General features: G+C 67.8%; 48 protein-coding genes (1 of these 48 cut by a window edge). 21 read left to right on the plus strand and 27 right to left on the minus strand.

Features of this window, described 5'->3' with window-relative positions; translation table 11 throughout:
• Window positions 1–273 precede the first annotated feature (273 nt).
• Window positions 274–1,239: an acetyl-CoA carboxylase carboxyltransferase subunit alpha gene (locus tag ACODRW_RS19715; RefSeq protein WP_107798665.1), complete on the plus strand. Its 966-nt coding sequence runs from the start codon at window positions 274–276 to the stop codon at window positions 1,237–1,239.
• Window positions 1,211–2,557 (plus strand): tRNA lysidine(34) synthetase TilS, encoded by a 1,347-nt coding sequence (gene tilS / locus ACODRW_RS19720; RefSeq protein WP_488906505.1) that lies wholly within the window; start codon window positions 1,211–1,213, stop codon window positions 2,555–2,557. The genes ACODRW_RS19715 and tilS overlap by 29 nt, the downstream gene beginning before the upstream one ends.
• Before the next feature lie 84 nt (window positions 2,558–2,641).
• Here the strand turns inward: tilS and ACODRW_RS19725 are convergent, their stop codons facing one another.
• The 3 genes from ACODRW_RS19725 to ACODRW_RS19735 all read right to left on the minus strand — a co-directional run bounded on the left by ACODRW_RS19725 (window position 2,642) and on the right by ACODRW_RS19735 (window position 4,549).
• Window positions 2,642–3,358, minus strand: a complete 717-nt coding sequence (locus tag ACODRW_RS19725) for a UDP-2,3-diacylglucosamine diphosphatase (protein WP_488906506.1) — start codon at window positions 3,356–3,358, stop codon at window positions 2,642–2,644.
• A 76-nt stretch (window positions 3,359–3,434) separates the two neighbouring features.
• Entirely contained in the window at window positions 3,435–3,926 is a 492-nt protein-coding gene (locus tag ACODRW_RS19730; protein ID WP_107798668.1) for a peptidylprolyl isomerase, read from the minus strand.
• A 65-nt stretch (window positions 3,927–3,991) separates the two neighbouring features.
• Window positions 3,992–4,549: a peptidylprolyl isomerase gene (locus ACODRW_RS19735; RefSeq protein ID WP_227107700.1), complete on the minus strand. Its 558-nt coding sequence runs from the start codon at window positions 4,547–4,549 to the stop codon at window positions 3,992–3,994.
• Between the two features lie 245 nt (window positions 4,550–4,794).
• On the opposite strand from ACODRW_RS19735, the gene ACODRW_RS19740 reads away from it, so the two are divergent.
• The 4 genes from ACODRW_RS19740 (at window position 4,795) to ACODRW_RS19755 (ending at window position 10,387) form a co-directional block, all read left to right on the plus strand.
• Window positions 4,795–6,075, plus strand: a complete 1,281-nt coding sequence (locus ACODRW_RS19740; protein ID WP_488906507.1) for an OmpP1/FadL family transporter — start codon at window positions 4,795–4,797, stop codon at window positions 6,073–6,075.
• Between the two features lie 126 nt (window positions 6,076–6,201).
• Window positions 6,202–7,971 carry an ABC transporter transmembrane domain-containing protein gene (locus ACODRW_RS19745; RefSeq protein ID WP_488906508.1) on the plus strand — a complete coding sequence of 590 codons (1,770 nt, stop codon included), beginning with the start codon at window positions 6,202–6,204 and terminating at the stop codon, window positions 7,969–7,971.
• Window positions 7,972–8,060: 89 nt separating this feature from the next.
• Window positions 8,061–9,671 (plus strand): methyl-accepting chemotaxis protein, encoded by a 1,611-nt coding sequence (locus tag ACODRW_RS19750; RefSeq protein WP_107798672.1) that lies wholly within the window; start codon window positions 8,061–8,063, stop codon window positions 9,669–9,671.
• Window positions 9,672–9,724: 53 nt separating this feature from the next.
• The gene (locus ACODRW_RS19755) at window positions 9,725–10,387 is read left to right on the plus strand and encodes a DUF6348 family protein (RefSeq protein WP_488906509.1); all 663 of its coding nucleotides are present in this window, start codon (window positions 9,725–9,727) and stop codon (window positions 10,385–10,387) included.
• Window positions 10,388–10,565: 178 nt separating this feature from the next.
• Here ACODRW_RS19755 and ACODRW_RS19760 read toward each other — a convergent pair whose 3' ends face one another.
• The 7 genes from ACODRW_RS19760 to ACODRW_RS19790 form a co-directional block, all read right to left on the minus strand.
• The gene (locus ACODRW_RS19760; protein WP_488906510.1) at window positions 10,566–11,909 is read right to left on the minus strand and encodes a sigma-54-dependent transcriptional regulator; all 1,344 of its coding nucleotides are present in this window, start codon (window positions 11,907–11,909) and stop codon (window positions 10,566–10,568) included.
• Window positions 11,906–13,744: an ATP-binding protein gene (locus tag ACODRW_RS19765; RefSeq protein ID WP_488906511.1), complete on the minus strand. Its 1,839-nt coding sequence runs from the start codon at window positions 13,742–13,744 to the stop codon at window positions 11,906–11,908. The genes ACODRW_RS19760 and ACODRW_RS19765 overlap by 4 nt, the downstream gene beginning before the upstream one ends.
• 27 nt (window positions 13,745–13,771) lie before the next feature.
• A complete protein-coding gene (locus ACODRW_RS19770) occupies window positions 13,772–14,563 on the minus strand; it encodes an ABC transporter ATP-binding protein (protein WP_081545119.1) in 792 nt (263 codons plus the stop codon).
• A gap of 246 nt (window positions 14,564–14,809) precedes the next feature.
• A complete protein-coding gene (locus tag ACODRW_RS19775; protein ID WP_227107708.1) occupies window positions 14,810–15,640 on the minus strand; it encodes an ABC transporter permease in 831 nt (276 codons plus the stop codon).
• A gap of 18 nt (window positions 15,641–15,658) precedes the next feature.
• Window positions 15,659–16,633 (minus strand): ABC transporter substrate-binding protein, encoded by a 975-nt coding sequence (locus tag ACODRW_RS19780; RefSeq protein ID WP_107798677.1) that lies wholly within the window; start codon window positions 16,631–16,633, stop codon window positions 15,659–15,661.
• A 257-nt stretch (window positions 16,634–16,890) separates the two neighbouring features.
• The gene (locus tag ACODRW_RS19785) at window positions 16,891–17,307 is read right to left on the minus strand and encodes a hypothetical protein (RefSeq protein ID WP_107798678.1); all 417 of its coding nucleotides are present in this window, start codon (window positions 17,305–17,307) and stop codon (window positions 16,891–16,893) included.
• A gap of 345 nt (window positions 17,308–17,652) precedes the next feature.
• The gene (locus tag ACODRW_RS19790; RefSeq protein WP_488906512.1) at window positions 17,653–18,696 is read right to left on the minus strand and encodes a Tle-like phospholipase domain-containing protein; all 1,044 of its coding nucleotides are present in this window, start codon (window positions 18,694–18,696) and stop codon (window positions 17,653–17,655) included.
• 145 nt (window positions 18,697–18,841) lie between these two features.
• On the opposite strand from ACODRW_RS19790, the gene ACODRW_RS19795 reads away from it, so the two are divergent.
• From ACODRW_RS19795 to ACODRW_RS19805, 3 genes are all read left to right on the plus strand, one after another.
• Window positions 18,842–19,399, plus strand: a complete 558-nt coding sequence (locus ACODRW_RS19795; RefSeq protein WP_488906513.1) for a GNAT family N-acetyltransferase — start codon at window positions 18,842–18,844, stop codon at window positions 19,397–19,399.
• Between the two features lie 298 nt (window positions 19,400–19,697).
• A complete protein-coding gene (locus tag ACODRW_RS19800) occupies window positions 19,698–20,840 on the plus strand; it encodes a hypothetical protein (protein WP_107798681.1) in 1,143 nt (380 codons plus the stop codon).
• Between the two features lie 34 nt (window positions 20,841–20,874).
• Complete coding sequence (locus ACODRW_RS19805) at window positions 20,875–21,672, plus strand: hypothetical protein (RefSeq protein WP_227107712.1); 798 nt, start codon at window positions 20,875–20,877, stop codon at window positions 21,670–21,672.
• 73 nt (window positions 21,673–21,745) lie between these two features.
• Here ACODRW_RS19805 and ACODRW_RS19810 read toward each other — a convergent pair whose 3' ends face one another.
• A complete protein-coding gene (locus tag ACODRW_RS19810) occupies window positions 21,746–22,471 on the minus strand; it encodes a substrate-binding periplasmic protein (protein WP_488906514.1) in 726 nt (241 codons plus the stop codon).
• A gap of 170 nt (window positions 22,472–22,641) precedes the next feature.
• On the opposite strand from ACODRW_RS19810, the gene ACODRW_RS19815 reads away from it, so the two are divergent.
• Complete coding sequence (locus tag ACODRW_RS19815; protein WP_488906515.1) at window positions 22,642–23,910, plus strand: hypothetical protein; 1,269 nt, start codon at window positions 22,642–22,644, stop codon at window positions 23,908–23,910.
• Between the two features lie 255 nt (window positions 23,911–24,165).
• Here the strand turns inward: ACODRW_RS19815 and ACODRW_RS19820 are convergent, their stop codons facing one another.
• The 3 genes from ACODRW_RS19820 to ptsP form a co-directional block, all read right to left on the minus strand.
• Window positions 24,166–25,845 (minus strand): PTS fructose transporter subunit IIC, encoded by a 1,680-nt coding sequence (locus ACODRW_RS19820; protein WP_488906516.1) that lies wholly within the window; start codon window positions 25,843–25,845, stop codon window positions 24,166–24,168.
• 73 nt (window positions 25,846–25,918) lie between these two features.
• Window positions 25,919–26,866, minus strand: coding sequence for a 1-phosphofructokinase (gene pfkB / locus ACODRW_RS19825; protein WP_488906517.1), 948 nt, complete (start codon window positions 26,864–26,866; stop codon window positions 25,919–25,921).
• Complete coding sequence (gene ptsP / locus ACODRW_RS19830; RefSeq protein ID WP_488906518.1) at window positions 26,863–29,379, minus strand: phosphoenolpyruvate--protein phosphotransferase; 2,517 nt, start codon at window positions 29,377–29,379, stop codon at window positions 26,863–26,865. Before ptsP ends, pfkB begins: the two co-directional genes overlap by 4 nt.
• A gap of 311 nt (window positions 29,380–29,690) precedes the next feature.
• On the opposite strand from ptsP, the gene ACODRW_RS19835 reads away from it, so the two are divergent.
• From ACODRW_RS19835 to ACODRW_RS19855, 5 genes are all read left to right on the plus strand, one after another.
• Entirely contained in the window at window positions 29,691–30,677 is a 987-nt protein-coding gene (locus tag ACODRW_RS19835; RefSeq protein ID WP_227107723.1) for a LacI family DNA-binding transcriptional regulator, read from the plus strand.
• A 155-nt stretch (window positions 30,678–30,832) separates the two neighbouring features.
• A complete protein-coding gene (locus ACODRW_RS19840) occupies window positions 30,833–31,810 on the plus strand; it encodes a helix-turn-helix domain-containing protein (RefSeq protein ID WP_488906519.1) in 978 nt (325 codons plus the stop codon).
• 163 nt (window positions 31,811–31,973) lie between these two features.
• Window positions 31,974–33,197 carry an MFS transporter gene (locus ACODRW_RS19845; RefSeq protein ID WP_486635443.1) on the plus strand — a complete coding sequence of 408 codons (1,224 nt, stop codon included), beginning with the start codon at window positions 31,974–31,976 and terminating at the stop codon, window positions 33,195–33,197.
• A gap of 62 nt (window positions 33,198–33,259) precedes the next feature.
• Window positions 33,260–34,153, plus strand: a complete 894-nt coding sequence (locus ACODRW_RS19850) for a SphA family protein (protein ID WP_488906520.1) — start codon at window positions 33,260–33,262, stop codon at window positions 34,151–34,153.
• Between the two features lie 9 nt (window positions 34,154–34,162).
• Window positions 34,163–35,347 (plus strand): DMT family transporter, encoded by a 1,185-nt coding sequence (locus ACODRW_RS19855; RefSeq protein WP_486635442.1) that lies wholly within the window; start codon window positions 34,163–34,165, stop codon window positions 35,345–35,347.
• Between the two features lie 107 nt (window positions 35,348–35,454).
• Here ACODRW_RS19855 and ACODRW_RS19860 read toward each other — a convergent pair whose 3' ends face one another.
• From ACODRW_RS19860 to ACODRW_RS19910, 11 genes are all read right to left on the minus strand, one after another.
• Window positions 35,455–37,038 carry a GMC family oxidoreductase gene (locus ACODRW_RS19860; protein WP_488906521.1) on the minus strand — a complete coding sequence of 528 codons (1,584 nt, stop codon included), beginning with the start codon at window positions 37,036–37,038 and terminating at the stop codon, window positions 35,455–35,457.
• A 140-nt stretch (window positions 37,039–37,178) separates the two neighbouring features.
• Window positions 37,179–38,099 (minus strand): p-hydroxyphenylacetate 3-hydroxylase reductase component, encoded by a 921-nt coding sequence (locus ACODRW_RS19865; RefSeq protein ID WP_488906522.1) that lies wholly within the window; start codon window positions 38,097–38,099, stop codon window positions 37,179–37,181.
• Between the two features lie 204 nt (window positions 38,100–38,303).
• On the minus strand, window positions 38,304–39,473 hold the full coding sequence (locus ACODRW_RS19870; protein ID WP_107798694.1) for a p-hydroxyphenylacetate 3-hydroxylase oxygenase component: 1,170 nt from the start codon (window positions 39,471–39,473) through the stop codon (window positions 38,304–38,306).
• Window positions 39,474–39,617: 144 nt separating this feature from the next.
• Window positions 39,618–41,003: an MFS transporter gene (locus ACODRW_RS19875; protein ID WP_253315211.1), complete on the minus strand. Its 1,386-nt coding sequence runs from the start codon at window positions 41,001–41,003 to the stop codon at window positions 39,618–39,620.
• A 76-nt stretch (window positions 41,004–41,079) separates the two neighbouring features.
• Window positions 41,080–41,883: a 4-hydroxy-2-oxoheptanedioate aldolase gene (gene hpaI / locus ACODRW_RS19880; RefSeq protein WP_107798696.1), complete on the minus strand. Its 804-nt coding sequence runs from the start codon at window positions 41,881–41,883 to the stop codon at window positions 41,080–41,082.
• Window positions 41,884–41,902: 19 nt separating this feature from the next.
• Window positions 41,903–42,706, minus strand: coding sequence for a 2-oxo-hept-4-ene-1,7-dioate hydratase (hpaH, locus tag ACODRW_RS19885; protein WP_107798697.1), 804 nt, complete (start codon window positions 42,704–42,706; stop codon window positions 41,903–41,905).
• 48 nt (window positions 42,707–42,754) lie between these two features.
• Window positions 42,755–43,144: a 5-carboxymethyl-2-hydroxymuconate Delta-isomerase gene (locus ACODRW_RS19890; protein ID WP_227107731.1), complete on the minus strand. Its 390-nt coding sequence runs from the start codon at window positions 43,142–43,144 to the stop codon at window positions 42,755–42,757.
• A complete protein-coding gene (hpaD, locus tag ACODRW_RS19895) occupies window positions 43,125–44,009 on the minus strand; it encodes a 3,4-dihydroxyphenylacetate 2,3-dioxygenase (RefSeq protein ID WP_488906523.1) in 885 nt (294 codons plus the stop codon). The genes ACODRW_RS19890 and hpaD overlap by 20 nt, the downstream gene beginning before the upstream one ends.
• A gap of 107 nt (window positions 44,010–44,116) precedes the next feature.
• Window positions 44,117–45,586, minus strand: a complete 1,470-nt coding sequence (gene hpaE / locus ACODRW_RS19900) for a 5-carboxymethyl-2-hydroxymuconate semialdehyde dehydrogenase (protein ID WP_488906524.1) — start codon at window positions 45,584–45,586, stop codon at window positions 44,117–44,119.
• A complete protein-coding gene (locus ACODRW_RS19905; RefSeq protein ID WP_488877827.1) occupies window positions 45,583–46,365 on the minus strand; it encodes a fumarylacetoacetate hydrolase family protein in 783 nt (260 codons plus the stop codon). Before ACODRW_RS19905 ends, hpaE begins: the two co-directional genes overlap by 4 nt.
• Window positions 46,362–47,033 (minus strand): fumarylacetoacetate hydrolase family protein, encoded by a 672-nt coding sequence (locus tag ACODRW_RS19910; protein ID WP_488906525.1) that lies wholly within the window; start codon window positions 47,031–47,033, stop codon window positions 46,362–46,364. Before ACODRW_RS19910 ends, ACODRW_RS19905 begins: the two co-directional genes overlap by 4 nt.
• Window positions 47,034–47,287: 254 nt before the next feature.
• Here ACODRW_RS19910 and hpaA point away from each other — a divergent pair, with 254 nt between their 5' ends.
• A complete protein-coding gene (gene hpaA, locus ACODRW_RS19915; protein WP_235087847.1) occupies window positions 47,288–48,190 on the plus strand; it encodes a 4-hydroxyphenylacetate catabolism regulatory protein HpaA in 903 nt (300 codons plus the stop codon).
• A gap of 8 nt (window positions 48,191–48,198) precedes the next feature.
• Here hpaA and ACODRW_RS19920 read toward each other — a convergent pair whose 3' ends face one another.
• Window positions 48,199–49,206, minus strand: coding sequence for a helix-turn-helix domain-containing protein (locus ACODRW_RS19920; RefSeq protein WP_488906526.1), 1,008 nt, complete (start codon window positions 49,204–49,206; stop codon window positions 48,199–48,201).
• A 284-nt stretch (window positions 49,207–49,490) separates the two neighbouring features.
• Here ACODRW_RS19920 and ACODRW_RS19925 point away from each other — a divergent pair, with 284 nt between their 5' ends.
• The 4 genes from ACODRW_RS19925 to ACODRW_RS19940 all read left to right on the plus strand — a co-directional run bounded on the left by ACODRW_RS19925 (window position 49,491) and on the right by ACODRW_RS19940 (window position 54,532).
• Window positions 49,491–50,990: an aldehyde dehydrogenase family protein gene (locus ACODRW_RS19925; protein ID WP_107798705.1), complete on the plus strand. Its 1,500-nt coding sequence runs from the start codon at window positions 49,491–49,493 to the stop codon at window positions 50,988–50,990.
• 37 nt (window positions 50,991–51,027) lie between these two features.
• Window positions 51,028–52,359 carry an aspartate aminotransferase family protein gene (locus ACODRW_RS19930; protein WP_227107739.1) on the plus strand — a complete coding sequence of 444 codons (1,332 nt, stop codon included), beginning with the start codon at window positions 51,028–51,030 and terminating at the stop codon, window positions 52,357–52,359.
• A gap of 102 nt (window positions 52,360–52,461) precedes the next feature.
• Window positions 52,462–53,964, plus strand: a complete 1,503-nt coding sequence (locus tag ACODRW_RS19935) for an APC family permease (protein WP_235087854.1) — start codon at window positions 52,462–52,464, stop codon at window positions 53,962–53,964.
• Window positions 53,945–54,532, plus strand: coding sequence for a DUF3156 family protein (locus ACODRW_RS19940; RefSeq protein ID WP_488906527.1), 588 nt, complete (start codon window positions 53,945–53,947; stop codon window positions 54,530–54,532). The genes ACODRW_RS19935 and ACODRW_RS19940 overlap by 20 nt, the downstream gene beginning before the upstream one ends.
• A gap of 31 nt (window positions 54,533–54,563) precedes the next feature.
• Here ACODRW_RS19940 and hpaR read toward each other — a convergent pair whose 3' ends face one another.
• A complete protein-coding gene (gene hpaR / locus ACODRW_RS19945; protein WP_253315220.1) occupies window positions 54,564–55,004 on the minus strand; it encodes a homoprotocatechuate degradation operon regulator HpaR in 441 nt (146 codons plus the stop codon).
• A 114-nt stretch (window positions 55,005–55,118) separates the two neighbouring features.
• Here hpaR and ACODRW_RS19950 point away from each other — a divergent pair, with 114 nt between their 5' ends.
• Window positions 55,119–55,663, plus strand: partial view of an SDR family NAD(P)-dependent oxidoreductase gene (locus tag ACODRW_RS19950; RefSeq protein ID WP_488906528.1) — the 5' portion only. The gene runs 250 nt beyond the window's last position; only the first 545 of its 795 coding nucleotides appear in the window; the start codon lies at window positions 55,119–55,121; its stop codon lies off the right edge, out of view.

Genomic DNA, 55,663 nt, shown 5'->3' on the forward strand with positions numbered 1-55,663 from the left:
AACCGCCGACATTCTGCTTGTAAGGCAGACGCTCTACCAACTGAGCTAAACGCCCTGAATCCTTTTCGCTGCTGCGTTTGCGTTTCAGCGAGGAGGCGAATTAAAACACAGGGTTTAAGCTTGCGCAAGTGGTCTACCCGCAAATTTTTGCAACCGGCGGCAATTTCGAATAAATGCTCCAAAATTTAATGTTTTTGTCAGACAGAAAGGTGACGCCGACTTTGCCGCTAAGGTATCATGCCGCCATTAGCTATTTATCGGATGACGTTACGAATGAAGCCGACCTTTCTCGATTTTGAGCAGCCTATTGCCGAGCTCGAGAACAAAATAGAAGAACTTCGCTATGTTCAGGACGATTCCGTGCTGGACATCTCCGAGGAGATCGCGCGCCTGCAGAAGAAGAGCCAGGACTTGACCAAGTCCCTCTACGCCAAGCTGACGCCGTCTCAAATCGCCTTGGTGGCGCGCCATCCGCAGCGCCCCTACGCGCTCGACTATATAGAGAGTATTTTCACCGACTTCGAAGAGCTGCACGGCGACCGCGCGTTTGCCGACGACGCCGCCATCGTAGGCGGTCTGGCCCGTTTCAACGGCCAGTCGGTGATGGTCATCGGCCAGCAGAAGGGCCGGGACACCAAGGAAAAGATCCGCCGCAATTTCGGCATGCCGCATCCGGAAGGCTATCGCAAGGCCCTGCGCCTGATGAAGCTGGCCGAGAAGTTCGGCATCCCGGTGGTCACCTTGGTGGACACCACCGGCGCTTGGCCCGGCATCGGCGCGGAAGAGCGCGGCCAATCCGAGGCCATCGGCCGCAATCTCTATGAAATGACCCGTTTGCGCGTGCCCGTCATCGTGACGGTGATAGGCGAGGGCGGTTCCGGCGGCGCGCTGGCCATCGCGGTGGGCGATTGCGTCAATATGCTGCAATACGCCACCTACTCGGTGATTTCGCCGGAAGGCTGCGCCTCCATCTTGTGGAAGACCGCCGAGCGCGCGTCCGACGCCGCGGAAGCCCTGGGCATCACCGCGCCGCGCCTGAAGACGCTGGGCTTGATCGACCGCGTGGTCAACGAGCCGGTGGGCGGCGCGCATCGCGATCACGCTCAGATGATGGCGACGCTGAAGCGCGTGCTGCAGGAAGAGTTGAAAGACTTGACCGGCAAGCCGATCGACGAGTTGCTGAAAACCCGTTTCGACAGATTGATGAGTTATGGCCGCTTCAAGGAAGCCGCAGCCTGACCCGCTCGAATCTCTGTTAAGCCATTGGCCGGACGAATTGTCCGGCCAATGTGCTTTTGAGGTGGGCTTGAGCGGCGGCCTGGATTCGGTGGCGTTGCTGGCGCTGCTGTGCCGCGCGCGGGAGCGCCGTCCGGAGCTGGAGGTCCGCGCGGTGCATGTGCACCACGGGCTGAGTCCGAACGCCGACGCCTGGGCCGAGCATTGTCGCGCTTTGTGCGCGTCGCTGGGCGCGTCTTTGCGGGTGGAGCGGGTGAGCGTGGTCCTGAGCGGCGGCGACAGTCTGGAAGCGGTGGCCCGCGAGGCGCGCTACCAGGCGTATCGGCGTTCCGCCGCCGGCGTGGTGGTTTTGGCGCATCATCTGGACGATCAGGCGGAAACCGTGCTGCTGCAATTGCTGCGCGGCGGCGGCGCGCGCGCTCTGGCGGCGATGCCGGCCTTGCGCAAGCTGGACGCGGACGGGCCCTGGCTGTGGCGGCCCTTGCTGGGCTTGCGCCGGCGGCAGCTGGAGGCGTTCGTTCAGGCGCAGGGCCTGAGCTGGGTGGAGGACGAGAGCAATCAGGACGAGCGCTGGCGGCGCAATCTGCTGCGTCAGCGGCTGCTGCCGCAGCTGGAGGCGGCGCTGCCGGATTATCGCCGGCATCTGACGCGCTCGGCCGGCTTGCTGGCGGACGCCGCCGCGGTGCTGGACGAGGTGGCGGCGGAGGATCTGGCCGCTTGCCGGCGCGAAGGAGGCCTGGACCTGACCCGCTGGCGCGGCTTGTCCGCGGCCAGGCAACGTCAATGCCTGCTGGCCTGGCTGCGCGGCCTGGCCTGGCCGGCGCCGGAGCCGGACGCGCTGGCGGAGTTCCAGCGCCAGGCGCTGGAGGCCGGCGCCGCCAGCTGTCCGCGGCTGAGTCTGGCGCGGGGTCTGTTATACCGTTATCGCGATGGCCTGTTCGCCTTGCCGGCGCTGCAGGCGCCGGCGGCCGTGTCGCTGGGGGCGGCGGAGCCTGCGGCGGAACGCCTGGTGCAAGAGTGGGGCGGAACGCTGAGCTGGGAGTGGCGGCCGCGCGGCCTGCCGGCGGAGACCTTGGCGCGGGGTTTGAGCCTGCGGCCGCGCGAGGGCGGCGAGCGGCTGGCGGCTGGGGTGGGGCGCAAGCCGGTGAAGAACTTTCTGCAGGAGGCCGGCATCGCGCCGCCCTTGCGCGAGCGCTGGCCGCTGTTGTGCGACGCCGACGGGCGCGTGCTGGCGCTGCCCGGCGTGGCGGTGGACGCCGAACTGGCCTGCGGGCCGGGCTGGTGGCCGCTGTGGCGGCCGCTGTCGGCGGAGCCGCGCTGACGTGAAAAACGCCTGCCGATCCGGCAGGCGTTTTGCATTTGCAATCTGATGTCTCGCGATGCGCAGCGGACTTTGCGCAAATTCTCAGGCGGCGTTCAGCGGCAGGCTGACGATGCCCGCATCGTCCAGGCGCAGATAGCCGCCCTGGTTCCCGTGCCAGTCCTGGATCACCCAACGCTCGGATTCGCCGTGTCGGTGGACCGCGGGGCGGTGGGTATGGCCGTGGATCAGCGTTGGCCAGTCGTGGGCGGCCAGCAGCGCCTCGACCGCGTCGGCGGCGACGTCCGAAATCTCGCTCAGGCCGTTCTGTTGTTTGCTCATCTCGCTTTGCTGGCGCGCCTGACGCGCGATCGCGTGGCGCTCCGACAGCGGCCGCGCCAGCATCGCCCGCTGCCACTGCGGGTTGCGGCTGACGGCTCGAAACTGCTGATAGGCGGCGTCGCCGGTGCACAGCGCGTCGCCGTGGCTGAGCAGGCAGCGGCGGCCATGGGCCTCGATCAAGCTTGGATCGTCCAGCAGCCGCGCGCCGCTGCGCAGACAGAAGCCCTCGCCCAGCAGGAAATCGCGGTTGCCGTGCATCACGTACAGCGGCGTGGCGGCGGCGAAGGCGCGCATTGCGGCCAGCGGCGTTTCCAGGAACGGCGAATCGTCGTCGTCGCCCACCCAGTATTCGAACAGATCGCCCAGGATGTAGAGCGCGTCGATCCGGCCTTGCCAGGCTTGCAGCGTGTCCAGAAACAAACGGTTCAGCGCCGGAGTGTCGTCCGCCAGGTGCAGATCGGAAATGAAGTGAATGGCCATGTCGCGTGCGGATGAGTTGAAGCCCGGCCGGACGGCCGGGCTGGAAGCGCGCCGCGCGTCGCGCGGCGTCGGCGAATCAAATGATTTCGGCTTTCTCGATCACCACGGCTTCCGCCGGCACGTCCTGATGCGGGCCGCTGCGACCGGTGCGCACCGCCTTGATGCTGTCCACCACGTCCTGGCCTTCCACAACCTGGCCAAACACGGCGTAGCCCCAGCCTTGGGCGCTTTCCGATTTGAAATCCAGGAAGTCGTTGTCGGACACATTGATGAAGAACTGGGCGGAGGCCGAGTGCGGGTCCATGGTGCGGGCCATGGCCACGGTGTAGGCCTTGTTGGCCAGGCCGTTATTGGCCTCGTTCTCGATCGGCGCGTTGGTCGGCTTTTGCGACATGTCGGCGGTGAAGCCGCCGCCCTGGATCATGAAGCCGTTGATTACGCGGTGGAAGATGGTGCCGTCGTAATGGCCGCTTTTTACGTACTCTTCAAAGTTGGCGGCGGTTTTCGGGGCCTTGTCGGCGAACAGTTCCAGCACGATGGCGCCGAAGTTGGTGGTCAGTTTGATCATGGTGTTTCCTTGATGACGGGCAGGCCGCGTGGGGCCTGCCGGTATGAAAGAGGTTGTAGAAAAGCTTAAGGCTTGATGGTGACTTTCTGGATCACGATGGGCTCGAACGGCACGTCGCCCATGCCGTTCATGCTGCCGGTGCGGGTCTTGGCGATGCGGTTGACCACGTCCATGCCGCGGGTCACTTTGCCGAACACCGCATAGCCGGCGCCCTGGGGCGTCGGGGATTTATAGTCGAGGAAGTCGTTGTTGGCCACATTGATGAAGAACTGGGCGGTGGCGGAATTCGGGTCCGCGGTGCGGGCCATGGCGATGGTGCCTATGCCGTTCTTCAGGCCGTTGCTCGCCTCGTTGGCGATGGCGGCGCGGGTGGGCTTCTGGTTCAGCTTGGTGTCGAAGCCGCCGCCCTGGATCATGAAGCCGTCGATCACGCGGTGGAACACGGTGCCGTTGTAGTGGCCGGCCTTGGCGTAGGCGACGAAGTTTTCCACGGTCTTGGGGGCTTTGGCCGAGTCCAGCGCAATCTCGATATTGCCCTTGTTCGTGGTCATTTCCACTGTCGGCGAGGCCAGGGCCACGGCGGGCAGCGCGCTCAACGCCAGCATGCTCAGCATTCGTTTCATGGTTGCTTTATTCAACAGGGTTATGAGGAGCCGCCAATATTAGCACAGCCTTTTGATTCAGCGCATGGCGCGGCCGTCTTATGCTTTTAGCCTAAGGCGGACTTCTTGTTTTTTTAAAAAATAGTATTTAGACTCCACCCCCTAAAAATTGTGTGATCGCTATCTATTTGGATGGCATATTTTCGCACGCAAGCTCGGTTTCCAATAACAAAGGCGGCAGCCGCCGCCGGGGTAGATATAAAAAAATGAAAGCATTCGCACCTTCCGCTGTTCGCCTCATTCCCGCGCTGGTGGCCGGCCTGTTGGCCGCCGCGCCGCTGGCTCAGGCCGCCGGCTTCCAATTGTCCGAGCAAAGCGTGGCCGGCCTGGGCCGCGCCCACGCCGGCGCCGGCCTGGTGGGCGACGACCTGTCCGCCGTCTTCTACAACCCGGCCGGCATGACCTTGATTGAAGGCACCCAGGTGCAGGGCGGCTTCACCTACGCCGAAATCGACGCGCCGTTCGAAGGCAAGGGCGGCTACCCGGCCGCGCGCCAGGGCAGCGACAACGGCCGCGCCAAGGCCGAATTCATCCCCAACGCCTATCTGGTGCATCAGTTGAGCGAACGCGCCCGCCTGGGCCTGGGCATCACCGTGCCCTTCGGCCTCGGCGCGAGCTATGACGACAACTGGGTGGGCCGCAACCACGGCATTTCCAGTTCCATCATGACCGTGGACTTCAACCCGTCCTTCGCCTACAAGCTGGACGACAAGTGGAGCTTCGGCGCCGGCGTGTCGGCGCAGTACGCCAAGGCCGATCTGAAGCAGGGCGCCTTCTTCCCGGGCGCCACCGGCGAGATCGACGCCGACAGCTGGGCCTACGGCTACAATCTGGGCCTGATGTACGCGTTCAACCAGGACAACCGCGTTGGTCTGTCCTATCGCTCCAAGCTGCACCATAAGGCGCGCGGCGATTACACCGCGAGCGGTTTCAACCGTCTCGGCATTCCGGGCATGACCAATCTGGATGGCGTGCATGCCGGCGGCGCCGACGTCACCACGCCGGAATCGCTGCTGCTGTCCGGCTTCAGCCGTCTGAACAGCAAGTGGGCGCTGAGCGCGACCGCGCGCTGGACCAACTGGAGCCGCTTCGATCAGCTGGTGATCAAGGGCAACCCGGTGGCTGAAACCGTGATCGACAATCACTGGAAAGCCAGCTGGCTGTTCTCGGTGGGTGCCGACTACAACTTCAACGAGCAACTGACGCTGCGCAGCGGCGTGGGCTATGAAACCAGCCCGGTGCGCAACGCCAGCTACCGCAACCCGCTGATTCCGGACACCGACCGCGTCTGGTTGAGCCTGGGCGCCAGCTACAAGGCCAGCAAGCAGCTGACCGTGGACGCCGGCTACACCTATCTGATGGGCGTGGGCGACCGCGACGTCAACCATACCGCCAAGAGCCCGCTGGGCAACGGCGACACGCTGCAAGGTTCTTACAGCTCCATCCGCGGCCACTTGCTGGGCGTGCAGATGCAGTACAAGTTCTGATTCAGGCAAGGCTGACCGTCCCGCCGCCGCCGGCTTCGCCCGCGGCGGTTTTTTCATGTCGGGGGGTGCGGTTTGTCCGGCGGCAGGCTAGAGTAGGGCGCTGTGTTTCACTGAGCGTCCATTCCCATGTCCGTTGCCCCCTCCCCATGGCTGCGGCTGAGCCCGCTGGCCGGCCTGTTGCCCTATCTGCGCCCGTACCGGCTGCGCGCCTGGCTGGCCTTGCTGGCCCTGATCGTGGCCGCCGCCGCCACCCTGTTGCTGCCGGTGGCGTTTCGCTTTCTGATCGACCATGGTTTCAGCCAGCGCGCGGCGGCGGACATCAACCGCTATTTCCTCGGCCTGTTCGGCGTGGCGGCGGTGCTGGCCCTGGCCACCGCGCTGCGTTTTTATTGCGTGTCCTGGCTGGGCGAACGCGTCACCGCCGACATCCGCCGCGCGGTGTATCAGCATGTGATCCGGGTCAGCCCGGAATACTTTGAAGTCACCCAGACCGGCGAGGTGCTGTCCCGGCTGACCACCGACACCACCCTGGTGCAGACCGTGATCGGCACCAGCCTGTCCATGGGGCTGCGCAACGCGCTGCTGATGTTGGGCGGCCTGGCCATGTTGATGGCCACCAGCCCCAGCCTGACCGCCTACATTCTGGTGACGCTGTTGCTGGTGGTCTTGCCCATCGTGGTCTTCGGCCGCAGGGTGCGGACCTTGTCCCGCTCCAGTCAGGACCGCATCGCGGATTCCAGCGCCATCGCCGGGGAAACCCTGAACGCGATTCCGACGGTGCAGGCCTTTAATCAGCAGGCGCGGGAAAGCCGGCGCTTCGGCGAGTCCGTGGAAACCAGCTTCGACGCCGCGCTGGCGCGGATCCGCGCGCGCTCCTGGCTGACGGTGGTGGTGATCCTGCTGATCTTCGGCGCCATCGTTTTTGTTCTGTGGCTGGGCGCGCACGCGGTGCTGGAGGGAACGATGAGCGCCGGCCAGCTGGGGCAATTCATCCTGTACGCGGTGGTGACCGCCGGCGCCATCGGCGCGCTGGCGGAGGTGTGGGGCGATGTGCAGCGCGCGGCCGGCGCCACCGAGCGTCTGATGGAGCTGCTGTCCCTGCGCTCGCCGGTGACGGAGCCGGCCGCGCCGCGCGCCTTGCCGGCCGGGCCCGCCGGCCTGGCGTTGCGCGACGTCGATTTCGCCTATCCGTCCCGCCCCGGCCAGCCTTCGCTCAGCGGCATCCGGCTCAGCGTGCGCCCCGGCGAGCACGTGGCGCTGGTGGGGCCGTCCGGCGCCGGCAAGTCCACCTTGTTCCAGCTCTTGCTGCGTTTTTACGATCCGCAGCAAGGGCAATTGCTATTGGGCGGCGTGGACGTGCGCGAGCTGTCCTTCGCCGATTTGCGCGGCCATGTGGGCGTGGTCTTGCAGGATTCGGTGATCTTCGGCGCCAGCGCGCTGGAGAACATCCGCTACGGCAAACCCGAGGCCAGCGACGAGGAGGTGCGGGCCGCGGCCCGCGCCGCCGCCGCCGACGGCTTCATCGAGAAGTTGCCGCAGGGCTACGACACCTATCTGGGCGAACGCGGCGTGCGCCTGTCCGGCGGCCAGCGCCAACGCATCGCCATCGCCCGCGCCATCTTGAAGAACCCGCCTTTGCTGCTGCTGGACGAAGCCACCAGCGCGCTGGACGCGGAGTCGGAACAACTGGTGCAGCAGGCGCTGGAGCGCGCCGCGCAAAACCGCACCACCCTGGTGATCGCCCACCGGCTGGCCACGGTCAAGCAGGCGGACCGCATCGTGGTGCTGGACCAGGGCCGCATCGTGGCCGAAGGCAGTCACCAGAGCCTGTTGGCCGACTCGCCCTTGTACGCGCGGCTGGCGGCCTTGCAGTTCGCCGCCGGCGGGGAGGGTTGAGGCAGCGTCCGCTTAAGCATAATGAATAGTCTATGCTCCATGGATGAACGGCCGCCGCGCGGCGCCGAGACCCGTGATGGAGCGAAGACATGAAACTGGCTGTCCGTTTGGGGGGCGTGGTGTTGTGCGCCGGGCTGGGCCTGTGCGTGGTGGCCGGATTCGCCTTGCACACCTTGCGTTCCACCCTGCTGGAGGACCGCAAGGCGCAGATCGGCAGCCTGGTGCACCTGGCGGGCCAGCAGGTGGCCATGTATCAGAAGCAGGAGCAAAGCGGCAAGCTCAAGCGCGAGGAGGCGCAGCGGCGCGCGGTCGAAGCGATGTCCGGACTGCGCGACAAGGGCAACTACGTGTTCGCGCGCGACGCGTCGGACCTGGTGCTGGTGCACCCGGACCGGCGCAAGCTGGGCAAGCGGGACACCGGCGGCAAGCTGCCGGACGGCCGCACCCTGGTGCAGGCCTACCGCGACGCGCTGTCGAACGGCGATTTCGGCTTTGCGCTGGTGCGCACCAAGCGGCCCAACGGCAACGAGGTGCTGCCCAAGCTCAATGCGGTGATGCGGATACCGGACTGGAACTGGACCATAGGCACAGGCGTGTTCATGGACGATGTGGAAAGCCAGTTCAACGGCCTGGCGCTCAAGCTCTCCGGCATCGGCCTGGCGGTGTTGGCGGTGGTGACGTTATTGGCCTGGCGCGTGGCCGCGTCCATTTTCCGCTTGATCGGCGGCGAGGCGGAGGCGGCCGCGGCGACGGCGCGGGCGATGGCGGCCGGCGATCTGAGCCAGACATTGGAGCGCGCGCCGAGCGAGGGCAGCCTGATGGACGCCTTCGCCGGGATGCAGCGCAGCTTGCGCCAGCTGATCGAACGTCTGCAGGACGGTTCCGCGCAGCTGGAGCGTTCGGTGGGCGGTTTGTCCGGACGCATGCAGCAGATTCACGGCCAGGTGGAGCAATCGGCGGCGGCCAGCGCCGGCGCCGCGGAAACCACCGCCGGCATGCTGGACGGCGTGGCCGAGGTGTCGCGCCGCAGCGCGGAGAGCGAGTCGGACTCCGCCAACGCCTGCGCGCTGGCGGACGAGGGCGAAGGCCTGGTGCGCCGCGCGGCCGAGGAGATCCAGGCGGTGTCCGGCCAGGTGGCGGCGGCCTCCGGCTGCATAGGCGAACTGGCCGAGCGCTGCCGCGCGATCGACGTCACCGCCGCGGTGATCAAGGACATCGCCGACCAGACCAATCTCTTGGCGCTGAACGCGGCGATTGAAGCCGCGCGCGCCGGCGAGCTGGGCCGCGGCTTCGCGGTGGTGGCGGACGAGGTGCGCAAGCTGGCCGACCGCAGCGGCGAGGCCACGCGCCAGATCGCCGCCACCATCCAGGCGATTCAGGCGGACACCGATTCCGTGGTGGCCAGCATGGGCGAGGTGGGGCCGCGGGTGGACAGCGGCGTGGCCATGGCCCGGCAGGCCGCGGACGCCTTGCAGCGCATCCGCGGCGGCGCGCAGTCCGCGCGCGACAATATCCGCGCGGTGGCCGGCGCCGCCGCGGCGCAGGCCGAGGCCAACCGCGAGGTGGCCGGCAATATGGAGCAGGTGGCCGGCCTGGCCGGACAGACCCGCGCCACCGCCCTGGCGGCCGAGGCCGAGGTGGAAGCGCTGGAGACGCTGGCCGCCGGGCTGCGGCAGGCGGCGGCCAGCTTCAGGCTGTGAGGCGGGCGGTGGTACACTGCCGGCCTCGCGATCAAATCAAAAGGATGGCCATCTTGTCTGCCCACGTTCCGGAAGCCCAAGCCGCGCTCGACCCCACGCCGCTGCTGGCGCAATTATTGGCCGCCCACGGCCTGCCCTGCCAGGAGGCCAAGGGCTGGCTGCTGCCGCAGGGCCAACTGCCGGCCATAGGCGCTCACTGGACGCCGGGCGAGAACAACGGCCGGCTGGACATCCACGTGCTGTTGGAAAACGACATCCGCTTGATGGAAAGCTTCGCCGGTCTGGGCGCGGGCCGGGAAGGGCTGAACGACGCGCTGGAAAATTTCAGCGCCAATGTGCTGCACGTGTTGCTGGCCGGCCTGTGGGGCATCCACGACGAAGCGCAAGTCACCGAACGGCGCTGGGAAATCGCCGGCCGCGACTATATGGCCTATATCGGCAATTTCGGCCTGCGCGGCGGCGCCGAGCGGCTGGAGCAAGCCTTGTTCGAGGCGCTGTTCCGCCAGGCCACCGCCGCGCTGCGCGCGGAAACGCTGTCCGGCGACGCGCATTGGACCCGGCTGTTCTTTTGCAATCTGAACGGCGAGTTCGTCTCCGAGGCGCTGCTGGACAATCAACGCTGGGAAGCGGGTCTGAGCCTGTTGGGCGCCTTGCCGTGGCCGGCGGCGCAGGGTTATTACAGCCTGCGCCATTTCATGCTGCTGCGCGCGGTGTGAGGCGGCTGCGGAGCGTAAATCGTGAACAGCTATCAGAGCCTGCTCAAAGTCTCGCGAGCAAGGGCGAGATAAGGCGAAAACGAGCGAAAAAGTGGAATGTACTCGTGGCACATGAGCATTTTGAGCTCGTACTCACCGTGCAACGCTTCACGACGCGCAGCAGACCTTGAACAGGTTCTCAGGCGCGGTAGCTGTCCGGGTCTATGCCGTGCTTGGCGAACTTGTTGTACAGCGTCTTGCGCGGAATGCCCAGCAGCTCCGCCGCCTGCATCACCTGGCCCTGGGTGCGCAGCAGCGCCTGCTCGATCAATTGCTTCTCGTAGGCGTCCACCCTCGCGTCCAGCGCGCTGGGCGCGTAGGCCGCGGTTTCGCCGCCGTCCGGCGCCACGCCCAGCACATAGCGCTCCGCCGCGTTGCGCAGCTCGCGCACATTGCCCGGCCAGGTCTGCGCCTGCAGGCGGCCCAATAGCGCCGGCGGCGTGTCCGGCGCCGGGCGGTCGAAGCGCGCCGCCGCTTGCTCCACGAACCATTGGAACAAGTCCGGGATGTCCTCGCGCCGTTCGCGCAGCGGCGGCAGCCGCAGCGACACCACATTGAGCCGGTAGTACAAGTCTTCGCGGAAGCGCCGCTCCCGGCTGGCCAGGGCCAGATCGTCCTTGGTGGCGGCCACCACCCGGCAGTCCACCGGGATCAGGCTGTTGGAGCCCAGCCTTTCCACCACCCGCTGTTGCAGCACCCGCAAGAGCTTGGCCTGCAAGGCCAGCGGCATGCCTTCGATTTCGTCGAGGAAGAGGGTGCCGCCGCTGGCGTACTCTATCTTGCCGATGCGGCGCTTGAGCGCGCCGGTGAAGGCGCCGGCCTCGTGGCCGAAAATTTCGCTCTCGAAAATGGATTCCGGCAGGCCGGCGCAGTTCAGCGGCACGAAATGACGCTCGCGGCGACGGCTCCAGGCGTGCAGCGCCTGCGCCACCATTTCCTTGCCGGTGCCGGTTTCGCCGTGGATCAGCACGTCGGCGTCGGTGTCGGCGACATTGGCCAGCGTCTCGCGCAGCGCCTGCATGGCCGGGCTATGACCGATCAGCACCGGTCCGTTGCTGCGCGCCAGGCTGGCGCGCAGTTCGCGGTTTTCCAGCGTCAGCCGGCGCTTGTCCAGCGCGCGTTGCACCGTTTCGATCAGCCGGCCCGGCGCATAGGGCTTTTCGATGAAGTCGTAGGCGCCGGCGCGGGTGGCCGCCACCGCCATCGCGATGTCGCCGTGGCCGGTGACCAGGATCACCGGCAGTTCCCGGTCCTGGTTCAGCGCCTGTTCCATCAGCTCCAGGCCGCTGAGGCCGGGCAGGCGCACATCGCTGAGCAGGACGGCGCGCTCGTCGCGCCTCAGCGCGGTCAGCGCGCTTTCGGCGTCGGCGTAGGCCTGCACCGGCAGGCCGGCCAATTCCAGCGATTGCAGCGTGGCCATGCGCACGGCCGGGTCGTCTTCAACGTAGATCACGCCCGCGCGGACGTTGGGGGAGGGTTTCATGAGGCGGACTCGCAAGGCCAGTTGATGATGAAGCGGGCGCCGCCGTCCGGGTGGTTGCAGGCTTCGATGCGGCCGCCGGACTGTTCGACGATTTCCTGCACGATGGCCAGCCCCAGGCCCAGGCCCTGGCCGCGCGGCTTGGTGCTGTAAAAGGGCTCGAACAGATGCGGCAGATCGGCGTCGGCGATGCCGGGGCCGTGGTCGCGCAGGCGGAATTCCAGCATGCCCGCCTTGTGCAGCAGGCTGATCTCCAGCCGGCCTCGCCCTTGCTGCCGCATCGCGTCTATGGCGTTGCCCAGCAGATTGGTGAACACCTGCTCCAGGCCGATGGCGTCGCAGGCGATGTCGGGACAGCGCGGCGGCAGGTCCAGCTCCAACTCCACCTGGGCCTCGCGCAGCGCCGGCTGCAGCAGGGTCAGCGTGTCGCGCAGCGCGGCGAGGGGATTGGTCTGGCCCAGCGGGCCGCGGTGGCGGCGGGCGAAGGTTTTCAGATCCCGGGTGATGTGGGCGATGCGCTCCACCAACTGGGAAATCTGGCCCAGATTGTCGCTGGCGTCGTCCGGGCGGCCGCGTTGCAACAGGGTCACCGCGTTGTCGGCGAAGGCGCGCAGCGCCGCCAGCGGCTGGTTGATTTCATGGGCGACCCCGGCCGCCATCTGGCCCAGCGCCGCCAGCTTGCTGGCCTCGGCCAATTGGCCGCGGGTGATGCGCAGGCTGTTTTCCGTCTGGATGCGCTCGCGGATTTCCGCCGACAGCTGGGTGTTGCTCAGCGCCAGATCGCGGGTGCGTTCCGCCACTTTGCGCTCCAGCTGGTCGTGGGCCTGCTGCAAAGCCTGTTGCGCCGCCAATTGCTCCCGCAGCCGGCTCAGCCGCAGCCGCCGGTAATGCCACAGCGTCAGCAGGCCCAGGCCGCTGGCCAGCAGCGTGCTCATGATGGCCAGCAAGGTGAGGTTGCGGCCGTGCATGTCCACCAGCAAGGTCAGCGTCCAGCCGGTTTGCGGCAAGGTCTGGCGGATTTGCAAATAGCGGCCGGCCAGCAGCTTGCGCTCGCTGTCCGGCGCCAGCCAGGCCTGTTCGCGCCAGCCCGCGTGCGGTTGCAGCAGCGCGAAGGGATGCAGTTTGGCGCCCAGGTATTGGCGGGTGGCGTCGATCTGGCGGCGCACCGCCGGCGGCAGCGGCTGCCAGGTGGCGAACTTCCAGTCCGGGTTGGCGCTGAGGAAGGCCACGCCGTGGCGGTCGCTGACCAAGACCGGCTCCGCGCCCTTGCGCCAGGCTTCCTCCAGCGGCGCCAGGCTGACCTTGACCACCGCCACGCCCACGATGCGGCGGCCGGACAAGACCGGCCAGGACAGAAAATAGCCCGGCTCGCGGCTGGTGCTGCCTATGCCGTAAAAGCTGCCGGACCGGCCGGCCAGCGCCTGCTGAAAATAGGGACGGAAGGCGTAGCTGTTGCCGACGAAGCTGTACGGCGACATCCAGTTGCTGGACGCCAGCGCGATGCCGTCCACGTTGACGATGAAGAGCGCCGAGGTGCGCGACTGCCGGTTCACCTGTTCCAGATAGCGGTTCAACGCCTCCACCCGCCGCGGATTGCGCGGGTCCGCCAGCAGGTTGAGGATGTCCTGGTTCAGCGCCAGCACATAGGGCAGATAGCGGTATTGCTCCAGCGTGGCGCCGAGGTTGGCGGCGTGCATCTCCGCCCGATGCCGGCCCTCGCGCTCCGCTTCGGTCAGCAGCATGCGGCTGGCCAAGACCCAGCCGCCGCCCAGCGCCAAGGCCAGCAAGAAGAGGGAGGGCAGGCTTTTCAGCAGGAAACGCAACGCGCGTGCGAGCATGGCGGCGGATCGGAAATCGGCGATGCCTCAGTCTACCGCAGCTTGCAGTTCCGCGGCTTCGTGGCGTGAATGTTCCTCCATCACCAGCCGGGTCAGCTCCCGTTTCAGATCGTTGAAGCCCGGCGCGCTGGGGTCGCGCGGGCGCGGCAGCTCCACCCGCACGTCGCGCTTGATGGTGCCGGGGCGGTAGGTCATCACCACCACCCGGTCCGCCAGGTAGATGGATTCCTCGATGCTGTGGGTAACGAAGATGATGGTCTTGCCGCTCTCCTGCCAGATGCGCAGCAGCTCGTCTTGCAAGGAGCGCCGGGTCAGCGCGTCCAGCGCGCCGAAGGGCTCGTCCATCAGCATCACCGGCGAATCCAGCGCCAGCACCCGCGCAATCGCCACCCGCTGGCGCATGCCGCCGGACAGGTCCTTGGGGAAGCGGTGGCGGAAGTCGCGCAGGTGCAGCTTGTCCAGCAGCGGCTCCACCGCGGCGCGGATCTCGGCCGGAGAGCGTTTCTGGATTTCCAGGCCGAAGCCTATGTTCTGTTCCACCGTCATCCACGGAAACAGCGCGTACTCCTGAAACACCATGCCGCGGTCCGGCCCGGGCGCGGCGACGCGCTGTCCGGCCACCAGGATCTCGCCGCCGCTGGGCGGCGCGAAGCCGGCGATGGCGTTGAGCAGCGTGGATTTGCCGCAGCCGGACGGGCCCAGCAGGCAGACGAACTCGCCGGGCTGGATGTCCAGCTGGATGTCGCGCAGGGCGATTACGTCGCCGCCCGGCGTCTTGAATACTTTTTGCACCTGTTGCACTTCGATCTGGGCGCTCATGCCTCATCCTTCCATGTCGCGCAGCAGTGGGGGCCGCTGTTGCGCGAATTCGTTCTTTGCGCCGCGCCCGCGTCGAGGCGGGCCCGGCGGCGCATTGTGATCAGAGCCTGTTCAATGTTCCGCGTGCTAGGGCGAGACAAGGCGACAACTGCCGAGAAAGCGGAATGTACGCGTGGTACATGAGCATTTCTAAGCGGTGCTCACCTTGCGAGGCCCCACAACGCGCAGCGGACATTGAGCGGGTTTTTACTGGTCGATGCCGCGATGCCATTTCAGCAGGCGGTTGTTCAGCCCCTGCATCAGCATGTCGATCAACAGGCCGAGAATGCCGATGGTGACCATGCCGGCGATGACCTTGTCGGTCCAGAAATACTCGCGCGCCTCCATGATGCGGTAGCCGACGCCGCTGTTCACCGCGATCATTTCCGCCACGATCACCACGATGAAGGCGGTGCCCATGCCCACCCGCGCGCCGGTGAAGATGAAGGGCGTGGCCGCCGGCAGGATTACCCGGCGGAACAGGGTGGCTCGGCTGGCGCCCAGGTTGCGCGCGGCGCGGATATAGATGCCGTCCACATTGCGCACGCCGGAAATGGTGTTCATCAGGATGGGGAAGAAAGCGCCTATGGTGATGAGGAACACCGCCGGCGGATTGCCCAGGCCGAACCACAGGATGGACAGCGGGGTCCAGGCGATGGGCGGGATCGGCCGCAGGAACTGGATCAAGGGGTTAAAGGCCCGGTACACCGGGTCGCTGACGCCCATGAACAGCCCCAGCAGCAAGCCCAGGCCGCCGCCCAGCGCAAAGCCCAGCACCACCCGCCACAGGCTGGCCGCCACGTCGTGGACCAGCTCGCCGGACAGCAGCCAGGCGAGATAGCCGCCGGAGGCCGGATCGTAGGCTTCCAGCGGCTGCCAGTAAGCCAGCCACTTTTGCAATACCGCCAGCGGCGAGGGCAGGATTTGCGGATTGATCCAGCCCAGGCTGGAACTGGCCTGCCAGATCAGCACGATGGCGATGGGCACCGCCAGGCTGGACCAGGCCTGGCCCAGCCGGGAAAACACAGTCTGCTGCATGATTTGCTCCCGCCGCCGTCAATTAACCTTGAGGTCCTGCTTGGCCTTGCTCAGCAAGTCCAGCTTCACCCAGTCCGCCGCCTTGGGCGGCTTGGCCATCTTGCCGATGCCGTACTGCTGCATCATGTCGGTGGTGGTCTGGATATGGGCCACGCTCAGATCGTAGCTGTACGGGGAGTTGGAGATCGCGTCCTGGAAATCGTCGGCGCTGATCTGGTTCTTGAACATATTCTCGCGCACGTATTTTTCCGCCAGCTTGGGGTTCTTGATGAAGGTGTTGGTGGCCTCCACAAAGCATTTGATCAAGCGTTCCGCCACGCCGCGGCGTTCCTTGTACATTTTCTCCGTCATCACCAGGGTGCGGATGGGCTCGCCCAGCGGGGTGTCGTAAGGCTTCAGCACTTCCACGCCGAAGCCCTTGTTGATGGCCTGGGACGACTGCGGCTCGGACTGGCTCATCGCGTCTATCTGCTTGCCCATCAAGGCCTGGTTCAGATCGGCGAAGGGCATGTAGATCACCTGCACGTCCTTGCCCGGTTTGTCGGACCAACTGAGCTTGTATTTGGCCAGCTCCGCCGCCAGCAGCAGCTCCTGCGCGCCGCCGCGCGCCACGCCCACTTTCTTGCCCTTCAAATCCTTGACGCTCTTGATGCCGCTGTCCTTGGCGGCCACGATGCGCGCGCCGCCCTTGGCGAAGCCGGCCACCGCGAAGATGGGCGCGCCGCCGGCGCGGCCGGCCACCGCCGCGTCCGCCGCGCTGGCGGCGATATCCACTTCGCCGGCGACGATGGCCGGCATGATGTCTATGCCTTTGGCGAACATGCGCTCCTCGATCTTCAGATCGTATTTGGGCGCAATCTCCTTCATATAGCTGATGGCGCCGTAGTGGGCGAACTTGAGATTGCCCAGGCGGACCACGTCGGCGGCGAGGGCGGGCAGCGAGAGGCCGCCGCCCAGGGCGGCGAGACAGAGCCAGGTGCGGATGCGTTGCATGGTGTTTCTCCTTTGCGGGTATGGGGCCGGGCGGAGCGCGGCAACCTTCTATTTATACGACGTTTGCATTTAAACGACGCGGCGACGCGGAGCGAGGCCGTGAGGTGGTTCTTATTAGGCAAAGCGCGTGCCAGCTCACTTCATCGTTAAACTGTTGATTTTCATGGCTTGCGTCGGGAGCGCGTGGCCGGATTCAGCCAGCGCCGCCGGCGGCTGTGCCAAAAGCGGCTCAGTCGTCGGCGGCGTAATAGCTACACTTATTCAGTATCGGCCAAGCGTTTTGCCGTCTGCTGGCGCAAGGCGTCCTCCCGAAGCTTGATGCGGTCGATGTAGCCGAAGATGTCGATGGGGAAGATCAGCACCTGTTCGACCAAGGCGAAGAAGCCGGCCCAATAGCCTTGCTCGGGTCCTTGCACCGAGAAATCGACGTCGGCGGCGATGCGCGCCAGCAAGGCGCGTTTCGGGACGTCGGGATTGTCCTGCAGGTACTGGATGAAATGGCCGGCGTATTCGCGTCCCAGCAAATAGGCCTGGCGATAATCGTCGGCCGGCGGCACTTGCCAGCAATGGACTTGAGGATGGTCCGGCAAGCGCGCGGCGAAGGGCAGTTCCTGATAGGAAACGGGTTTGAGATTGGGGCGGTAATGGCGGCGAATCGGGTATTTGACGGACATGCGCGCACTCCTGTTGATTCAGGCTGCCGATGGGGCGACGGGCAGCCGCAGGCTCATGGCAGGCGCATGGCAGGATTGGAGTTCCGGCGCCACGGTCCGGCGGGTGCGAGCACCCTCCCACCACGGCCTGCCCGTTTTAGGTATGGCTGAAGGGTGCAAGGGCACGGACCAAGCGGTTGCGGCGCTTGGGCCGAGGCGGCGGGGCCAGACTCCAATCTGGGCGCTGCCGGTTTGGGGCGGCGCGTTTGCGATTGTGCCTAGCGGAGATGAGGGGGTCAAGGCGGCATCGGCGCCTGGGCCGCTGATTGAGCCGCCCGGCCCGGGACCGGGCGGCGGCCGGGTCTTCTAGGCGTAAAACCGGGATTGTCCCTGCCAGGCGCTGGCGACGAAGTCTTGCACATGATCCAGGAATTTGTCATGGCGGCCCAGGCGGCTGTCGTCGGCCTGGCGGTTGGCCGGCAGCAGATAGAGCTGGCCGACGTGGCGCACCGGCAACAGCCCGTCCAGCGCCGGCACCAGATCGCCCTGGACGCAGTAATGACGGATATGGGCCGCGGCCGCGCGCGCCTGATCCAGATCGTTGCCGTGCCGCGCCAGCAGTTCGTTTTGCAGGCCGCGGCCGAACTGGGCGCTGCTGAAGCACTCGGCGTGAACGGGGCGCTGCGGGGTGGACAGCTGCATCGCCGCGTAGGCGGCCATGCCGCCGCCCAGCGAGTGGCCGCCGGTGCTGACGGTGTAGCCGGGCTCGCCGCTGCGCATCAGCGGCAGGCCGGCGGCCAGGCTTTGCAGCTTGCGGGTGAGCTGGGCAGCCTGGGCGTAGCAGGCGGGGCGGCCGCCAAAGGCGGCGTTGCCGATGTTGGCGCGCCACTGCCGCGCCACGCTGGCCAGGTTTTTCAGATTGCGCTGAGCGAGGCCGCCCACGCCGCGGCCGCTGGTGGTGCCGCCGAAGACCAGGCGGATGTCCCCCTCGGCCTTGTTGCGGAACACATAGGCCACCAGGCCGCTTTCCGGGTCCATCAGGCGCGCCTGCTGGGGCTGAAACTCCAGTGTGCTGCCCTTGGCCAGCAGCCGCGCCAGTTCCGCGTCCGGGCTCCATTGGGTGGCGCGCAGGCTGTCCAGATCCCGGCTATAGGGGAAGTTGGCGAGCAGGGCGCTGTCCTTGAGTCTTTGCCGGGCCGGCTCGGGGTTGAGCCGCTCCAGCGGCTGCGGCGCGCAGAGACCGTCCAGCGGATTGGCGCGCGGCGCGGTCCGCGTCGGGGCGGGGGCGTCCGCGCGGTTGGCTGTCTGGCTGAGCCGCGCCGATATCGGGCTGGCGGCGGCGTGGGAGCGGGCGGGTTCGTCCGCTGCCGTGGTTTGGGGCGCGGCGGCGCGGGAAGCTTGAATGAGCATGATGGGCAGACGCGTGAGAAGGTTGATCGCCGCATGCTAAAGGGACGCGGACGGCTTGCCTTGCAGATTTTACTCAGCCGGCGGTTACGGTTCCGTGATAATGACGGATTCGGGACGAATCCGCGGTGAACGGGAAGGGGATGCGATGGAGATGGAGACGGAGCGTTTATGGCTGCGCCAATGGCGGGACGAAGATCTGGCGCCCTTCGTCGCCATGGGGCGGGATCCGGAGGTGATGCGTTATTTTCCGGCGCTGCTGAGCGCGGAGGACAGCGCGGAAGGCATGGAACGCCAGCGCGGCTTGATCGCGACGCGCGGCTGGGGGCTATGGGCGCTGGAGGAGAAAGCGTCCGGGGACTTCCTCGGTTTCGTCGGCCTGGCGGTGCCGCGCGCGGAATTGCCGTGCATGCCCTGCGTGGAGGCGGGCTGGCGGCTGCGGCGCGCATCCTGGGGCCGGGGCTACGCCTCCGAGGCCGCGCGTCGGGCGCTGGCCTTCGGTTTCGAGACCTTGGGCCTGGAAGAAATCGTGTCTTTCACCGCCTTGCCCAATCTGCCGTCGCAGCGGCTGATGCAGCGGCTGGGCATGCGCAACGCCGGACGGGATTTCGATCATCCGGCCCTGGAGCCCGGGCATCCGCTGCGGCGGCATTGCCTGTATCTGTTGTCGGCGGCGGAGTGGGCCGCGGCGCCGCCCGAGGCTTGAAGCCGGGAGGGAGAACCGCCGCCGTCAGGCGGCTTTTTTATTGCCAGCGGCATGGCGGATAGGCTGCTTTTATGCGTGATGAGCGATTTTTGCAATTTCAGGCGGAACCCTGAGTTTAGGCTCTAGTCTATTAGAATTTTATATTACGCTTATTTATTGGCGTGAACGGGTGGCAGCCCGATCCGCGCCTCATCGTCCATGAGCCTGTTCCAAAGCGGCGCTCGCCGCGGCGGATTTTGAACAGACCTGAAAGCGACCCATGCCTCCCTCCTGTTTCTAATCTCCATTGGAGTCCGTGATGACCCAAAGCTTTACTCGGCGTTCGCGCTGGCTAAGCGGCCTGGCAGCCGCCGGCCTGCTGCTGACGCCGCCGGCGATGGCCGAAACCTTTGTGCCCGACACCCTGTTGAAGTCGGTGCTGTATTACAAGACCAAGAACCGCAGCCAGGGCGATCTCGGCGGTGACAAGATCGCCAAGGACTTCCTGAAAACGCCGGGCTCGGCCTACTCCGATCTCAATCTCCAGCCGCCCATCATCAATTCCATTGAGTGGAATAACGCGCTCAGCGATTTCAACCGCTACCACCGCGTCAATCTGAGCATGGACGATTCGGTCAAATTGTTCGCCAGCGAGGCGGGTCTGAACAAGGCCTTGCCGGGCGCGGACGTGGATCTGAACCGCCGCCGCGCCGGCTATCGCCAGGATGAGGACAAGCTGGTGTTGGCCAATGCCTTCAAGGCCGGGGTGGACGGCGACATCTTCTACAAGAGCCTGGACGTGTTCGGCTACGGTTACAGCACCATCGCCGCCAAGTTCGCGGTGGCGGCGCAGTTGCTGCGCGACGCGACGCAGAAAGTGCCGGCGGCCAAGCAGTTGCAGAACGGCATCCGCAAGGAGGTGCTGGACCGCTATCTGAGCAGCGCCACCACCGGCGTGAACAGCCTGTCTGAATACGACAAGCATTATCTGATGAACCTGCTGCACAACGAGGTGCGGCGCACCCGTTTCAATTCGTCCGGCTTCAAGAGCGGCCAGTTCCAGCCGGCCGCGCAGTTCCGCGTGGCGCGCCTGGCCGCGGCCTATCAGGACCGCAAGGGCTATCTGTTCGACTTCCCCTGCGCCAAGGACGGCAAGAACCTCTACCCGGAGAGCAGCGGCAAGCTGTGCTACGCCAATATGACCGACCAGAAGCTGAGCGACTGGTATCGCAAGCTCTATCAGCAGCAAATGAAGCCGCATCCGCCGTCCGAACAGGAAAGCAGCGGTTTCCAACGGCTGGCCAAGCTCTTGCTGCCGATCGCGCTGCTGATGGAGGGCATGGCGGCGATGGAGTTCTTCTCCACTTTGGAGGCGTCCGAATTGGGGGCCGAAGCGGCCTTGACCGAAGAGGAAGTGGCGGCCACAGAGTCCGGCTATCTCAGCCGCTTCTGCCGGATTTGAGCTTGGCGATCAAGCAATGCGAACAGGATTGAAGATGACTATGCGTACATTCAAGCAAGCGCGCAGGGCGGCGGCGGCCGTTCTGATGCTGGCCTTGTCCGCCGCGGCGCTGGCGGGCGCGACGGTGGACATCAGCAAGGTGACCGACAAGAACAGCCTGGTGCCCGGCGAACTGGTCAACGCGATGGAGTTTCACGTCAACGGCGTCAGCGGCGCGGCCAAGGCCAATCCGCCGTCCTCGTCCAAGCTGAAGAAGCTGGAGACCAAGTGGCGCGGAGCCACGGTGGCCCGTTTCGAGTACAACTATCCGGGCGGCACCCGCGTGTACAACGCGATGTCCGGCCAGGACACCGCGGATTTGCTGTACGAGGCCAATTCCCCGGGCCATAAGGCCTATCCCGGCTATCTGCGTCAGAGCAGCGTGGAAAAGGCCGCCACCAATGTGAACGTGCCCAATGGCAAGCTGTCCGCCATCATAGACAAGCAGGCGACGGACGCGGAGCTGAAGGCCTTGAAAACCTTTGAGAAGGACATCCTGGACGGCGCGGTGCCGCGCGGCGGACGCATGGTCGGCTATATCTCGCAAGCGCCGTGCGCGTCTTGCGACAATGTGATCCGCCAACAGTTGGCCAATCAGACCGACTACGTGTCCGACATCAAGATCTCTTATCTGCCCAAGGCGGCGGAGGAGGCGGAAAACAGCGCGGCGCGCGAGTTGGCGCATGAATTCAACGGACGTCGGCTGCAGTCCTTGAAGGAGAACGTGATGTCGCTGCGCGGCAACGCGGCGGCCAGGCTGAACGTGGGCGGCGGCACCGCCGGCTGCTTGTAGCCGCGGGCGGGGACCGGCCCGGCGCGCCTTCCTCAGAAGGCGGCCGGGCTTTTTTGCGTCCAAGGGCGGGCGCTCATTGCTGCCAGTGGTTGTAAATCGTTTGCAGTTTTCCGCTTTGCTGCAGCCGGGTCAGCGCGGCGTTGAATTGGACGGCGCGGCTGTCGCCCTTGGCGAAGGCGACGAAGCGCGGCATTTCCACCAGCGGTTTGGGCAGGATGCGCACATTGGGCAAGGCGCGCAGCTGGCGGGCGTAGTAGAGCAGCTGGCCGCGGTCGCCGACGATCAGGTCGATGCGGCCGGCCAGCAGCATCAGCAGCAGCTGTTCGGGATTGGTGGCGCTGGCGTCGCGCTTGAGCTGGGCTCTGTCGAAGGCGGATTCATAGGCGTAGCCGTGAACCTGGCCTATGGTCAGCGGGGCCAGGTCGGCCAGGGTGCTCCAGTTTTGCAGGCCGTGCTGCTTCAAGACCATGAACACGGTGCGGCCGGTGCGTATCGGGCCGGCCAGTTCGTACTGGCCGCGCCGCTCGGCGGTGCCGGCGAACTGAAAAGCCATGTCCACATCGCCGTTGCCCAGCATCTGCTTGACGCGTTCCCAGGGATAGAGGTGCAACTGATAGGGGATTCTGGCTTCCGCCATCACCGCCTGGACAATGTCCACGTCCAGGCCCTGGGGTTTGGCGCCGGCGTCGTTCTGGTAGCTATAGGGCGCGAACTGGATGTCGCCGGCGATGCGCCAGGTCTCCGGCTGGGCCGCCCAGGCCGCCCCGCAAAACAACAGCATGCTCAACACACGCCTCATGGTTGCCCCCGTCGTCGCCGCCTTCCGTTGGTATAGCCGGAGCGGGGCGGGGCGGCAAGCCGGGCGGTTTTTGCAAGCGTCCCGCGGCGGCCTTGCCGAGAATGGCCGTCAGGGGCGCCCCCTGGGCGGGGCGCGGTCGGTTCGCACTATCATTGACGGGGTAAGCCGCGATGTCTTCTTCCATTAATTTCAGCGCCGGCGGTCCGGCGTTTTCCCTGAGCAACGAGCGGGTGGCCCGCATGATGAGCGGCGATCGGCAGACGGCCACGCATATGAGCTTGTGGGACAAGTTCAAGGATGTGTTCCGCGCCGAGAAAAAGCAGGATGCGCTGAACACCCTGTTCAAGCTGGTGGACAGCCCGTCGCCGGCGCGCTCCTTCGATATTTTCAATCGCTTGGCGCAACTGGCCACGCCCAGCAACCGGAACTTGTTCACGGTCGCGGTGGCGCCGGAACAGGGCGGCGGCAAGATCAGTTACTGCATCAACGGTCAGCCGCTGAAAACGGAGCGGCTGTCGCAGGAGGGGCGTGAAGTGGTGCTGGCGCGTCTGGGCGCGCCGCTGGGCGCCGAGCAGGCTCAGGCGCAGGCGGCGTCGCTGGCGGATTACCGGATGGACGTCTCGCCGGGGCTGATGTATCTGCTGGACGGCGATTTTGCTTCCGGCGGGGTGCACAAGCGCTTTCACGCCGATACCGGGGTCTTGCAGGCGCGGGACGGGGTGGGCCGGGCGGATTTCGTCCGCGAAGGCCAGCTGGAGGCGTACGCCGAGTCGCGTCCGGCGTTGCGGGCTTATCTCTCCACCCAGCAGCAGATCGCCGCGCCGCCGGGCGTCAGCGACAAGTTCGCCTACGCCCGGGTCGAGCAGTACGACCCGGCGGTCATCGTCAGCCGCGAACTGGATGTCGGCCTGCCTCTGCTGTCGCTGGATCAGGCCCGCAGCGTGGCGGCGCAATTGGTGGACATGACCAGGACCTTCTACTGCCATCAGCTGTCCCACCGCGATCTGCACATGCAGAACCTGCTGGTGCACGAACGCAAGGAGGACGGCGCGGTGTTCCTGAAGGCGATCGACTTTGGCCGCGCCAAGTTCGGCGAGTCGTTCGAGGCGGAGCGCTTCAACGACATCGATTACCTGTTCAACCGCGAAGGCTGCTCGCTGGCGGAGACGGTGGGCCGCAACTATCTGGCCGGCAAGGATTCGGCGGTGGCCAAGAAACATTACCCCTTGCATAAGCTGCTGGAGCGTTTCAACGCACGCGGCGCGGAGGTGACGGAGACCTTGTCCGGCATCGGCAAGATGTTGAAGGCGGATTTGCAGATGGCGGGGCCGGAGGACGAGCGGCGCATCGATCAGGCGTTTGAGCGCGCCTCGGCCTCGGTGCAGATGGTCTTGGCCGGGCTGGCGCGTCCGCAGTTGGGGGTGGGTTTGCGCCTCTGAGAACCTGTTCAAACTCTGCTGCGCTTCGTGAAAAGTCGCCCGGCGAGTACGACTTCAGAATGCTCATGTGCCGTATGGCCATTCCGCTTCTTCAGCCGCAAGGCCTTGTCTCGCGCTTGCTCGCGAGACGTGGAACAGGCGCTGAGGATTTTCACGGTTCGCCGCGCGTCGGCGCCACGGCGCTGAAACCCGCGTGGAAAAGCCCCTCCCGGCCATGGCCGGGAGGGGCTTTCGCTTGCTTGGGCGCCGGCGGGCTCAGGCCGCGGCGGGCTGGGCGGGCTTTTTCAGCGCGCGCAGCGCGACCGCGGTGACGGCGGTGCCGGCCAGCAAGGCCAGCAGATAGAGGCCCAGATGGCTGACGGCGTTGGGGATGGGCAGTACGAAGACGCCGCCGTGCGGCACTTTCAGCTCCACGCCGGCCAGCATGGAGATGGCGCCGGCCACGGCGGAACCCAGCATCAGCGCGGGGATCACCCGCAGCGGATCGCGCGCGGCGAAGGGGATGGCGCCTTCGCTGATGAAGGCCAGGCCCAACACGCCGGCGGCCTTGCCGGCCTCGCGCTCGTCGGCGCTGAAGCGGTCGGCGAACAGCTTGGTGGCCAGCGCGATGCCCAGCGGCGGCGTCATGCCGGCGGCCATGGCCGCGGCCATCGGCGTATAGACCTGGCTGGCGATCAGGCCGGTGGAGAAGGCGTAGGCGGCCTTGTTGACCGGGCCGCCCATGTCGAAGGCCATCATCGCGCCGATGATGGCGCCCAGGACCAGCGCGCTGCTGCCTTGCAAGCTCTTCAGCGCCTCGGTCAGCATGCCCAGCAGGGCGGCCACCGGGCCGCCGATCACGTAGATCATCAAGAGGCCCACCAGCAGCGAGCCCAGCACCGGCAGGATGAGCACAGGCTTGAGGCCGTCCAGATTGCGGCCCAGCTGGATCTTGCGGTTCAGCCAGTCGGTGCCGTAGCCGGCGATGAAGCCGGCGATGATGCCGCCGAGAAAGCCGGAGCCCAGGCTGGCGGCCAGCATGCCGCCCACCATGCCGGGCGCGATGCCGGGACGGTTGGCGATGGAGTAGGCGATATAGCCGGCGAGGATGGGCACCATCAGCGCGAAGGCGGATTTGGCGCCGATCTGGAACAGCGCCCAGGCCAGGGTGCCCTTGTTGGCGTCGTCGAAGGCGTAGATGCCGCCCAGCGCGAAAGCCAGCGCGATCATGATGCCGCCGGCGGTGACGAAGGGCAGCATGAAGGAAACGCCGGTCATCAGGTGCTTGTACGGGCCGCTGCGCTCGCTGGCCGGTTTTTCCGGCGCGGCGCCGGCGGTGTCCGGCCGGTGGGGCGCGGCCTCGGCGATGGCGCGGCGCAGCAGCGCCCGGCCGTCGTTGATGGCGGCCTTGGTGCCGCTCTGGAACAGACGCTTGCCGTGGAAGCGGCTCAGCTCCACCTGGGTGTCGGCGGCGATCAGCACCAGATCGGCTTCGGCGATCTCGCCGGCGCTGAGCGCGCTCTGCGCGCCCACCGAGCCCTGGGTTTCCACGCGGATGGCGTGGCCCAGCGCCTGGGCGGCCTGGCTCAGGCCCTCCGCCGCCATGAAGGTGTGGGCGATGCCGGTGGGGCAGGAGGTGACGGCGACGATGCGCAGCGCTTCGGTTTGCGGGGAGCTCAGGGCCGCGGCCCGGCGGACGGCGTCGGCAGGATCGGCCAGGGCCTGGTCCAGGCTCAGGCGGAGCGCGGGCAGGCCGTCCAGGCGCGGATCGGCGGCGGGGCCGATCAGGAGCGCGGCCTGGGCGGCGGCGATTTCGGCCGCGTCCAGCGGCGGCGCGCCGTCCAGCTCCAGGCTGAGAGAATGCCCGAGCCCTTGGGCGGCCTGGCGCAGCGCTTCCGCGGCCAGCCGGCCCTGGGTGCTGCGTTCGCCGGAGGCGATGATGGCAAGTAGGTTCATGGCGTTGTTTCCCTTGTGTTTTTAGTTTGGAGCCGCAGGCGAAGCCCCCTGATGCCGCGTCGTTAACAGGCGCTTAGCCCAGGTTTCGCAGCCGGACTTGCGCCGCCAGCGCGCGCACTTGTTCCGGCGGCGGCAGGTGCGGGCCGACGCGCGCCAGCTTGGCGGCGGCGAAGGCCACCGCCAGCCGGGCTTCGGCCTCGCGGTCCAGTCCGTCCAGCCGCGCGGCGGCGAGGCCGGCCACCAGCGCGTCGCCGGCGCCCACGGTGCTGAGCGGTTGTTGCGCGGGCAAGGCGGCCAGCAGCGCGTGGTCGCGGCCGGCGAACAGCGCGCCGTCCGCGCCCAGCGACACCACCACTTGTTCCACGCCGCGTTGCAGCAGCCCGCGCGCGCCGTCCAGCACCGCGGCGGTGTCGGGCAGGGCGCGGCCGGCCCAGTGCTCCAGTTCGTGGCGGTTGGGCTTGACGCAATGCGGCGGCGCGTCGCCGTCCAGCGCCTGGCTCAGCGCCTCGCCGCTGCTGTCCAGCAGCAGCCGCGCGCCCAGCGGCCGCAGCAGCCGGCACAGCCGCAGATAGCTGTTGGCGGGCAGGCCGGGCGGCAGGCTGCCGCACAAGGCCACGATGTCGCCGGGGCGCAGCCGGGCGGCCAGTTCGGCGCCCACTTGTTCCAGCTGCGCTTCGCCGGCGGCGATGCCGGGCAGATTGATGTCGGTGGTGTCGCCGCTGGAGAGGTCGGCCAGCTTGATGTTGACCCGGGTGTCGCCGGGCAGGCGCAGCATGTGGTCGGCGATGCGCTTGTCCAGGAACAACTGTTCGAAGGCTTCGCTGTTGTTGCGGCCCAGCAGGCCGCAGACGCTTACCGGCGCGCCCCAGTCCGCCAGGCAGCTGGCCACGTTGACGCCCTTGCCGCCGGCGTTGCTGCTGGCGCTTTGCGCCAGGTTGACCGCGCCGGGCGTCAGCCGGGCCAGGGCGATGGTCTGGTCCAGCGCCGGATTGAGGGTGAGGGTGTGGACGCGCGTGCTCATGTCAGCTCCCGTGCCAGCATGCGCACTTCGTCGGCGCTGTCGCAGGCCAGCGCTTGCTGCGCCAGCTCGCGCAGCCGGTCGTGGCCGTTGGCGCACAGCTTGGCCTTGACCGCGGCCACGTCGCGCGGGCTCATCGACAGCTCGGCCACGCCCAGGCCGGTCAGCAGCGCGGCGCCGAAGGGATCGCCGGCGATGCCGCCGCACACGCCCACCCAGCGCTGATGGCGGGAGGCGCCGGCCACGGTGTGCTGGATCAGCCGCAGCACCGCGGGGTGCAGGCTGTCGGCTTCGGCCGCCAGTTCTGGGTGCTGCCGGTCCATCGCCAGCGTGTATTGGGTGAGGTCGTTGGTGCCGATGGAGAAGAAGTCCACGTATTCGGCCAGTTGATCGGCCAGCATGGCCGCGGCCGGCACTTCCACCATGATGCCCAGCGGCACCGCCGGGGCGTCCAGCTCGCGGCGTATGCCTTCGCACCATCCCTTGAGCCGGGTGATTTCCTTCAGCGAGGTGATCATCGGGAACATGATGGACAGCGGCTGGCCGCCGCGGGCGGCGCGGTAGAGCGCGCGCAGCTGGGGCTCCAGCAGATCGCGGCGGCGCAGCAGCAGGCGTGAGCCGCGCATGCCGAGGAAGGGGTTTTCTTCGGCCGGCAGCTTCAGGTAATCCACCTGTTTGTCGCCGCCTATGTCCAGCGCGCGCACGATCAGCGGCCGGCCGTCCAGCGCGTCCAGCATGGCGCTGTAGGTGTGGAACTGTTCGTCCTCGCTCGGCGCCTGCTCGCGTTCCAGGAACAGGAATTCGGTGCGCATCAGGCCCACGCCCTCGGCGCCGGCGTCCAGCGCGGCGGCTACCTGGTCCGGACGGTTGATGTTGGCGGCGATTTCCACGCGGTGGCCGTCCGGCGTCACCGCCGGGCGCTGCCGCTGTTCCGCCTGCTGCTGCTGGGTGCGCAGCTGGGCCTGCAGCCAGTCGCGGGCGGAGGCCAGGTCTTGCTCGCCGGGGTTCAGATAGAGCCGGCCGCCCAGGCCGTCCAGAATGGCCGGGGTGCCGTCGGCGATGTCCAGCAGCGCAGGGCCGCCGGCCACCAGCGCCGGCAGGCCCAGGGTGCGCGCCAGGATGGCGGTGTGCGAGGTGGGGCCGCCCTGGGCGGTGGCCAGCGCGCGGATGCGGCCGGTGTCCAGGGTGGCGGTGTCGGACGGGGTGAGGTCGGCGGCCAGCAGGATGCAGTCGTCGCCGTCGATGTCGGCCAGCGTGGCGCTGTTCAGCGCCGGGTCCAGCTGGCGCAGCACGCGGCGGCCCACGTCGCGCAGGTCGGCGGCGCGCGCCGCCAGCAGCGGGTTGCCCAGCGCGGCCAGCTGTTCCGCCATGCGCTCCACCGCCTGGTGCCAGGCCCATTCCACGCCGTGGCCGCCCACCATCAGCTGGCAGGCCAGGGTGATCAGATCGGTGTCGGACAGCAGTTCCGCCTGGGCGTGGAAAATGCCGGCCTCGGCCTTGCCCAGCCGGCTGGCGGTGGCCGCGGCCAGTTCGTTCAGTTCGGCGCGGGTGGCGCTCAGCGCCGCGTGCAGGCGGTCGCCGCCTTCGCCCAGCGCCACCGGGCGGTCCGGCACTTTGAGCTGGCCGGCGTGCAGCACGCGCACCACGCCGATGGCGAGGCCGGGGCTGGCGGCGATGCCGGCGATGGACAGCGGGTGGCCGGGCGGGGTCCAGCCCTGTTGCGCGGCCAGCAGCTGCGCTTTTTGCGCGGCGAGCGCGGCGTCGGTCTGTTCCTGGGCCGAGGCGTCGCGCATCGCGGCCAGCAAGCCGGACAAAGCGGCGGCGGCGTCCGGCCCCTGGGCGGACACGGTGACGGTGTCGCCGTGGCGCAGGCCCAGTTGCAGCAGGCTGATCAGGTTCTTGGCGTCGGCGGCGTCCTGGCCGTGGCGCACTTGCAGCTGGGCGGCGTGGCGGCGCGCGGCTTCCACCCATTGCGCGGCCGGGCGCGCGTGCAGGCCGTTGGGGTAGTCGACTATCCATTGCGCGCGCTCGGCCAGATCGGCCGCGGCGTCGACGGCGGCGGGCGGCGCGTCTTCTTCCAGCAGGGCCAGCACCCGGGCCGGTTCTGCGGCAGTGAACAATTGCTCGAGCCTGGCCTCGTCCTGCAGCAGCCGGGTCAGCCGGCGCAGCAGGGTGATGTGTTCGTCGGATTGGGCGGCGATGGCGAACAGCAGCCGGGTGCGCTGGCCGGGGTTCCATTCCAGGCCGTCCGGGATCTGCACGATGGCGATGCCGGTGCGGCGGATCAGCTGACGGTCTTCCACCATGCCGTGCGGAATGGCCAGGCCGTTGCCCAGGAAGGTGTTGGCCACCGCTTCGCGCCGCAGCAGGCTGTCGATGTAGGCCGGGTCTATGCAGCCGGCGTCGGCCAGCAATTGTCCGGCCAGGCGGATGGCCGCCTCTTTGTCGGCGGGCTGACAGCCCAGCCGGATCAGTTCGGGCTGGATCAGGGAGGAGGGCGATCCGGTGTCGTGCATGGCGGTCTCTTCTGTCGGTTCAATTGGCAGCGCGGTTCCGGGAACCCGTTCACGGCCCGACGCGCAAGCGGCGCGGCTTGGGACAGGCTCGGTATGGCGGATCGGCCCGCGCCCGCCAGCTGTCATTGCGGAGGGGCGGCGCCGTTCACGCGCTGAGTGGATTGAAAACGATTACATTTTTTCTGTCAATACAGTCGTAGTTTCGCCGCTACATCTTTGCGCCGTCTCAAGCGGCAGTGTTGTAAAATTACGCTTTAAGGGTATGCTTGCGTAAACCCAGTTTCTATCTTGGTAAGAGAAAACGATTTCATATGACGGTCAGCATCAAGGATGTGGCGCTGGCGGCCGGCGTGTCGGTGGCCACCGTATCGCGGGCCCTGGCCAAGGGCCCGGTGAGCGCGGCGCTGAAGGCCAAGGTGGAGGCGGCCATCGCCGCCACCGGTTATCGGCCCAATTTGTCCGCGCGGCGCTTGCGCTCGCGGCACAGCGACACCATAGGCCTGATCGTGTCCGACATCCGTAACCCCTTCTTCACCGCGGTCAGCCGCGCGGTGGAGGATGTGGCCTACCAGGCCGGCATGCGGGTGATTCTGTGCAATACCGACGAGAACCCGGACAAGGAGGCGATGTACCTCAGGCTGATGCAGGAGGAGCGCGTCACCGGGGTGATCTTCGCCGCCACCCGCGCCACGGCGGAGACGCTGGACGCGGAGGCGCTGGGGTTTCCGGTGGTCTTGATCGACCGGGCCGCGCCCGGCGGCGCGGCCGACGCGGTGGTCTTGGACAACGCCGCCGCCGCCGGTCTGTTGGTCGGCCATCTGCGCGAGCAGGGCCATGACCGCATCGGCGGGCTGTTCGGCAATACCAGCAGCACCGGCGCGGAGCGGCACGCCGGCTTCGCCGCGGCGCTGGCGGCGGCCGGGCTGGCCGCGCCGGCGCGCTTCGTCGCGCCCACGGCCGAGGCGGCGCAGCAGGCGGTGTCCGCCTGGCTGACGGAGGCGGAGGCGCCGCGGGCGCTGGTGATCAGCAACGGCCTGCTGCTGCTGGGGGCGATGCGCGCGGTGCGCGCGCTGGGCCTGGCCTTGCCGCGCCAGCTGGCGCTGGCCGGTTTCGACAACGACAGCTGGACCGAGCTGGCCGGTCCGGGGCTGACGGTGATCGAGCAGCCGGTGGACGAGATCGGCCGCGCGGCGATGGCGATGCTGCTGGAACGGCTGGAACAGCCGCAGCGGCCCACGCGCAAGGTGGTGCTGACCGGCCGTTTGGTGGTGCGGGGCTCCAGCCTGGCCGAGGGCTAGCCGCCGCGCTTGTGGCGGCGGCGAGACAGCCCCTGGTCTGGCGCGGAAGGCGGCCGCGGTTTTGATTTTTAATGTATTAAATATTGTGCCATGATTTGCCGATGCCGTTTCAGCCATCGCCGCCCAGCCGGGCGGCCGTCAGGAGGAGGCCCGCCATGGACACGCGTTACGCCGGGGACATTCATCTTTCCACACGCCAGGCGGCGGACGGCGACAAGCTGGATTTCTGGCTGAGCGAGGTGGACCGCCTCTTGGTCCGGGTGGAGTGCGACCGCCGTCCGGAAGAGCTGCTGGAGGCTTCGCTGGACTGGCAGGATTTCGGCCTGCTGCGCATGGCCACGATACGGGCCAACCAGCACGCGGTGACGCGCAGCGGGCATAGCCTGAGCCGGGACGGCCGAGACTCCATCTTCGCCTGTTTGATGCTGCAGGGGCAGGGCTTCAGCCATCAGGGCGTGGAGTGCGCCCGCCACGGCCCGGGCGATGTGGTGCTGTACGATACCGCCCGCCCTTACGGCCACGGCTTTCCGGCCGATATGGCGATGGCGGTGCTGGACATTCCGCGGTCCTTGTTCCAGGAGCAGGTGGGGGTGTGGAACGAGCGCGGCCTGGTGCGCATCGAGCGCGCCGCCGGCATGGACGCCTTGGCCGCCCATCGCCTGCTCAGCGGCGGCGAGGCCGCGCGGCGGCATCTGGCCAGCCAGTTGCTGGAATGGCTGCATTCCTTGTGGAGCGCGCGCCTGGGCCTGCCGGCCTCCCGTTCCACCTTGTGCAGCCTGTGGCGGGCCAAGGCTTATATCGAGCGGCATCTGGCCGAGGACGATCTGGATTGCGAGCGCATCAGCCGCGCGGTGGGCGTGTCCGCGCGTCAGCTGGCCCGCATCTTCGAGCAGGAGGGCGAGTCGGTGACGCGCCACCTGTGGGGCCGCCGGCTGGAACGCTGCCGCGTGGACCTGGCCGATCCGGCCTTGCGCCATTTATCGGTGAGCGAGCTGGCTTTCCGCTGGGGCTTCAACCATATCGCCCATTTCTGTCGCAGCTATAAACGCCGTTATGGCGAAACGCCGAGTCATACCCGAGCCGAGGCCCTGGCCGCGCGCGTCCTTCCCAGACAACAAGACTGTCCTCATTAGGCAAATTTCGCGTTCTCCCCATCGTTAGAGTGGATGGGTCCGCTGCGCTTTCTGGCGCGGCGGACGCCCAACTAATAAAGAGGAGACACCATCATGCACACACGAATGGGCGGTTCGCCGCCGGGCGGCCGCGCGCGCGCCGCTGGCGAAAGAGAGGCCCGCCATGCGCCTCTCCTATGAAAACAAATTGTTGGCCATCCTGGCGCTGAGCTTCGGTTTCGTGTTTTTCGACCGGCTGGCGCTGTCCTTCCTGTTTCCCTTCATGGCGGCGGAACTGCGTTTGAGCCCCGCGCATCTGGGCATGCTGGCGTCGGCGCTGGCGCTGACCTGGTCGCTGTCCGGCCTGGGCCTGGGCGCATGGTCGGACCGGCGCGGCGCGAAGAAGCCGATGCTGGTGGCGGCGGTGCTGGCGTTTTCGCTGTTTTCCGCCGCTTCCGGCCTGGTGGCCGGCTTTCTGTCCTTGCTGCTGTTCCGCGCGCTGATGGGCGTGGCGGAAGGACCGGTGCTGCCCATTTCCCAATCCTTGCTGGCGGCGGGGTCCACGCCGGCGCGGCGCGGTTTCAATATGGGCATCGTCAACGGCTCCGCGCCGGGCTTGCTGGGCGCGGTGCTGGGGCCGCCGTTGCTGGTGGCGCTGGCCGAGGCCTACGGTTGGCGCGCGGCCTTCTATCTGTCCTGCCTGCCCGGCCTGCTGATCGCCTGGCTGGTGTGGCGGCATGTGCGCGAGCCGGCGCCCGCGCCGGCGCCGGCCGGCCGCGGCGGCGGTTTCGCTTCGTTGCTGGCCGAGCGCAACATCCTGCTGTGCGTGTTGATCGCCTGCAGCTACATCACCTGGTTCATCATCCTGATTTCCTTCACGCCCACCTTTCTGATCCAGGTCAAGGGCATGAGCCCGCAGGCGATGGGGGCGGTGATGAGCAGCCTGGGCTTCGCCTGGGTGGCGTGGGGCGGGCTGGTGCCGGCGATTTCGGACCGCATCGGCCGCAAGCCGGCCATGGTGGCGTTTTCCCTGATCGCCGCTTGCTGCCCGCTGGTGTTGCTGAACGTGGACCGCATGGTCTGGCTGTTGCCGCTGGTCTTCCTCACTTACACCGGCCTGGGCTGCTTCACCCTGTTCATGGCCACGATTCCGGCGGAGACGGTGTCGCCGCGGCGCATCGCCACCGCGCTGGGCATGATCATGGGGGTGGGCGAGCTGGCGGGCGGTTTTGTCGCGCCCACGGTGGCCGGCTTCGCCGCGGACCGCTACGGCCTGTCCATCGTGATGTGGATCGCCATGGCCGGCGCGCTGCTGCCGGCCTTGCTGTCCTTGGGCCTGCGCGAAACCGCGCCGCTGCGGCTGAAGCCGGGCGGGGCCGCGCTGGAAGCCGATCAGGCGCCGACCTGAGCCGCCATTCTCATTGCGCGTCCCGCTGCGCCGGGACGCCGCACTCCCTGACGGAGATCATCATGCACAAGACCTTGATCAAGGCGCTGGCCGGGCTGTCGGCGGCGCTGGCCTGCGCGACGGCTCAGGCCACCCAGTCCGGCGCGGACACCATAGGCGCCGGCGCCGAGGGTTTTCTCGCCGGCGCGCTGCCGCCGGCCGGCTGGTACGGCGTGTTCTATTACACCCATTACCAGGCGGACCGCTTCAACGACGACGCCGGCCGTTCCGCTGCGCCGGGCTTTAAGCTGAGCGCCGACGTGCTGGTGCCGCGGCTGCTGTATATGTCGGACCGGACGCTGTGGGGCGGGCGCTTGGGCGGCTTCGCGCTGGCGCCGCTGCCCAGGCTGAGCCTGGACGCCGGCGGCGCGCATGAGAGCCGCGGCGGCCTGGGCGACGCGGTGCTGGGGCCGGTGCTGGCCTGGGGCGACGCCGGGCCGCTGCACACGGCGCTGGCGGCCGACATCGTGCTGCCCACCGGCGACTACGACCGCAATCGGATGTTGAACCTGGGGGCCCATCATTACTCGCTGCGTCCGGTATTCGCCTTTTCCTATCTGCCGACGTCCGGCTGGGAGCTGTCGTCCAAGATCAGCTACACCTTCAACGGCAAGAACCGCGATACCGATTACCAATCCGGCCAGCTGTTCCACTTCGATTACTCGCTGAGCTACGCGGCCGGCCCGGCCTGGAGGCTGGGCTTGAACGGCTACTTCATCAAGCAGACCACGGACGATGTCCAGTACGGCCGGGCGGTGGCGGGCAACGGTTTTCGCGGCCAGGCTTTCGCCATCGGTCCGGCGCTGCGTTACCAGTTCGACAAGGCCGGTCTGGAATTGAGGTGGTTGAAGGAGTTCGATGTGCGCAACCGGCCCGAGGGCAGCGCAGTCTGGGCCAAGCTGGTGCTGCCGCTGTAGCGGGCGGACATGGGGCTTGCAAACACGGCCGGGCGCTTGCGTCCGGCTTTTTTCTTGGCGGAGCCGCGCTCCCGCGCGCGCTCGTTTTCATTTTCCTCTCTTGCTTCTTCTTTCTTCACCGCGCCGTCATCGAGATGCCGCATGATTGGAATTCTTGTGCAATCCAGTGCGCTTCCCATTCCGCGACGCAGTCCGGATGACCGCTGCCCGCCGCAGGCCTGGCGGTCCCAAATTCGTCATGGCGGGCAAGTTGATCGCTTATTGCGCATCTCCCCGCAGCTTGTCGCTGAGTTGGAAAGAAAATCCATGAGTAAGCTTGAGCCACGCCATCACAGACAGGGATGGGAAATCGCGCTGATTTTAGTCACCGCCTTATGGGGGTGGTCCTTTGTCGCTATTCACGATGCGCTGAATGATCTAAGCGACTCGGCGTTTAACGCCTACCGGTTTCTCATCGCCGCGCTGGCGATGTGGATCGTGGTGCGGGTCAAAGGGAGTCGATTCTCGCGGCAGGATGTTTTCGGAGGCGTCGCCGCTGGCGTCGCTCTATATCTGGCCTTCTTTTTTCAAACCAAGGGCTTGGCTTACACCACGGCTTCCAATGCCAGTTTCATTACGGGCTTGGCCGTTGTCTTTACTCCGCTGTTTGCTTATTGGCTGTTAAAGGTGCGCCCGGAAAAACGTCAGCTATTCGGCGCAGCCACGGCGACGATTGGGCTTGCTTTGCTGACCTTGAAAAATCTGGCCATGCATTGGGGAGATATGCTGGTTGTGCTTTGTGCGGCTTCCTTCGCTTTGCACATTGTTGTTTTGTCCAAGGTCAGCAAAACAGCGCGGGTATTGAACATCGCCTTTGTCCAGGTCGCGGTCGTGGGGGGCTTGTCCTTGCTGCAGTCATTGGCTTTGAATGAGTTCTCGCTTCCCTTTCGAAGCGAGACGATGACGGCGATTCTTATCATCGCCCTATTGGGAACGGCAGTCGGTTTTTATGTGCAGACCCGGGCCCAAGTGGCCTCTTCGCCCAATCGAATCGCATTGATCATTGTGCTGGAACCGCTGTTTGGCGGTGTTTTTGCTTATTTTCTGGCCGGCGACCGCTTGTCGCCTTTGAATTTACTGGGGGCCGGGCTGATTATTCTGGGCATGCTGATCACGGAGTTTCATTTGAAGGCAAGCCGTGCCGGAGCGGATTAACCCTTCGCCGCGGGTCTTGACGCCGCGGCCATGGCGGGCCGCATCTTGCGCGGCTTGGATGTTTCCATCCCCGCCGTCGCAGGATCTTGAAACGCAGGGGGCGGTGCTTACTGGCCGCTGAGCATGAATTCCGCGCAACGCTCGGCGATCATCACCACCGGCGCGTTGGTGTTGCCGGAGACGATGGCGGGCATCACCGAGGCGTCGCAGACGCGCAGGCCGGCCACGCCCTTGACGCGCAGCCTCGGGTCCACCACCGCGTCGGCGTCGGCGCCCATGCGGCAGGTGCCGGCCGGGTGGTAGACGGTCTTGGCGAACTGGCGGATGTGTTGTTCCAGCAGCGCGTCGTCGGCGTCTTCGGCCGGCGAGGGCAGCAGTTCTTCGGCGATCAGCCGGCGCATGGACGGCGCCCGCAGGACGCGGCGCGCCAGCTTGACGCCGCGCAGCAGGCCGGCGAGGTCCTCGGCCTCGCGCAGGGCGCCGCTGTCGAAGCGCAGCGGCGCGGCCGGGTCGGCGGAGGCCAGCGCGACGCTGCCGCGCGACTTGGGGCGCAGCAGGCAGGGGTTGATGGAAATGCCGTGGCCGGGCAAGGGCTCGCGGTCGACGTCGCCCACCAGGGTGGGCAGCACGTGGAACTGGATGTCCGGCCGGCCGCCGCCGCCGGTGTCGACGAAAGCGCCGGACTCCACCACGTTGGAGCTCAGCAAGCCGGTGCGGAACAGCTGCCATTGCAGGCCGTGGCGCAGCGCGGCCAGGCCGCGGTCCTGGCCCAGCAGGCTGATGGGCGCGCGGGCGCGGCCGTAGACCGACACTTCCAGATGGTCCTGATAGTTGGCGCCCACTTGCGGCGCGTCGCGCAGCACGGCGACGCCGTGTTCGCGCAGCTGCGCCGCCGGGCCGATGCCGGACAGCATCAGCAGCTTGGGGCTGGACAGCGCGCCGGCGCAGAGCACGATTTCCGCCGCGGCGCGCGCGCGCTGGACGCCGCCGGCGTCGCGCCATTCCACCTGACAGGCGCGGCCGCCGTCGAACCCGATTTTTTGCACATAGCAGCCGGTGCGCAGGTCCAGCTTGGGGTCTTGGCGGACCGCGGCCAGATAGGTGGCGGCGGTGCTGCCGCGCTGTCCGTCGAAGGTGGTGGTGTGGTAGAAGCCGACGCCGGCCTGTTCGCGGCCGTTGAAGTCGTCGTTGTAGGCCAGGCCGGCTTCCTGCGCGCCCTGGACGAAGGCCAGGCTCAGCGGATGGCGGTAGCGGGCGTCGCTGACTTTCAGCGGCCCGTCCACGCCGTGGTAGGGCTCGGACAAGCGCATATGGCTTTCCGCCTTCTTGAAGGCGGGCAGCACTTGCGACCATTCCCAGCCCGCGCAGCCCAGGGCGGCCCAGTCGTCGTAGTCGGCGGCCTGGCCGCGGATATAGACCATGGCGTTGACCGAGCTGCCGCCGCCCAGGGTGCGGCCCTGCGGGACGAAGATGCGTCTGCCGGCGGCTTCCGGCTGCGGTTCGCTGCGGTAGGTGACGGTGCGTTCGCTGCCCAGCACCTTGATGAAGGCGGCCGGCATGCGAATGTAGGGGTTGTCGTCCGGCGGGCCGTCTTCCAGCAGCAGCACGCGCTTGCCGGCCTGGATCAGCCTGTGGGTCAGCACGCAGCCGGCGGAGCCGGCTCCGATCAGGATGTAGTCGTAGTCGCGCATGGCGTCTCCCTTGTGGTCGCGCCGCCCTTGGACTGTTTGAGGATGGGCGGTCGCTCCAGCATAGGGCGGCCGCGCGCGGCGGCCTTGACCCGGCGCGCCCCGGACCTTGACCGCCGCGGACGCGGCGACGGGAGGCGGGCTCAGCCCTGGCGGATCAGCGCGCGCAGCACGCGCTTGCAGGCGGCCAGATCCTGTTCGTCCAGGCCGGACTGAATCTCCCGCTGCTGCTGGCCGGCGATGCGCCACAGCGTGGCGGCCTGCTCGCGGCCGGCCTCGCTGAGGCGGCAGCCGGCGGCGTCGCGGCTCAGCAGCCCCTTGCGGCGCAGCTCGGCCTCGGCCAGTTCTATCGCCTCCGGCGGCATCGCCGTCTCGCGTTGCAGCGCGCAGGCATCCTGTTCCGCTTGCTGTTCCAGCACCAGCAGCAGCCGCGCTTCGCCGCCGCTCAGCCCGGTGGCGAGCTGGCGCGGCCGGTAGCTGGCCTGGTAGGCCTGCAGCGCCTGGGTCAGCAGATAGAGCAGATTGTCGCCCAGCCAACCGGGCAGCGGTTCCGCGGCGGCGGCCGGGCGCGCGCGCGGCAGCGCGGCGGCGTACACGCCCTGGTGGTAGAGCAGCGGCGCGGCGCCGCAGTCGTCGAAGGTTTCGACCAGGCCCAGCAGAATCCAGTGGTCGCCGCCGTCCAGCTTTTGATGCAGGCGGCAATGGAAGCGGGCGGCGCAGCCGTCCAGCAAGGGCGCGCCGCCAAGGCCGGTTTCCGGCGTCAGGCCGGCGAATTTGTCGGCGCTGGGGCGGGCGAAGCGGTTGGACAGCTCGATCTGGTCGGCGGCCAGCACATGGACGACGAAGTGGCCGGCCTGTTCGAACACCGCGTTGCTGGCGGAGCGCTTGTCCAGGCTCCACAGCACCAGCGGCGGGTCCAGCGAGACGGAGTTGAAGCTGTTGGCGGTGACGCCGGCGCGTTCGCCGTCCGGCGCGGTCGCGGTGACGACGGTGACGCCGGTGGCGAAGTTGCCGAGCGCGCGGCGCAGCGCGCGCGCGTCATGGGCAGGGGCGGGTGCGTTCATGGCGTGTCCTCGGGGCCGTCCGGCGCGGGGCCGGCGCGGCGCGGGTGGGAGGGGCTAATGTCGGTAGAGCCTGTTCGCGATTTCGCGGGCTGGAACGGGGCAGGGCGAAAACCACTGGGACAGCGGCTTTGCTCATACGGCGCATGAACGTTTCGAAGCGGCGTTCACCCTGTCGGGCCTCAGGGAAGATCGTAAACGGCTCGTCTAGACCATGGCGGGGTCCGGCTCCAGCCCCAGCAGCGAACGGCCCAGGATCTGGGCGCAGACGTCGTAGTCGGTGTAGGCGTGGGCGCCGGTCATGTGCGAGTCGCGGAACAGCCGCTGCGCCTCGTTTTCCAGCCGCCAGCAATTGCCGCCCATGGATTCGAACAAGCGGTCCACCGCCTGGATGCACATTTTCACCGCGTAAGCCTGATTGGTGCGCCAGAAAGCCAGCGTTTCCGCCGTGGGATAGCGTTTGGCCGCGCCGTGCTCGGCGTGCTCGCGCCAGCTGGCTTCCAGCAAGGCGCGCGCGGCCAGCACTTGGTGGGTGGATTCGGCCAGCCGCATATAGGCGGGCAGCGCCGCGCCCACCTGGGCGCCGGTATAGGCGCGGATGCGGTTGCGGCTGCGCTCCTTGAACACTTGCAGCATGCGCTCGGCCACGCCCAGGCTGATGGCGGCGAAGCCGCTGGCGAAGTAGGGCCGGTAGGGCGCGTAGAAGATCTTGCTGTCCGGGTACAGGCCGAAGCCGGCGGAGCGGCCTTCCATCATGTCCTTGGCCGCTTCGATCCGGTGTTCCGGCACGAAGACCTTGTCCACCAGCAGGGTCTTGGTGCCGCTGCCCTGCATGCCGGCGGCGCGCCAGTCGTCGCGGATTTGGTAATCGGCGCGCGGCACCACGCCGAAGCAGTATTGCGGCTCGCCGTCCGGGCCGGGGCGGCGGAAGCCCAGGATCGCCCATTCGGCGTGGTCGCAGCCGCTGCTCCAGCCCATTTCTCCGCTGAGCAGCACGCCGCCGTCCGCGGCCTCGGCCCGGCCCAGCGGCGCGATGCTGCTGCTGGCGGTGGCGTCCGGCGCGCCGCCCCAGACTTCCTCTTGCAGCCGGGCGGAGAACAGCGCGATCTGATGGCTGTGGGTGGCCAGCAGGCTGGCGGCCCAGGCGGTGCTGGCGCAGGCGCCGGCCAGCGCCGCCACGCAATCGGCGAATTCGGGCAGGCTGATTTCCAGGCCGCCGTAGGGCCTGGGCTGAAAGGCGCGATGAAAGCCCACGCTTTTCAAGAGGGCGATGTTTTCCGCCGGCACGGTGCGTTCGCGTTCCGCCCGCTCCGCGTTGGCGGCGATGGCGGGCAGGATGGGGAGCAGGGTTTCCAGCAAGGGGTTGGGGTGGCGCATGGAGGTCTCCTTTGTGCTTGATGGCGCTGAAGCGGCCCGCCTTTGGCGGCGGGCGTTTCAATAATGAATACATTCAGCGAATTTGCATTATGGATAGCGACACCACGCACTGGAATGCATCTTCCAAGCTGTCTTAGGTACTTTTCATGGCGCTTCAGCATGAACGGCGGCGACGACGGGCCGGCGCCAGCGTATCGGCGACGCGGCTTGCTCGGCCTCGTGCTCCGGCCCCAGCGGGATGTCGCGGCGGTCGCGCAGCAAGAGCGCGGAGGCGAGGCCGATCAGCGTCATGCCGCTCAGATAGGCGGTCACCGCGGCGGTGGAGCCGGTCTGGGCGATCAAGGCCTTGGCGATCATCGGCGCGAAGGCGCCGCCGAGGATGGCGCCCAGCGCGTAGGAAATGGAGACGCCGGAGAAGCGCACCGAGGCGGGGAAGAGCTCGGCGTAGAAGGCCGATTGCGCGCCGTACGTCAGGCCGGTGCCCACCGACAGCAGGCACAGCGCCAGCAGCACCGCCGGCAGGCTGGCGCTATTGATCAGCGGGAACAGCGTCAGCACGCCGGCCAGCTGCACGCCGAAGCCGATCAGGTAGACGCTGCGGCGGCCGATATGGTCCGACCAGACGCCGGCCAGCCAGGTGAAGGCCATCCAGCAGGCGGAGGCGAAGGCGACGGCGAGCAGCACCGGGGTGCGCTCCATGCGCAGCGCGCCGGCGGGGTCGGTGGTGTAGTTCTGGATGAAGCCGCCGGTGGTCATGTAACCGACGGCGCTGTTGCCGGCGAAGAGCAGCGCGGCCAGCAGCACCAGCGGCGCGTGGCGGCGGAACAGGTCCAGCACCGGGGTGCGCGATCCGGCCTTGCGCGCCTTGATCTCCTCGAAGACCGGGCTTTCCTCCACCGAGCGGCGCACCCATTGGCCGATGAACAGCAGCACGACGCTGAGCAGGAAGGGCACGCGCCAGCCCCATTCCAGGAAGGCGTCGCCGGGGGAGACCACGCCGCTCATCAGCGCGAACACGCCGGAGGCCAGCAGCAGGCCCAGCGGCACGCCTATCTGCGGGAAGGCGCCGTAGCGGCCGCGCTGGCCGCGCGGCGCGTGCTCCACCGCCATCAGCACCGCGCCGCCCCATTCGCCGCCGGCGGAAATGCCTTGCAGCACGCGCAGCAGGATCAGGGCCAGCGGCGCCAGCAGGCCGGCGGATTCATAAGTGGGCAACAGGCCGATCAGCGCGGTGGAGGCGCCCATCAGCACCAGGGTCAGCACCAGCATCGCGCGCCGGCCCAGGCGGTCGCCGTAGTGGCCGGCGAGAAAGGCGCCCAGCGGCCGAAACAGAAAGCTGACGCCGACCGAGGCGAAGGCGATCAGGGTGGCGAAGCGGTCGCCGGCCGGAGCGAAGAACAGTTTGTTGAACACCAGGCCGGCGGCGCTGGCGTAGATGAAGAAGTCGTACCACTCGATGGCGGTGCCGATCACGGTGGCGTAGGCGACTTTGCGCGCATGGGCGCTTGCGGCGGCGGGGGTGTGGCTCATCTTGCGTTCTCCTCGGGGGTGGGGCCGGGATCGGCTCCGGGCGGCGCCTTGTTCTTGTGTGGTCGCCGCGGGTCAGTCAGTAGGCGGATGGCGTCGGCGGCCGGCCGGGCGCTTCGTCGCGAAAGGCCGCCGCCAGCGCTTCGGCGCGGCGCGCCAGCAAGGTGGTGTCGACGCCGACGGCGACGAAGCCCGCGCCCAGCGCCAACAGCCGGCGCGCTTCGGCCTCGTCGGCCATCAGGATGCCGGCGGCCTTGCCCTGGGCGCGGATGCGGCGGATGGCGTCGTCCATCGCCGCGCGCACTTCAGGGTGGTCGGGCCGGCCCGGATGGCCCATGTCGGCGGCCAGGTCGGCCGGGCCGATGAAGACGCCGTCCACGCCGTCGGTGGCGGCGATGCCTTCCAGCGCGGCCAGGGCCTGGCGGGTTTCCACCTGGGCCAGCACGCAGATTTCATCGTCGGCCCGCGTCAGGTAATCCGGCACGCGGTTCCAGCGCGAGGCGCGCGCCAGCGCGCTGCCCACGCCGCGGACGCCGCGCGGCGGATAGCGGGTGGCGGCCACCGCCCGCGCCGCCTCGTCGGCGTTCTGCACCATGGGCAGCATCAGCGTTTGCGCGCCGATGTCCAGCAACTGCTTGATGCGCACCGGGTCGTTGCTGGCGGCGCGCACCACCGGGTGGCAGGGATAGGGCGCGACGGCCTGCAGTTGCAGCAGCACGTCCCTGAGCTCGTTGGGCGCGTGTTCGCCGTCTATCAGCAGCCAGTCGAAGCCGGCGCCGGCCAGCAGTTCGGCGCTGTAGGGGCTGGCCAGGCCCAGCCACAGGCCGATCTGGCGGCGGCCGTCGCGCAGCGCGGCCTTGAAGGGGTTGGCGGGAAGTTGCATGGAGGTTCCTCGAGCGGGTTCAGACGAAGCGGCAGCTGATCGCGCCCAGCGGGCCGTAGTCGACGTGGAAGGTGTCGCCGGCGCGCGCCGGCACCGGCCGGGTGAAGGAACCGGCCAGGATCACCTGGCCGGCCTTGAGCTCCACGTCGAAAGGCGAGAGCTTGTTGGCCAGCCAGGCCACGCCGTTGGCCGGGTGGTTGAGCACGGCGGCGGCGACGCCGGACTCCTCGATCACGCCGTTGCGGTACATCAGCGCGGCCACCCAGCGCAGGTCCAGCTCGCGCGGGCGCACCGGCCGGCCGCCCAGCACCACGCCGGCGTTGGCGGCGTTGTCCGCTATGGTGTCGAACACCTTGCGCGGACGCTGGCTGTCCGGGTCTATGGACTGGCTGCGCGCGTCGATGATTTCCAGCGCAGGGATCACGTAATCGGCGGCGTCGTAGACGTCGAACAAGGTGGCGCCGGGGCCGGACAGCGGCCGGCCCAGCACGAAGGCCAGCTCCACTTCCACCCGCGGCACGATGAAGCGGGACACCGGGATGTCGGCGCCGTCGTTGAAGAACATATCGTCCAGCAGCGCGCCGTAGTCCGGCTCGTTGATCTGCGAGGACATCTGCATCGCGCGCGAGGTCAGGCCTATCTTGTGGCCCTTGAGGCGGCGTCCCTCCGCCAGCTTCATCTCCACCCAGCAGCGCTGGATGGCGTAAGCGTCCTCTATGGTGATCTCGGGGTGGTCCAGCGAGAGCTGGCGGATCTGCCGGCGTTCGCGCTCGGCGTCGTGCAGGCGGCGCGCGGCGCCGCGAATCAGGTCGGGGCTGAGCATGGAGTCTTTCATGGTGGTCGCTGAGCTTCGTGATCGGTTTCGTCCGTTTCAGCCCGGCGGGCTGAAGCGTTGATGCACGTTGTTGCGCTTGAAGTTGAGGGTGGCGGACAGTTCGGTCAGTTCGAAGCTGAGCGCCAGATAGCGTTGGGCGAGCAGCGGTTCGAAGTGGCGCTGGATCAGCGCGAACAGCTGTTCGGCGGTGGCGCGGCGATCGGCCTCGCTGCGGCCGCTGCCGATCTGCAAAGTGCAGTGGACGAAGGCGTAGTCGGCCTCGCCGTCCGCCATGCGCCAGGTGTCCAGCCAGTGGGCGCGGCTGCGGATGCCGGCCAGCGGAAACAGGCCGCTGGCGGCCAGACAGTCGTGCACCTGGCGGAACAGTTCCGGCAGATCGGCCTGCGCGCGCAGATTGTCGGTGCATTCAGCGATGAAGTGCGGCATGGCGCTCTCCCAGCGGTTCCACCGGCAGCACCGCGTTGATCTGGCCGGTGCCGGAACTGCCGAAATAGGGGGTGATGATTTCCGCGCGGCCGCGGTAATCGCTCCAGCCCAGCGCGCCCAGCAGCATGGCGGTGTCGTGCATGAAGCCTTCGCCGTGACACTTCTCGGCGTACTCCGGCAGCATGTCGCAGAAGGTTTTCCAATCGCCGTCCAGCCACATGGCGATGACCTCCTGGTCCATGCTTTCCAGGAAGGGGCTCCAGGCCTTGTGCAGGAATTGATCCGCGGTGCCGTTCTGGGCGAAACGATGGGACAGCGAGCCGCTGGCGAAGAAGGCGACGCGGCCGTCGTAATCGCGCTCCACCGCCTCGCGCATCGCCGCGCCCAGCCGCGCGCTGTCGGCCAGATCGTGCACCGTGCACAGCGCGGCCACCGACACCACTTTGAAACGCCGGTCGGCGTTCATATAGCGCATCGGCACCAGGGTGCCGTACTCCAGCGGCAGCGTGGTGGCGTCGTGGGCGCGGGTATGCACGCCGGCGGCGGTGGCCGCCTCGGCCAGCAGCTTGCCCAGCGCGGGGTTGCCCGGATAGGCGTAGGGCATGTTCTTGATGAAGTGCGGCAGCTCGTTGCTGGTGTACACGCCTTCGAAAGCCGGCGCGCAGTTGACGTGGTAGCCGGAGTTGACCAGCCAGTGGGTGTCGAACACCACGATGGTGTCCACGTCCAGTTCGCGGCAGCGGCGGCTGATTTCCTTGTGGCCGTCTATGGCGGCCTGGCGGCAGCCTTGATGCGGGCCGGGCAGTTCCGACAGATACATGGACGGCACATGCGTGATCTTGGCCGCCAGGGCTAGGGTTCCCATTGCGTTCTCCTCGGTGCGACTGGGCCGCGGGGCCGGCGCAGTCTTGCTGCTTGGATCGGTGTCGCGCCGGGGCCGGCCGTCTGCGCGGCCTGGGCCCCGGCGGCGCCTCAGGCTTGTTCCACGCCCCAGCGCGGGATGAAATGACCGCCCATGGAGACGCAGACGTTTTTCACCTCGGCGAAGGCTTCAAAGCTGTATTCGCCGCCCTCGCGGCCGACGCCGGAGGCCTTGACGCCGCCGAAGGGCTGGCGCAGATCGCGGACGTTCTGGCTGTTGACGAAGACCATGCCGGCCTCGATGCCGCGCGCCAGCCGGTGGGCCTTGCCGATGTCCTGGGTCCAGATATAGGAGGCCAGGCCGTAATCGACGTCGTTGGCCAGACGCAGCGCGTCGGCCTCGTCGCTGAAGCGCAGCAGGCAGGCCACCGGGCCGAAGATTTCCTCCTGGGCGATGCGCATGCGGTTGTCGACGTCGGCGAAGACGGTGGGGCGGATGAAGTGGCCTGAGGCCAGCGATTCGGGCAGGCCGGCCGGCCGTTCCAGGCCGCCGGCCACCAGCCGCGCGCCTTCTTCCAGACCGATGCGGATATAGCCGGTGACCTTGTCGTAATGCTGGCGGGTGATCATCGAACCCACCTGGGTGGCGGGGTCCTGCGGGTCGCCGACGATCAGCCGCTGGGCGCGGGCGGAGAATTCGGCGACGAAGCGGTCGTAGATGCCGTTCTGCACGAAGATGCGGCTGCCGGCGGTGCAGCGTTCGCCGTTGAGGGAGAAGATGGTGAACAGCGCGGCGTCCAGCGCGCGATCGAAGTCGGCGTCGTCGAACACCAGCACCGGCGATTTGCCGCCCAGCTCCATCGAGTACTTCTTCAGCCCGGCATTCTGCATGATGCGCCGGCCGGTGGCGGTGCCGCCGGTGAAGGACACCGCGCGCACGTCCGGATGGCTGACCAGGGCTTCGCCGGCGCTGGCGCCGTAGCCCTGCACCACATTGAACACGCCGGGCGGAATGCCGGCCTCCAGCGCCAGCCGGCCCAGTTCGTTGGCGGTCAGCGGCGACAGCTCGGACATCTTCAGCACCGCGGTATTGCCCAGCGCCAGGCAGGGCGCGGTCTTCCAGGTGGCGGTCATGAAGGGCACGTTCCACGGCGACACCAGCGCGCACACGCCCACCGGCTGGTACAGCGTGTAGTTGAGCATCTGCTCGTCCACCGGGTAGCTGTGGCCGTTCATCCGGGTGCAGACTTCGGCGAAAAAGTCGAAGTTGTGCGAGGCGCGCGGGATCAGCACATTGCGGGTCTGGTGGATGGGCAGGCCGGTGTCCAGCGTTTCCAGTTCCGCCAGCCGCGGCACATCGCGCTGGATCAATTCGCCCAGCCGGCGCATCAGCCGCGCGCGCTCCTTGGCCGGGGTGGCCGCCCACTTGGGAAAAGCCGCCTTGGCGGCGGCCACCGCCAGATTGATTTCCTCGGCGCCGCCGGCCGCCACTTCGCCCAGCGCTTCGCCGGTGGCCGGGTTGTAGTTGACGAAGCTGTCTTGGCTGGCCACTTCGCGGCCGTCTATCCAGTGTTTGATCATGGGGTTTCCTTTTCCGCGTTCCGGCGCGCGAGCCAGTCCGCTTCGCTGATGATCTGGTTGAGCAGCCGTCCGACGCCCTCGACCTCTACGACGACTTCGTCGCCGGGGCGCACGTCGGACAGGCCTTGCGGGGTGCCGGTGGCGATCATGTCGCCCGCTTGCAGCGTCATGAAGGCGGACAGGTATTCGATCAGGTGGGGGATGTCGAACACCATGTCGCGGGTATTGCCGCTTTGGACGCGGCGGCCGTTGACATAGGTGGCCAGCTCCAGGCTGTGCGGGTCCGCCACCTCGTCGCGGTCCACCAGCCACGGGCCTATCGGGGTCAGGCCGTCGCGGTTTTTCACCCGCAGATTGGGCCGGTAGTAGTTTTCCAGGTAGTCGCGCACCGCGTAGTCGTTGCACACGGTGTAGCCGGCGACGTAGTCCATCGCCTGGGCGCGCTTCACCTTGCGCGCGGTCTTGCCGATCACCGCCACCAGTTCGCACTCGTAATGCATATATTCAACATTGTCCGGCCGCATCGATTGCCGGCGATGGCCGGTCAGCGCGGCGGCCGTCTTCAAGAACACCAGCGGTTCGCTGGGCGGCTTGAAATCCAGTTCGGCGGCGTGGTCGGCGTAGTTGAGGCCCAGCGCGAACAGGGTGCCCTGGCAGGGCGGCAGCCATTCCGCCTCGGTTTCGTCCAGGCGGCGGCCGTCCGGCAGCAAGAGCGCGCCGTCGGCGCCGGCCTGCGCGCGCCAGGTTCGGCCCTGATAACGGATGCGGGCGTGTCTCATTGCATGTCCTCCTCGGCCGCGACGATGTTTTCCAGGCGGCCGATGCCGTCTATCTCCACCGTCACGGCGTCGCCCGGCCGCAGCCGCGCGCCGCGCGGCGGCGTGGCCACGATCAGCAGGTCGCCGGCGTAGAGGGTGAGGAACTGGCTGACGTCGGCGATCAACTGGGCGACGCCGCGCAGCCAGTCGGCGCTGTCGTTGGTTTCGGCCAGCGCGCCGTTGACATAGGTGCGCACCTGCACCCGTTGCGGGTCGATCGCGTCGGGGCCGGCCTCCGGGCCGACGGGGCAGAAGCCGTCGCGGCATTTGGCCTGGATCGCCGGGCGGTAGAAGCTGGTTTCCGCCAGGCTGACCTCGTTGACCACCGCATAGCCGCCGACATGGGACAGCGCGTCGGCCGCGCTGACGCGGCAGGCGTCGCGGCCGATGCGCACGCCCAGCGCGCCGCCGGCGTAGACGGCGTCCGCGTCGGCGGGAAAGGGGATGGGCGCGCCGGCGACGCTGACGGTGTTGCGCGGTTTGACGAACAAGACCGGCGCTTGCGGCGGGCGCTGATAGGGCGCTTGTTCGAATTCCGCGGCCAGCGCCGCCTGCAGACGACGGTGGTTGAGCGCTGCGCCGTAGATGGCCGCCGGCCGCTCCGTCGCGGCGTCTAGGACCAGACTCATGCTTAACTCCTTGTTATTGAATGAATCGCCGTTGTTCAAATATTCATTAACATGTTAAAGTTTATAACGATGACGGCGGTCCGCTGTCAATGTTTATCCATGCTGCGTTGCGGGTAATATCGTCAAAAGCCGTGTTTGCGCGGCGGCGGCCCGGGCCGCCGATCCGGCGCGAAAGCCTGAGCGGCGGCCTTTTGGCGAGAGCGGAGGGCGAGGGCGGCCGACTATGGCGAAAATGTCACAAGGGAGGGGCGGCGATGAGCAGAATCCCGCGCGGTCTGGGCGCGCGCATACCCAATATCGACATCGGCAAGGCTTACGACAGCCCCTACGAGTCCGTCGACATCCATTGCGAATCCTTTGGCCGGCTGGCGGCCTTCTTCGGCCGCAATATGCCGGTGCATAGGCACGACCGCTTTTTGCAATTGCACTATCTCGCCAGCGGCGACATCCGTCTGCAACTGGAGGAAGACCATTACCAGGCGCGCGCGCCGCTCTTGTTCCTGACCCCGCCGACGGTGCCGCACGCCTTCATCACCGGGCCGGAGGCCGACGGCCATGTGCTGACCTTGCGCCAGGAGCTGGCGCGCGGCTGGTTGGCGGAGGCGGGGCCGGACGCCTTGAGCGCGCCGTTCTGCGTGGAACTGGCCGAGGTGCCGGCGGAATGGGCCGATATGGCGCGGCGCCTGCCCGAGCGGCTGGCGCAGTTGCAGCGGGAGAGCGAGGCGCCGGCGCCGGGCGCGGAGCTGGCGCGGCAAGCCCTGGCCCAGCTGGTGTTGGTGGACGTGCTGCGGCTGTCCGGCCTGCCGGGGCCGCGCCGCGGGCCGCGCCGCGACGAGTGGCGGCTCTACCATCGCTTCAACGGCTTGATAGAAGCGCATTACCGCGAACACTGGAGCCTGGACCGCTACGCGGCCGAGCTGGGGGTCAGCGAGGCGCGGCTCAACGATGTGTGCCGCCGGCTGGCGGACCTGCCGTCCAAGCGGCTGGCGCACGATAGGCTGTTGCAGGAGGCCAAGCGCCTGCTGATCTACTCCGCCGCCTCGGTGCACGCCATCGCCTACGATTTGGGCTTCAAGGACCCGGCCTATTTTTCCCGTTTCTTCCAGCGCATGGCCGGGCGCTCGCCCAGCGACTACCGCGCGCGCCGTCAGGCCTGAGCTCGCGTCTAGTCCGCTGGATCGTTGACCGGCTCCAGTCCGCGCGCGCCGGGAGGCGCGCCCAGATGGGCCAGAGCCCGGCCGCGGGTGTGTGACGGGGCCTCGCCGAACAGCTTGCGGTAATCGGCGGCGAAATGGCCCAGGTGGTAAAAGCCCCAGGCGCCGGCGGCGTCGCGCACGCCGTGGCCGGGCCGCGCCGGGTTCAGCAGCATCCGGCGCACCGCGTTCAGGCGGATGGAGCGCAGATAATCGACCGGCGTGGTGTCCGCCACCAATTGAAAGCTGTTTTGCAGCGTGCGGCGGCTGACGCGCAGCCGGCTGCACAGCTCCAGCACCGTCACCGGCTCGTCCGGCTTGGCCAGCGCCAGCGCCTGGCTGCGCCTGACGATGTCGCAATGGGTGGCGAAGGTCAGGTTGCCGCGGCGCTCGCCCAGCGCGCCGTCCGCCAAGGCGTCTTGCAGCAGGCTGAGCAACTGGTGCTGGATCACTTTCTGGTTGCCGGCGTAGGACAGCAGCGCCGGGTCCAATAAAGCCTGTTCGAACACGCCGTTCAGCAGCGCGCGCAGCGCCGCCAGCGCGGCCGGCCGGGCCGGGAACACCGGCGTTTTGCCGCGGGCCTCGCGCAGCGGGCGGCACAGCGCGGGCGTCAGTTCGGCCAGATCCTCGTAAGGCACCGACACCTGGATGGAATCCGCGCCCGGCGGCAAATGGAGGACGAAGTCCTCGCCGCCGCGCAGCGCCATCAGGGCGTCGTCGGGCACGGCGACGCCCTGCAGGCTCAGCGGCGACGGCGCGCGGATGGGCAGCGCGAAATGGATCATGCCGCCGGGCGCGCGGCCTTGCTGCACCACGCGCTGGTTGAAGCTTTCGCGAAAAATATCCAGGCGCGCGGTGCGCACCCGGCTCAAGGTGCTGCGGAAGCGGCCGCCGCTGATCTGGCTGTATAGCTGCTCCCAGCCGGGCAGGGCCTCGGCGTGCAGGTGGGCGTCGTCAAAGCAACGGGCTGCGGCAATCATCTGCTTTCTCCGGTGGGTGGGGGTGGAGTCCGCCTGTTCTCGGTCCATTCTCTGGATCTCAAAATGATTAATATGTTATTTAAATCGAAATGTCCAGCGCTCTTTGCGTCGCTTAAGCATTGTTTTTACTGAATGTTTCCATCTGGCGACATGCTGCGCCGCAACGAGAAGGGCCGGGTCGCGCTTTGCCGATTTGGGATCAGCCGCGGCGGCGGCGCTGGGTATATTGGGCCATCGCCGGCCGCGCCTACGCGGCGGCAAGCTTGATCGAAAAGGAGACGAGGATGGATCAAAACCTGGTGCCGGTGCTGGATTCGGTGCGGGCCTTTCTGGAACGGGAGCACGGGCTGTGGATAGACGGCAAGCCGCGGGCGGCTTTGTCCGGCCGGCGCAAGGACGTGCGCAATCCGGCCAGCGGCGCGGTGATCGCCAGCGTGGCGGACGGCGAGGCCGCCGATGTGGACGCGGCGGTGGGCAGCGCGCGGCGGGCTTTCGAATCCGGCGTCTGGTCCGGCCTGCGGCCGGCCGAGCGCGAACGCGTATTGCTGAGGCTGGCGGATGTGCTGGAAGCGCACGCCGAGGAGCTGGCGCAGCTGGAAACGCTGAACCAGGGCAAGTCCATCCATCTGGCGCGGGCCATCGAGGTGGGCGGCTCCATCGAATACGTGCGCTATATGGCGGGCTGGGCCACCAAGATCACCGGCGAAACCCTGGACGTGTCGATTCCGGCGCCGCCGGGCGCGCGCTTCACCGCCTTCACCCGGCGCGAGCCGGTGGGCGTGGCCGCCGGCATCGCGCCGTGGAACTTCCCTTTGATGATCGCCTTGTGGAAAACGGTGCCGGCCTTGGCGGCCGGCTGCACGGCGGTGTTGAAGCCGGCCAGCGAGACGCCGCTGAGCGCCTTGCGCCTGGCGGAGCTGGCGCTGGAGGCCGGGGTGCCGCCGGGCGTGTTCAATGTGGTGACCGGGCGCGGCGAGGCGGCGGGCCGCGCGCTGGCGGGGCATCCGCTGATCGGCAAGGTCAGCTTCACCGGCTCCACCGAGGTGGGCAAGGCCGTCGGCCACGCCGCGCTGGACAATATGACCCGGCTGGCGCTGGAGCTGGGCGGCAAGAACCCGATGCTGGTGCTGGGCGACGCCGACATCGACCAGGCGGTGCGGGGCGCTTTGCTGGGCGGCTTTCTCAATCAGGGCCAGGTCTGCGCCGCCGCCTCGCGGCTGTACGTGCACCGCAGCAAGTTCAATCTGTTCGCCGAGGCGCTGTCCGCCGCCGTGGCCGGCATGCGGCTGGGGCCGGGCATGGATCTGGACGCCCAGGTCAACCCGCTGGTGTCGCAGCGGCGGCAGCAGGCGGTGTGCCGGCTGATCGAGCGCGGCCGCGCCGCCGGCGCCCGCGTGCTGACGGGCGGCGGCGCCGCCGACTTGCCCGGCTATTTCGTGCAGCCCACGGTGATGGCGGACCTGGCGCCGGACAATCCGGTGGCGCGCGAGGAAGTCTTCGGCCCGGTGCTGGCGTTGATGCCATTCGACGAGGTGGACGAGGCGGTGGCGCTGGCCAACGACACGCGCTACGGCCTGGCCGCCAGCGTGTGGACCAATGATTTGTCGGCGGCGCTGGACATCGTGCCGCGTTTGCAGGCCGGCACAGTCTGGGTCAACAGCCATATACCGCTGGACCCGGGCATGCCCTTCGGCGGCTACAAGGAATCCGGCCTCGGCCGCGAGTTCGGCAAGGGCGCGGTGGAGAGTTTCACCGAGATCAAATCGGTCTGCATCGCCCATTGAGCGCGGACGCGCTTCCACTTTGATTCAGGAGAAAGACATGTCCTACGACAAGGCCCGTTTCTGGCACCCCATGCTGCATCCCAACGCAATGAAAGAGCGGACGCCCATCCGCATCGTGCGCGGCGACGGCTGCCATGTGTTCGACGACCAGGGCGTCAAGCTGGTGGACGGCGTGGCCGGGCTGTGGAACGTCAACGTCGGCCACAACCGCGCCGAAATCAAGCAGGCCATCGCCCGGCAGCTGGACGAGCTGGAGTATTTCCAGCTTTTCGACGGCATCTCCCATCCGCGGGCGGAGGAGTTGTCCGCGCTGCTGATCGACATGCTGCGGCCGGAAGACATGGCGCGGGTGGTGTTCAGCTCCGGCGGCTCGGACGCGGTGGAAACCGCGCTCAAGCTGGCGCGCCAATACTGGCGGCTCAAGGGCCAGCCGGACCGGGTCAAATTCATCTCCTTGAAGCAGGGCTATCACGGCACCCACTTCGGCGGCGGCTCGGTCAACGGCAACACGGTGTTCCGCCGCAATTACGAACCGCTGCTGCCCGGCTGCTTCCATGTGGAAACCCCGTGGCCCTACCGCAACCCCTTCACCGACGACCCTGAGGAGCTGGCCGAAATCTGCGCGCGGATGCTGGAGCGCGAAATCCTGTTCCAGAGCCCGGACACGGTGGCGGCCTTCATCGCCGAGCCGATACAGGGCGCCGGCGGCGTCATCGTGCCGCCGGCCAGCTATTGGCCGCGGGTGCGCGAGGTGTGCGACCGCCACGGCGTGCTGCTGATCGCCGACGAGGTGGTCACCGGCTTCGGCCGCTCCGGCTCCATGTTCGGCAGCCGGCTGTGGGGGGTGAAGCCGGACATGATGTGCCTGGCCAAGGGCATCTCCTCCGGCTATCTGCCGCTGGGCGCCACCGTGGTCAATCAGCGCGTGGCGGACGCCTTCGCCGCCAACGGCGATTTCGGCGGCGTCATCATGCATGGCTACACCTATGCCGGCCACCCGGTGGCCTGCGCCGCCGCCCTCGCCAATCTGCGCATCGTGCAGGAGGAAGACCTGCCGGCTAAGGCGGCGGAAACGGGCGCCTACCTGCTGGAGCGGCTGCTGCCGCTGGCCGAGCGTTATCCGGCGGTGGGCGAGGTGCGCGGCAAGGGCTTGATGCTGGCCCTGGACCTGGTCAAGGATAAGGCCAGCCGGGAGCCGATAGACCCGCAAAGCGGCTACGCCGACAAGGTGGCGGAGATCGCGCGCCGGGCCGGCGCGCTGGTGCGGCCGGTGGGCAGCAAGATCATTCTATCGCCGCCGCTGGTGTTGCAGCGCGAGCACGCCGATGTGATCGCGTCGGCCTTGGAAGCCGGGCTGGCCGAGGCCTGAACGGCCCGACCCGAACGGGGAGCAGCCGGCCGCGCCGGCACGCCGCCAGGAAGACAGAGAGCGGCGGCCGGCGCGGCGGCGGATGGAAGAGGGAGGAGAACCATGTCTGTTAGCGAACGTTTGAGCCGCAGCCTGAGCCGCGGCGTGGTGGGCTTTCCGGTGGCGCTGGCCAGCTCGGTGGGCGTGGTGATGGCCAGCCCGGTGATACTGACCGCCACCAGCGGCTTCGGCATGGCCGGCGGCACTTTCGCGCTGGCCATGCTGATCGCCTATCTGATGATGCAGGCGCAGGCCACCACTTTTGCCGAAGCGGCGGCGATGCTGCCGACTTCCGGCGCGGTGTACGATTACATCAGCGCCGGCCTGGGCCGCGGCCTGGCCATCGCCGGCACCTTGTCGGCCTATCTATTGGTGCATGTGTTCGCCGGCACCGCCGAGACCATATTGTCCGGCATCATGGCGCTGGTGAATTTCGACCATCTCAACACCATGCTGGAAAAGAGCGGCAGCGCCTGGATGGTGGGTGTGGGCCTGGTCATCGTTTTCGGCGCGCTCAACGCGCTGGGCGTGACCCTGTTCGGCAAGGCCGAGGTGGCGCTGACCTTCGGCATGTGGGCGACGCTGACCGTCTTCGGCGTGGCCGGCCTGCTGCGCGCGCCGGCGGTGGATCTGGGCGGCTGGTTCGGCGCGCCGCTGCGTCTGGACGACCCGGGCCTGCTGCTCAGCCTGGTGGGCATGGCGATGTTCATGTTCGTCGGCGCGGAGCTGGTGACGCCGCTGGCGCCGGAGCTGCGCGATTCCGGCCGCGCCATTCCGCGGGCTTTGAAGATGGGGCTCAGCGGCGTGGCCGTCACCATGCTGCTGTACGGCGCGGCCATGGTGAGGCAGGTGGCCAATACGCCGCTGGACCCGGCCCATGCGGACGGCCCGCGGCTGCTGGACACGCCGATGGCGCTGCCGGCCTTCGCCGAGCGGGTGATGGGGCCCTTCGGCAAGATCTGGCTGGGCGTCGGCTTGCTGCTGGCCGGCGCGGCGACGATCAACACCCTGATGGCGGCGCTGCCGCGCATCCTGTACGGCATGGCCCAGGACGGCGCCTTGCCGCGCTGCTTCGCCTATCTGCATCCGCGTTTCAACACGCCGTGGTGCGGCATCGCGGCGGCGGTGCTCATCCCCTGTGTCCACGCCTGGTTGATCCAGGGCGATCTGGACCGCATCATGCCCCTGGTGCTGGCGGCGGTCTGTTCCTGGGGCGTGGCCTATCTGCTGGTGACGCTGTCCGTGGTGCGGCTGAGGCTGACGCGGCCGGATTTCCCGCGCGCCTACCGCTCGCCGTGGTTTCCGCTGCCGCAGATCGGCTCCGCGCTGGGCATCGTGCTGGCGATCTGTTTCATCACCCCGCCCGGCATGCAGGCGCGCGACATCTACCTGCCCTTTGGCTGGATGCTGGGCCTGACCCTGGTGTACGCGCTGCTGTGGACCTTGCTGGTGCAGAAGGTCAACCCGTTCCGGCCGGTGCCGCTGGAGCGGATTCTGGACACGCAGTGCCAGGGCGAGGACGAGGCCTTGCGGCGGGAGCTGGAACGTGTGGCCGCGGCTGGTTGAGGCCTGGCGCAGGCCGGGCGGCTATCGTCCGGGCGCGACGCTGGCGCGGCTGAGCCTGGACTGGCCGGAGCTGGATTGCCAGGCCGGGGAGGAGGCGGAGCGGCGTTTTCGCTTTCCGCACGGGGAGTGGAGCTTTTCGGCGCGGGAGCGGGTGGAGGCGGGCTGGCTGGCCTATATGGTGGCTTGCGAGTTCCGGCTGACGGTGCCGGGCGCGCCGGGCCGCGCGCGCATCCGCCTGCGTCACGGCGGCTTCTGGCGTCGCCGCGGCATCGTCGTCGATTTGCTGGACGGCGACGCGGCGGCGCTGGCGCCGCTGCTGGAGCGCTTGCGCGCCGACGCGGATGTGCGCGCCGCGCTGTCGCCGCTGGACTTCAAGCGTTGCGAGCTGCACGGCGGCCAGGACGGCTGGTTGCTGTGTCTGGAACCTTACGGCGCCAGCGAGGTGGCGTGCCGGCTGCCGCCCTTGCGGCGCTACATCGGCCTGCGCGGCGTGCAGGGCCTGGCGGTGCTGGCCAGCCTGGCCGCCTGCCGCCGCGTCTTGCTGGCGGCGGAGGCGGGGCGGGGCTAGGTCTGGCGGGCGGTCCGCTCTTGAACAGGTTCTAAGACGGCGCGGGCAGGCTTTCCAACTCATCCAGCAAGGCGAGCAAGGCTTGCAGCTTGGCCTGGGAAAAATGGGCTTCGATCTGGCGGTAACAGTCGTTGGACAGCGGAATGATGCGCTGGGTCAGCGTCTTGGCGCGCTGCGTCGGCGTGACGATCAAGCGACGGTTGTCCGCTTGGGCGCGGTGGCGGTAAACCAGATCGTCCCTTTCCATGCGCGCCAGGATGCCGCTGAGGCTGGGCGGGTGGATGCCGGCGCGCTGGGCGATCTCGCCGGCTTCCATGTTTCCGCGTTCCGCCAGCAGACGCAGGACGCGCCATTGCTGTTCCGACAGGCCGTGACGGCTCAGCACCGGACGGAAGTAGGACATCACCGCTTCGCGCGCGCGCAGCAGGCGTTGCGGCAGTTGGTATTGGTAGGGACGCTGCGTAGGGTCCATGGCGGCTCCTTGGTTTAAAGTCGCGGGAGGGTAAGGGGGGCGGCCTGTTTACTTTAAATGAATATATTAACATAATGCCGTCGGGTTTAGACGGCGAACGACAAGGAGGCTGAGATGTCTTTGCGCGATAAAACCATAGTGATCACCGGCGCGGGCTCCGGCATCGGCGCCGCTTGCGCGCGGCGCTTCGCCGCCGAAGGCGCGCGGCTGGCCCTGGTGGGACGGCGGGCCGGCCCCTTGCTGGCGCTGGCGGAGGAAACCGGCGGTCTGGCCTTGGCCGGCGACGCCGCCGACGCCGCGGCCTGGGAGGATTTCCTGGCGCGCATCCGCGCGCGTTGGGGCAGGGTGGACGGCTTGGCCGCCTGCGCCGGCGGCCTGGGCATGGGCGCGGCGCTGGACACCGACGACGCGGCCTGGCGCGCCGCGATGCGCGCCAATCTGGACACCGCCTTCGTCAGCGCCCGCGCCTGCCTGCCGGACCTGATCCGGCAGGGCGGCAGCATGGTGTTGCTGGCCTCCATCGCCGGCCTGGCGGCCGGGCCTGCGGCCTGCGGCTATGTGACGGCCAAGCACGCCTTGCTGGGCCTGGCCCGGTCGCTGGCGTGCGACTACGGGCCGGCGGTGCGGGTCAACGCGCTGTGTCCGGGCTGGGTGCGCAC

It is taken from the genome of Chromobacterium sp. FG89 (genome assembly GCF_057808735.1).

Coding starts and splice junctions, on each gene's coding strand:
- ACODRW_RS19730 (WP_107798668.1), bottom strand. CDS start 3,926: ATGATCAAACTGACCACCAACTTCGGCGCCATCGTGCTGGAACTGTTC.
- tilS (WP_488906505.1), top strand. CDS start 1,211: ATGGCCGCTTCAAGGAAGCCGCAGCCTGACCCGCTCGAATCTCTGTTA.
- ACODRW_RS19750 (WP_107798672.1), top strand. CDS start 8,061: ATGAAACTGGCTGTCCGTTTGGGGGGCGTGGTGTTGTGCGCCGGGCTG.
- ACODRW_RS19855 (WP_486635442.1), top strand. CDS start 34,163: ATGGGGCTTGCAAACACGGCCGGGCGCTTGCGTCCGGCTTTTTTCTTG.
- ACODRW_RS19760 (WP_488906510.1), bottom strand. CDS start 11,909: ATGAAACCCTCCCCCAACGTCCGCGCGGGCGTGATCTACGTTGAAGAC.
- ACODRW_RS19925 (WP_107798705.1), top strand. CDS start 49,491: ATGGATCAAAACCTGGTGCCGGTGCTGGATTCGGTGCGGGCCTTTCTG.
- ACODRW_RS19910 (WP_488906525.1), bottom strand. CDS start 47,033: ATGAGTCTGGTCCTAGACGCCGCGACGGAGCGGCCGGCGGCCATCTAC.
- ACODRW_RS19775 (WP_227107708.1), bottom strand. CDS start 15,640: ATGCAGCAGACTGTGTTTTCCCGGCTGGGCCAGGCCTGGTCCAGCCTG.
- ACODRW_RS19890 (WP_227107731.1), bottom strand. CDS start 43,144: ATGCCGCACTTCATCGCTGAATGCACCGACAATCTGCGCGCGCAGGCC.
- ACODRW_RS19860 (WP_488906521.1), bottom strand. CDS start 37,038: ATGCGCGACTACGACTACATCCTGATCGGAGCCGGCTCCGCCGGCTGC.
- ACODRW_RS19795 (WP_488906513.1), top strand. CDS start 18,842: ATGGAGATGGAGACGGAGCGTTTATGGCTGCGCCAATGGCGGGACGAA.
- ACODRW_RS19725 (WP_488906506.1), bottom strand. CDS start 3,358: ATGGCCATTCACTTCATTTCCGATCTGCACCTGGCGGACGACACTCCG.
- ACODRW_RS19715 (WP_107798665.1), top strand. CDS start 274: ATGAAGCCGACCTTTCTCGATTTTGAGCAGCCTATTGCCGAGCTCGAG.
- ACODRW_RS19820 (WP_488906516.1), bottom strand. CDS start 25,845: ATGAACCTACTTGCCATCATCGCCTCCGGCGAACGCAGCACCCAGGGC.
- hpaI (WP_107798696.1), bottom strand. CDS start 41,883: ATGCAACTTCCCGCCAACCCCTTCAAGGCCGCGCTGCGCGACGGCCGC.
- ACODRW_RS19745 (WP_488906508.1), top strand. CDS start 6,202: ATGTCCGTTGCCCCCTCCCCATGGCTGCGGCTGAGCCCGCTGGCCGGC.
- ACODRW_RS19935 (WP_235087854.1), top strand. CDS start 52,462: ATGTCTGTTAGCGAACGTTTGAGCCGCAGCCTGAGCCGCGGCGTGGTG.
- ACODRW_RS19770 (WP_081545119.1), bottom strand. CDS start 14,563: ATGAGCGCCCAGATCGAAGTGCAACAGGTGCAAAAAGTATTCAAGACG.
- ACODRW_RS19815 (WP_488906515.1), top strand. CDS start 22,642: ATGTCTTCTTCCATTAATTTCAGCGCCGGCGGTCCGGCGTTTTCCCTG.
- ACODRW_RS19865 (WP_488906522.1), bottom strand. CDS start 38,099: ATGAACGCACCCGCCCCTGCCCATGACGCGCGCGCGCTGCGCCGCGCG.
- ptsP (WP_488906518.1), bottom strand. CDS start 29,379: ATGCACGACACCGGATCGCCCTCCTCCCTGATCCAGCCCGAACTGATC.
- ACODRW_RS19805 (WP_227107712.1), top strand. CDS start 20,875: ATGACTATGCGTACATTCAAGCAAGCGCGCAGGGCGGCGGCGGCCGTT.
- ACODRW_RS19930 (WP_227107739.1), top strand. CDS start 51,028: ATGTCCTACGACAAGGCCCGTTTCTGGCACCCCATGCTGCATCCCAAC.
- ACODRW_RS19870 (WP_107798694.1), bottom strand. CDS start 39,473: ATGCGCCACCCCAACCCCTTGCTGGAAACCCTGCTCCCCATCCTGCCC.
- ACODRW_RS19850 (WP_488906520.1), top strand. CDS start 33,260: ATGCACAAGACCTTGATCAAGGCGCTGGCCGGGCTGTCGGCGGCGCTG.
- ACODRW_RS19920 (WP_488906526.1), bottom strand. CDS start 49,206: ATGATTGCCGCAGCCCGTTGCTTTGACGACGCCCACCTGCACGCCGAG.
- hpaR (WP_253315220.1), bottom strand. CDS start 55,004: ATGGACCCTACGCAGCGTCCCTACCAATACCAACTGCCGCAACGCCTG.
- ACODRW_RS19735 (WP_227107700.1), bottom strand. CDS start 4,549: ATGAAACGAATGCTGAGCATGCTGGCGTTGAGCGCGCTGCCCGCCGTG.
- hpaE (WP_488906524.1), bottom strand. CDS start 45,586: ATGATCAAACACTGGATAGACGGCCGCGAAGTGGCCAGCCAAGACAGC.
- ACODRW_RS19845 (WP_486635443.1), top strand. CDS start 31,974: ATGCGCCTCTCCTATGAAAACAAATTGTTGGCCATCCTGGCGCTGAGC.
- ACODRW_RS19765 (WP_488906511.1), bottom strand. CDS start 13,744: ATGCTCGCACGCGCGTTGCGTTTCCTGCTGAAAAGCCTGCCCTCCCTC.
- ACODRW_RS19905 (WP_488877827.1), bottom strand. CDS start 46,365: ATGAGACACGCCCGCATCCGTTATCAGGGCCGAACCTGGCGCGCGCAG.
- ACODRW_RS19780 (WP_107798677.1), bottom strand. CDS start 16,633: ATGCAACGCATCCGCACCTGGCTCTGTCTCGCCGCCCTGGGCGGCGGC.
- hpaD (WP_488906523.1), bottom strand. CDS start 44,009: ATGGGAACCCTAGCCCTGGCGGCCAAGATCACGCATGTGCCGTCCATG.
- ACODRW_RS19840 (WP_488906519.1), top strand. CDS start 30,833: ATGGACACGCGTTACGCCGGGGACATTCATCTTTCCACACGCCAGGCG.
- ACODRW_RS19800 (WP_107798681.1), top strand. CDS start 19,698: ATGACCCAAAGCTTTACTCGGCGTTCGCGCTGGCTAAGCGGCCTGGCA.
- ACODRW_RS19875 (WP_253315211.1), bottom strand. CDS start 41,003: ATGAGCCACACCCCCGCCGCCGCAAGCGCCCATGCGCGCAAAGTCGCC.
- ACODRW_RS19740 (WP_488906507.1), top strand. CDS start 4,795: ATGAAAGCATTCGCACCTTCCGCTGTTCGCCTCATTCCCGCGCTGGTG.
- ACODRW_RS19785 (WP_107798678.1), bottom strand. CDS start 17,307: ATGTCCGTCAAATACCCGATTCGCCGCCATTACCGCCCCAATCTCAAA.
- hpaA (WP_235087847.1), top strand. CDS start 47,288: ATGAGCAGAATCCCGCGCGGTCTGGGCGCGCGCATACCCAATATCGAC.
- pfkB (WP_488906517.1), bottom strand. CDS start 26,866: ATGAGCACGCGCGTCCACACCCTCACCCTCAATCCGGCGCTGGACCAG.
- ACODRW_RS19790 (WP_488906512.1), bottom strand. CDS start 18,696: ATGCTCATTCAAGCTTCCCGCGCCGCCGCGCCCCAAACCACGGCAGCG.
- hpaH (WP_107798697.1), bottom strand. CDS start 42,706: ATGCTCAGCCCCGACCTGATTCGCGGCGCCGCGCGCCGCCTGCACGAC.
- ACODRW_RS19835 (WP_227107723.1), top strand. CDS start 29,691: ATGACGGTCAGCATCAAGGATGTGGCGCTGGCGGCCGGCGTGTCGGTG.
- ACODRW_RS19810 (WP_488906514.1), bottom strand. CDS start 22,471: ATGAGGCGTGTGTTGAGCATGCTGTTGTTTTGCGGGGCGGCCTGGGCG.